Below are 52,278 nucleotides of genomic sequence, written 5' to 3' on the forward strand. Positions count from 1 at the left end.
CCGCCCCTCCCACTACCCGGGCGCGGGCCCCCGCTCGGTGGCCGCGGTGTTCCGCCACCCCGCGTCCCCCCGTCCCCCCCGGTCGGCCGCCCCGGTTGCCCCCCGCCCGGGGCCGGCCCTCCGTCGTGTTCGGATCGGGCGACCCTACTCCGCGAAGCGGACGCGGCCGCCGATCTCGATCGTGCCGTCGGGGGCCGGGGCGGTGAGGATCTGCGAGCCCTCGCCCTGGGTGATGTTCAGGGCGCGGCCGAGTTGGGCGGTCAGCAGGATCGCCGCCGAGCCGGTGGCCTCGTCCTCGACCACGGCGCCGTCGGGGCGCCGGGGGAAGCCGCGGGCCCGGATCCGTCCGGCGGCCTCGTCCTCCCAGGCCCAGGCGTACAGCCAGCCCTCGCCGGGGGGCGGGGCCGGCAGGGCGTCGACCTCGGCAGCGCTCGCGTACTGCTCGGCGCGCTTGTCCGTGACCCACTCGGGGCGGGCCGTGATCCAGGTGAACTCGCCGTCGCCGCGGGCCCATACGGACCCGGCGGGCGGGTTGAGCTCCTCGATGTCGAGCAGCCAGGCGACACCGACGAGCGGGTGCCCCGCGAAGGCCATCCGGGTGCCGGGCGTGCGGATGTCGACGACCCCGCGCTCGGGGTCGTCGACGAACACCGTCTCGCTGTAGCCGAGTTCGGCGGCCAGCGCCTGCCGGGACGCGTCGTCCGGGCAGGTGCGGCCGTCACGGACCACTCCGAGCGGATTGCCGAAGCGGCCGTCACCCGCGCAGAAGACCTTGAGCACATCCAGATCGTTCACGCGGGCATTCAAACACGGCTCAGAGCTGGGCCGTGCGGCGGCGGCGGGCGACGAACACCGCGCCCGCGCCCGCGGCGACCACCAGGCCGGAGGCGCCGAGGAGGGCGCCGGCCGGGATCTCGGAGCCGGTGGTGGCCAGGTTGCCGCCGACGGAACCGCCGCCGCCGGCCGCCGAACCGCCGCCGCCGACCGAACCGCCGCCCACGGCACCGCCGTTGGCGCTGCCGCCCGTGGTGCTGCCGCCGCCCGAGGAACCGCTGCCGCCGCTGCCGGCGGGCGGGAGGGTGACGTCCTTGTCCACGGCCACCGAGAGGTCGAGGGAGTCCATCGGCTTGCCCGGCTTGTACTTCTCCAGGACCGCGTTGTCGTTGGCGAAGACGGCGGAGCCCTGCTCGGTGAAGACGGCGGGGACCGCGTTGAGGGCGAGGAGCCCGCCCTTGGTCTTGTACTCGACCTTCGACAGGTCGAGCGTCGCGAACGGGATGTCCTTGCGCAGGCCCGCGGCCGTCTTCGCGTCGAGGGTGAGCGTGCCCGTACCGCCGTTGCCGACGACGCGGATGTTGCTGAACGTCAGGTCGAGGCCGTGCGCCGGGTACTCGAAGCGCAGGGTGCCGTCGAAGGCGGCGTTCAGCTTGCGGTTCTTGGTGTCGAGCTCGCCCTTGCCGAAGGCGAACGCGTAGGTGTTGCCGCTCTTGGCGGCGCCGCCGGACGCGGTGATGCCCTTCTCCCCGACGTACTCGCGGAAGGACTGCATGATGCCCCAGGTCAGCTTGCCGCCGAGGATCTTCTGGGGGCCGTCGGCGGGAGGCGTGACCGGCGGGGTCACGGGCGGGGTCACGGGCGGCGACACGGGCGGGGTCACCGGGGGCGTGACCGGCGGGGTCACGGGCGGAGTGACGGGCGGAGTGACAGGCGGAGTGACCGGAGGGGTGACCGGAGGCGTCACGGGCGGGGTCACCGGCGGGGTGACGGGCGGGCTCGGGGGCTTCGGGAACTGCAGCGCCACCGTCACCTTGTCGCCGTCCGCGCCCGCGTAGGCGGGGCGGGCGAACACGGCGGCGAACTCGGCCGTCAGCTTGGTCGACAGGCCGGTCATGTTCATCCCGGCGAAGGCCACGTCCGCGAGGGGGACGCCGGCGGTGAGGGTGCCGTTCTTCGTGACGTCGGCCGTCAGCTTCTTCGTGCTGTTGTTGATCCGGAAGTTCTCCATCTTCACGACGAACCCGTGCGCGCTCCCGTCGAAGACCACCCGGCCCTTGAAGCCCGCGGTGATGACGTGGCCGCCGTCCTTGTCGTACTGACCGGTCGCCCGGTCGAAGCGGAAGCCGCCGGGCACCTCGGTGGCGCCGTCCTGCACGGTGACCGAGCCGATGCCCTTGACGTACTCGCGCAGGCTCGTCAGCACCCCCCATTCGAGGGTGCCGTCGAGCACCGGTATGGGGGCGGCGGCGGCCTGCGCGGTGACGGCCGGGGCGTTCCCGTCGGCGGTCGCGGGCAGGACGAAGGCGGTGGTGCCGAGGGCGGCGGCGGTGAGTACGGCGGCCGCGACGGCGATCGGGCGGCGGGGGGACGACGACATGGCTGGGTACTCCTGAAGGACCGTGAAGCAGAGGAAGGGGTGGGGCGGGTGCTACGGGGCGTCGGGGGACGCGGGCGCGGCGGGCGCGGACTCGGCCGCGTTCGCGCGGCGGGACCGCAGCACCAGGAAGGCCGCGCCGCCGGCCAGGACCAGGACGGCCGCGGCGAGGGCGACGTACAGCCCGGTGTCGGAGGACTTGCTCGCCGCGGCGGCGGGCGCCGGGGCGGGGGTGGCGGACGGCGTGGCCGCGGCGGGGGCCGGTGCCGGGGAGGCCGTGGAACCCAGGTCGGGCAGGGCCGGCAGCTGCGCGCTGCCGTCCAGGGCGACGGCGAGCGAGATCGGGTCCATCTCGGTGCCGGCCTTGTACATGGAGTTGAAGGCCTGGGAGCCGCCCTCGGTGAGGGTGGCCGGGGCCTCGGTCACGGTGGCGAGATTGCCCTCGGTCTTCAGCGCCTTGGCGTCGAACTCGACGAGCGCCACCGCGTTCTTGGTCTCCGTGCCGGTGGTGACGTCGGCGGACAGGACGCCCTTGCCGTTCTCGACCTTCACGCCCACCTTGGCGAGCTTGAGGTCCAGGTGGGCGCCGGTGAAGTGGACGGCGCCGGCGAACGCGGCGTCGAGGGTGCCCTTCGCGCCGTCGTAGGTGCCCTTGCCCTGGGGGAAGCGGAAGAGGGCTCCGCCGTCCTGGGCGCCGTCGGCGAGGGTCCACTTGCCCTGGCCGATGGAGCCGGTGACGTACTCGCGGAAGGTGCGGCGGATGCCCCAGTCGACGGCGGCGTCGGTGAAGGCGCCCTGCGTCTGCGGGGTCGCGGCGGGGGTGCTCGGCGTCTGCGAGGGCTGCTGCGCGGGCTGCTCGACGGTCGGGGCCTTGACGTCGGCGGACAGCGAGAGGGGGTCGAGCTGCGCCCCGGCCTGGTAGTAGCCGGCGAAGGCCTTGGCGCCCTGTTCCGTGAGGGTGGTCGGAACATTGGTGAGGGCGAGCGGGCTGCCGCCGCCCTTCATGTTGATCCCGCCCAGACCCAGCGTGGCGAAGGGGACCTGGGACTGGTTGGTGACCGCCCCGGTGTCCTTGGCCTTGCTGGAGACGTCCAGGTAGAGGGTGCCGCTGCCGCCGGAGATCCTGACGGTCGGCCGACTGACGGTCATGTCCAGTTCGTACGCGCCGTCCGGCTTCTGGTGACCCTGGAAGGCCACGCCGCCGGTGAAGGACGCCGTGAACTCACCCGTGTCCGGGTCGTAGGAACCGTTCGCCGAGTGGAAGCGGAAGAGGCTGCCGCCGACCGTGGCGGCTCCGCTCCTCAGCTTGAAGCCGCCCTTGGCGATGGGACCGGTGACATAGCTCTGGAAGGAGGACTTGAGGCCCCAGTCCAGTCGGCCGCCCTGTACGGTACGGCTCGCCGCATGAGCCGCGGTGGCCGGGAGCAGGGCACCCAGCAAGGCCGCCAGCAGGGCGACGGCGAACACACGGACGGATCTTGCGGGCATGAATGTCCCCTCCAGGGTCTAGCAAGCGAGGTTAGGCTAACCTAAGCTATCCCGGTCGAGGGGGGAACCCCCGCGCCGGCAGAACCTCAGAGCCCCCAGTCGGACGATCAGGACGGTGCCTTCGTGCCTACGCCCGCCGCGTCAAACCGCTTCCCCCGCCTCGCCGTTGCCCTCGTGGCGATGGCCCTGGCGGTGACGGGATGCGGAGGTACGGCCACCCCCGAAAATTCCCCCGCGGCGAGTGCCGCGGCCGTCCCGGACCGGATCGAGCCGCTCACCGCCGCACCGGCCCCCGCCCTGCCGGTGACGGTTCCCTCGGCGGACGGCGCCCAGGTGACCGTCACCTCCGCGGACCGGATCATCCCGCTGACGGGCAGCCTCAACGAGATCGTCCAGACCCTCGGACTCGGCAAGCAGGTCGTCGCCCGCGACATCACCGCCACCTTCGAGCAGGCCTCCTCCCTGCCGGTGGTGACACGTGGACACGACGTCTCCGCCGAGAGCGTGTTGTCGCTGCGCCCGACGCTGGTACTGGCCGAGACCACCACCGGTCCCGCGGAAGCGGTTCAGCAGATCCGCGACGCCGGGATCCCGGTCCTGGTGATCGCCCCCGCCAAGACGCTGGACGACGTCCCGAAGCGGATCGACGCGGTGGCCGGCGCGCTGGGCGTCCAGGACGCCGGCGCGCAGCTCAAGCAGCGGACCGCCGACCGGATCGCCGCCGCCCGCAAGGACGTTCCGGCCGCCTCCGGGAAGAAGCCGCGCGTGGCCTTCCTCTACCTGCGCGGCACCGCCTCCGTGTACCTGCTCGGCGGCTCCGACTCCGGCGCCGCCTCGCTGCTGGAGGCCGCGGGCGCCGTCGACACCGGCAAGGATTCCGGCCTCGGCAAGGACTTCACCCCGATCACGAGCGAGGCCCTCGCCGCCGCCGCGCCCGACGCGATCCTGGTCATGACCAAGGGCCTCGAATCGGTCGGCGGGGTCGACGGCCTGGTCAAGGTGCCGGGCGTCGCCCAGACCCCGGCCGGCATGGACCGCCGCGTGGTCACCGTCGACGACGGCGTACTGCTCAACTACGGTCCCCGCACCGACCAGGTGCTGTCCTCCCTGGTCGCGCAGCTCTACGGCAAGGGCGCCTGAGCATGACCCTGTCCTACGATCCCCCGCAGCCGGCAGGCGCCGCCCCGGAGCGGCCGGCCGTGACGGAACGGGCCGCGACGAAGCCGGCCGCGGGCCCGGACCTGCCCTCGGATCCGAAGGGGCCCGGAGCGCCGGAGCCCGCGGACCGGCCCGCCGGAACCGACGCGGATCCCGCCGGGCCGCACGGTCGGCGGGCCCTGGTGCTCACCGTCGTCCTCGCCGCCGCCCTCGTCGCGCTCGCGCTCGTCTCCGCCGGAACCGGCGCGTACCGCATCCCGATTGGGGACGTACTCGCCTCGGTCCAGCACCGCATGGGCCTCGGCGGCGCCGCCCTCGACCGGGTCGGGGAGAGCGTGCTGTGGAACGTGCGGCTGCCCCGCGTCGTCCTCGCGCTGCTGGTCGGAGCCAGCCTCGGCTGCGCGGGCGCCCTCATGCAGGGTGTCTTCGGCAACCCGCTCGCCGAGCCGGGCGTGATCGGCATCTCGGCCGGCGCCGCCGTCGGCGCGGTCGCCGCGATCGGACTGGGCCTCGGCTTCCTCGGGAACTGGACCATCACGGCCTGCGCCTTCGTCTCGGGTCTGATCACCGTGGGCGCCGTGTACCTGCTGTCCCGCAGCGGCGGCCGGACCGAGGTCGTCACCCTGATCCTCACCGGCATCGCCGTGAACGCCTTCGCGGGCGCCCTGATCGGCATGTTCATCTTTTTCGCGGACAGCGGCCAGGTCAACCAGATCACCTTCTGGCAGCTCGGCTCGCTCGCCCAGGCCACCTGGCCCAAGGTGCTGGCCGTGCTCCCCTGCGCCCTCGCCGGCCTGCTCGTCGCCCCCTTCTACGCCCGCAGGCTCGACCTGCTCGCCCTCGGCGAGCGCCCCGCCCGCCACCTCGGCATCGACGTCGAGCGGCTGCGCCTCGCCCTGATCCTGGTGGTGGCCCTGCTGACGGCGGCGGCCGTCGCCGTCGCCGGCGTCATCACCTTCGTCGGCCTGCTCGTCCCGCACCTGCTGCGGATGGCGAACGGCCCCGGGCACCGGTTCCTGGTGCCGGGCAGCGCGCTCGCCGGGGCCCTCGTCCTGCTCGCGGGCGACCTGGCCGCCCGTACCCTCGCCCAGCCCGCCGAGTTGCCCCTCGGCGTGCTGACCGCCCTGATCGGCAGCCCGTTCTTCTTCTGGTTGCTGCGTCGTACCCGCCGCAAGCAAGGAGGCTGGGCGTGACCAGCAAGCTGACCGGGCTGTTCGGCCGGAACAAGCGGACGGTCCCGGACCGGCCGCTGCCCGGGGCCGCCGTCGCCGAGATCGAGGACCTGCGGCTGCGGCTCGGGGACCGCGAGGTCCTCTCCGGGATCGATCTGACCGCCGTGGCGGGCGAGGTGCTGGCGCTGGTCGGACCGAACGGCGCGGGGAAGTCCACGCTGCTCGCCGCGCTGGCCGCCGACCTGCCCGCGACCTCGGGGAGCGTACGGATCGACGGGCGCCCGGTGGGCGACTGGTCGGCGCCCGAACTGGCCCTGCGCCGGTCCGTGCTCCCCCAGGCCGCCGCCCTGTCGTTCCCCTTCCCCGTCGCGGACGTCGTACGGATGGGTCGCGCGCCCTGGGCGGGCACCGCCTTCGCCGACGCGGACGACGAGGAGGTGGCCGCCGCCATGGCCGCCACCGAGGTCGGCCACTTCGCCCGGCGGCCCTTCTCCGCCCTGTCCGGGGGCGAACGGGCCCGCGTCGCGCTGGCCCGCGTCCTCGCCCAGCGGGCCCCGCTGCTGCTGCTCGACGAGCCCACGGCCGCACTGGACCTGCGCCACCAGGAGCTCGTGCTGCGGATCTGCCGGGAGCGGGCGGCGGCCGGGGACGCGGTCGTCGTCGTCCTGCACGACCTCGGGTTGGCGGCGGCGTACGCGGACCGGGCGGCCGTGCTCCACGACGGCGGGATCGCGGCCGACGGGCCGCCGTCCGAGGTGTTCCGCGACGAGTTGCTGAGCCGCGTCTACCGGCAGCCGGTGGAGGTGTTCCCGCACCCGCGCACCGGTGCGCCGCTCGTCGTACCGCTGCGCGAGCGGACCCGACCGCAGCCGGCCGACCGTCGCGCGGAACAGCCCGCGGACCCCGATTTGACCCGCGCTTGACCGCTGCTTGAGGGCGAAATGACGGGGCCGTGACGGGCTTGTGTCCGGGGCGGAAATGTGAGAGGTGATTCACTGGACGGGCGGGTTGAGGTGAGGTAAGCCTCGGTTAAGTTAGGCCTGCCTCACTCGCCTCTCCCCCGTCCTCAGCCTCGCCAGGAGCCCCCATGCGCCCCGCCCGCATCACCGTCCTCACCGCGGCCGCCGCCGTGGCCGCGCTCACCGCCGTCACCGGCTGCGCCGAGAAGGGCGGCGGTGCGGGCACCGACGCGATCAGCGTGAAGGCGTCCGACAGCGCCTGCGAGGTCTCCGCGAAGGAGTTCCCGGCGGGCAAGGTCACCATCGACGTCGAGAACAAGGGCTCCAAGGTCACCGAGCTCTACGTGCTCTTCCCCGACGACCGGATCGTCACCGAGCGGGAGAACATCGGCCCCGGCACCAAGGCCTCCATCACCGCGGAGATCAAGGCCGGCGACTACGAGATCGTCTGCAAGCCCGGCATGAAGGGCGACGGCATCCGCCAGAAGGTCAGGGCCACCGGCCAGGGCGGCGGCGAGAAGCGCAGCCCCGAGTTGGACGCCGCGGTCGCCGCGTACCGCAAGTACGTCCAGGAGCAGGCCGACGAGACCCTCCCGAAGGCCCGGGCGTTCGCCGACGCCGTCAAGGCGGGCGACGTCGAGGCCGCGAAGAAGGCGTACGCGCCCTCCCGCATCGGCTGGGAGCGCACCGAGCCGGTCGCCGAGTCCTTCGGCGACATCGACCCGAAGGTCGACGTCCGCGAGGACGGCCTGGAGGCCGGCCAGGACCCGGCCAAGGACTGGACCGGCTGGCACCGCCTGGAGAAGTCCCTCTTCCAGGACAACAAGATCGACGACAACGACAAGAAGCTCGCCGACACCCTGATCACCGACCTCACCGACTGGCAGAAGAAGGTCGGCCAGGCGGAGATCACCCCCACCTCCATGGCCAACGGAGCCAAGGAACTCCTCGACGAGGTCGCCACCGGCAAGGTCACCGGTGAGGAGGAGCGCTACAGCCACACCGACCTCGTCGACTTCAAGGCCAACGTCGAGGGCGCGCAGAAGTCGTACGAGCTGCTGAAGCCGACCGCCGAGAAGAACGACCCGGCGCTCACCAAGCAGCTGGACACCCAGTTCGCCGCGCTGACCCTGCTCCTCGACAAGTACCGCGCCGACAAGACCTCCTACGAGTTCACCGCCTACGACAAGGTCGGCGAGGCGGAGCGCAAGGAGCTGTCGGACGGCGTGAACGCGCTCGCGGAGCCGCTGTCGAAGCTGGCCGCCGCGGTCGCCAAGTAGCGGACGGACGGGAGAGGCGGGAGAGGCGGATGGACGACTCGGTGCCGGACCAGGAAGAGACCGGCGGTACGGCGAACGGCCCCTCGCGCCGCGCCCTGCTCGGCTGGGGCGGGGCCGGGCTCGCGCTCGGCGCCGCCGCGACCGGCGGCGCGGTCGCCGCGCTGCGCGCCGGTTCGGACCAGGTCCCGGCCGGCATGTCCGGCGCGGCCGTGCCCTTCCACGGCCCGCACCAGGCCGGCATCGCCACGCCCGTCCAGGACCGGCTGCACTTCGCGGCTTTCGACGTGAAGGCCAAGGACCGCGCCGAACTGGTCGCGCTCCTCAAGGAGTGGACCGCGGCCGCCCGGTTGATGACGGCCGGACTGCCGGTCGGCGAGGGCGGCTTCGGCGGCCTCCCCCAGGCACCGCCGGACGACACCGGCGAGGCCCTCGGCCTGAAGGCCTCCCGCCTCACCCTGACCATCGGCTTCGGCCCGGGCCTGTTCGCCAAGGACCGGTTCGGGCTGGAGGGCCGGCGCCCGGCGGCCCTCGTCGACCTGGAGCTCTTCCCCGGCGACAACCTGGACCCGGCCCGCTCCGGCGGCGACCTCTGCGTCCAGGCCTGCGCCGACGACCCGCAGGTGGCGGTGCACGCCATCCGCCAGCTCGCCCGCATCGGCTTCGGCCGGACCGCGATGCGCTGGTCGCAGCTCGGCTTCGGCAAGACCTCGTCCACCACGCCCGACGAGCAGACCCCGCGCAACATGATGGGCTTCAAGGACGGCACCCGGAACATCTCCGGCACCGACACCGCCGCCCTGGACGAGCACGTGTGGGTCGGCCCCGGGGACGGCGGCGACTGGATGGCCGGCGGCTCGTACCTGGTCGCCCGGCGCATCCGGATGAACATCGAGACCTGGGACCGCACCTCCCTCCAGGAGCAGGAGGACATCTTCGGCCGGGACAAGGGCGAGGGCGCTCCCGTCGGCAAGTCCAAGGAACGCGACGAGCCGTTCCTGAAGGCGATGAAGCCCGAGGCGCACGTCCGCCTGGCCCATCCGGACTCCAACAACGGGGCGACGATCCTGCGGCGCGGCTACTCCTTCACCGACGGCACGGACGGGCTGGGCCGGCTCGACGCGGGCCTGTTCTTCCTCGCCTACCAGCGTGACGTCCGAACGGGCTTCGTCCCGATCCAGCGGGCGCTGGCGAAGTCGGACGTACTCAACGAATACATCCAGCACGTGGGTTCGGCGGTCTTCGCCGTCCCGCCGGGCGTCCGTGACGAGGACGACTGGTGGGGCCGGACGCTGTTCGCGTAGTCCCCTCCGGAGAGGAACCGCCGTGTTCGGCAACTATCTGATCGGCCTGCGCGAGGGACTGGAAGCGGGCCTCGTCGTCTGCATCCTGGTCGCCTACCTGGTCAAGACCGACAACAGGGCCGCGCTGCGCCCGGTGTGGATCGGCGTCGGGATCGCCTGCGCCATCTCTCTGGCCTTCGGCGCCCTGCTCGAATTCGGCACCCAGGAGCTGACCTTCGAGGCGCAGGAACTGATCGGCGGCACCCTGTCGATCGTCGCCGTCGGTCTGGTGACGTGGATGGTCTTCTGGATGAAGCGCACCGCGCGGCACCTGAAGGGCGAGTTGCAGGGCAGGCTCGACGCGGCCCTCGCGCTGGGCACCGGCGCGCTCGTGGCCACCGCCTTCCTCGCGGTGGGTCGCGAGGGCCTGGAGACCGCCCTGTTCGTATGGGCCTCGGTCCGGGCGAGCGGCGAGGGTTCCTCCGCGCCACTGGTCGGGGTGCTGCTCGGCATCGCGACGGCGATCGTGTTGGCCTGGCTGTTCTACCGGGGCGCGCTCAGGATCAACCTGTCGAAGTTCTTCACGTGGACCGGCGGCATGCTCGTCGTCGTCGCCGCGGGCGTCCTCGCGTACGGGGTGCACGACCTCCAGGAGGCCCGTTTCCTCGGCGGCCTGGAGAACCGGGCGTTCGACATCAGCGGCGCCGTCCCGCCGGACAGCTGGTACGGGGTGCTGCTCAAGGGCGTCTTCAACTTCCAGCCCGACCCGACGGTCCTCCAGCTCGTGGTGTGGTCGCTGTACCTGGCGGTGGTCCTGACGCTGTTCCTGCTGCCGTTCCGCTCCGGCAAGCCGTCGGGCCCGCCCGACGGGGCCTCCGCGCAGACCCCGGGCGGTACCGCCCGGGGCTGAACCGCCGCCCGGCCCCCGGGTGCGCGCCGTCACCAGAGCCGGTCGGTGTTCCCCGGGTGGAGGGGGACGCGGGTCCCGGTCAGCGCGGCGCGGTCCGCGTCCCGGTCCGGGGTGAAGAACGCCGCGAGGACGGCCTTGTCGAAGCCGGGGGCGTCGGTGGCCAGCGGCTCCTCGGGGGTGCCGCCGACCAGGACGGTGCCGGGCAGGACGTCGAAGCCTGCCGCACCGTAGAAGGGGACGAGCGGCCGGTCGCAGCTGAACAACGCCAGGTCCACGGCGGGGTCGTCGGCCAGCGCCGTGCGGGCCGCCGCCACCAGCCGGCCGCCCAGGCCCCGCCCGCGCAGCTCCGGCCGGCTCACCACCGAGCTGAGCCCGGCCGCGCGGCGGTTCCGACCCGCGACCGGGACCTCCTTGTACAACAGCGCCAACGAGGCGCCGACCGTCCCGTGGTCGTCCACCAGCAGCAGCGCCCGCGGGGTGAGCGCCGGATCGTGTCCGGGGGCGGCGCCGGGCCAGGCCGTCGCCTCCAGGGCGGCGATCCGGGCGGCGAGTTCCTCCGGGAGGTCGGCCTCCGCGTACGAGAGCAGCCGCATCAGGGGATGCGCACGCCCGCGCCGGCCACCCGCACCCTGGGGTCACCGGCCCGCAGCTCGACGGTCAGGACGCCGGGGCGGCCCATGTCGTCGCCCTGGTGGAGGGTGAGCACCGCGGCCTCGGGGACCAGGTCGAGCTGCCGGGCGTAGGCCCCGAAGGCCGCCGCGGCGGCCCCGGTGGCGGGGTCCTCCACGACGCCGCCGACCGGGAAGGGGTCGCGGACGTGGAACAGGGTCGGGCCGGCGCGGTGCACGAGCTGGACCGTGGTGAGGTCCAGGCGACGCATCAGGGCCTCCAGCCGGGGGAAGTCGTACGCCAGGTCGGCGAGGCGGGCGCGGGTGGCGGCGCCGAGCACGAGGTGTCGGGCGCCCGCGTAGGCGATGCGCGGCGGCAGTTCGGGGTCGAGGTCGGCGGCGGGCCAGTCGAGGGCGGCCAGCGCCTCGGCGAGGTCGTCCGCGGCGATGTCCTCGACGTGCGGGACGACGCTGGTCAGGGTGGCCCGCAGGTGTCCCTCCTCGGAGGTGACGGACACCGGTACGGTGCCGGCCGGGGTGTCGAAGACCAACTCCCCCGGACCGATCCGCTCGGCGAGCGCCACGGCGGCGGCCACGGTGGCGTGCCCGCAGAACGGCACCTCCGCCTTCGGGCTGAAGTACCGGACGGTGAAGCCGCGGCCGGGCTCGGGGGCCGCCGCGCCGGGCTCGGCCGGTCCGGCCGGGCCGGTGAGGAAGGCCGTCTCGCTGTAGCCGAGTCGGGCGGCGACGGCCAGCATGGCGGCCTCGTCGAGACCGGAGGCGTCGAGGACGACCCCGGCCGGGTTGCCGCCGGCGGGGTCCTCGGAGAAGGCGGTGTAGCGCAGCACTTCAGTCTTCATGATCGGCTCAACCGCAGCGGGCCGGGCACCATTCCCGGCGGCCCGGCTCTCGCCCGCCTCGGCGGGCGCGGGCTCAGCCGCGGCCGATGTACGGCATGGCGGTCGCCATCACCGTCGCGAACTGGACGTTCGCCTCCAGCGGCAGCTCCGCCATGTGCAGCACCGTGCGGGCGACGTCGGCGGCGTCCATGACGGGCTCCACCGCGAGCTGTCCGTTGGCCTGGAGGATGCCGGTCTGCATGCGCTCGGTCATCTCGGTCGCCGCGTTGCCGATGTCGACCTGCCCACAGGCGATCCGGTACGGGCGTCCGTCCAGCGAGAGGGACTTCGTCAGGCCGGTCATGGCGTGCTTGGTCGCCGTGTAGGCGATGGAGTTCGGACGCGGGACGTGGGCGGAGATGGAGCCGTTGTTGATGATCCGGCCGCCCTGCGGGTCCTGGGCCTTCATCTGCCGGAAGGCCGCCTGCGCGCACAGGAAGGCTCCGGTCAGGTTGACGTCGACGACGGACCGCCAGGCCTCGTACGAGATGTCCTCCAGCGGAACCCCGCCGGGGCCGAAGGTGCCCGCGTTGTTGAAGAGCAGGTCGAGGCGCCCGTAGCGCTCGTGCACCGACCCGAAGAGCGCGTTCACGTCGTCGGGGTCGCTGACGTCGGCGCGTACGGGGAGCACGTCCGCGTCGGTCCCGGCCGCCGCGGCGGTTTCCTCCAGGGGTCCGGTCCGGCGTCCGACCACGGCCACGGACCAGCCGGCCCCCGCCAGGGCCAGGGCCACGGAGCGGCCGATGCCGGAGCCGGCCCCGGTGACTACTGCGATCTTGCTCAGACGTGCGCTCATGGGGCCGCAGGCTACGTCACACCGACGACGGGGCCACGGACGTTCCGACAGCTGAGAGCATGGGGCGGTCAGGGGTGCATAAAGCAGATGAAAAGACTGGAGTTCCGCATGTCGGAGAGAGGCCCCTCGACGGCCCCCTCGCACGGGTCGTCGCCCGAGCCGTCCCCCGAAATATCCTCCGTCCCCGCACCGAACCCCGCCGCCGCCAACGCCGCCGTCGGCGTCCCGGAAGCAGGCGCAGCCCCCGCACCCCTGGCGGCCGCACGGCGCACCGGCCTGCTCGTCACCTTCGTCCTGGGCGGGCTCACCGCCCTCCCCCCGCTGTCCATGGACATGTACCTGCCGGCGCTGCCGGAGGTCACCAACGCTCTGAACAGCCCGGCCGCGACCGTCCAGCTCACCCTCACCTCCTGCCTCGCCGGCATGGCACTGGGGCAGCTGGTCATCGGTCCGATGAGCGACAAGTGGGGCCGCCGCAGGCCCCTGCTGATCGGCATGGTCGTCTACGTCCTCGCCACCGCGATCTGCGCCCTGGCACCGACCGCCGAACTGCTGATCGGCTTCCGACTGCTCCAGGGCCTGGCCGGGGCGGCCGCCATCGTCATCGCTCGGGCGGTGGTGCGCGACCTGTACGACGGGGTCGAGATGGCCCGGTTCTTCTCCACGCTGATGCTGATCTCGGGGGCCGCCCCGATCGTCGCGCCGCTGATCGGCGGCCAGGTGCTGCGGTTCGCCGACTGGCGGGGGGTCTTCGTCGTGCTGACCGTCGTCGGCGCCGCGCTCACCGCGGTCGTCTGGCGCACCCTCGACGAGACGCTGCCGCCCGAGCGGCGCCAGACCGGCGGCGTGGGCGCGGCCCTGCGGACCATGCGCGGACTGCTCGGCGACCGGGTCTTCGCCGGGTACACCCTCACGGGCGGCTTCGCCTTCGCGGTGCTCTTCTCCTACATATCCGCCTCGCCGTTCGTGGTGCAGGAGATCTACGGGGCCTCCCCGCAGGCCTTCAGCCTGCTGTTCGGCGTGAACTCCGTCGGGTTGATCATCGTCGGCCAGATCAACGGGAAGCTGTTGGTCGGTCGGGTCAGCCTGGACAAGGCGCTGGCCGCCGGGATCGGGATCATCACGGTCGCGTCCGTGGCGCTGCTGCTGATGTCGACCGGGGTGTTCGGGGAGGTCGGGCTGTTCCCGGTCGCGACCGCCCTGTTCGTGCTGATGTCGGCGATGGGCCTGCTGCTGCCGAACACCAACGCGCAGGCCCTGATGCGGACCCCGCACGCGGCCGGGTCGGCGTCGGCCCTGCTGGGCACCTCCTCGTTCCTCGTCGGGGCCATCGCCTCGCCGCTGGTCGGGATCGCGGGCGAGGACACGGCGGTGCCGATGGCACTGGTCCAGCTCGTCTGTTCGCTGCTGTCGGCGGCCTTCTTCTTCGGGATGTGCCGACCGTGGCGGCCCCGGAGCCCGATGGTCGCCGCGGGCTGAGCGCGTGCGGGCGGCGCGGGCGGGCGCGGGTGACCGTGCGGCCCGCGCCCGTCCGCGGCCCCGTCCGGTCGTCGGTCCGGCGGTCGGTCCGGTCGTCAGGCGCTCCGGTCGTCAGGCGCTCCGTCGGGTGCCGGGCCGGCGATGCCGGGCGGCCCCTCGGGGCGCCGTAAACTTCCCGGGTGAACGTCTCCGTCCCCGCCTCCGCCCCGACCACCGCCGAAACCCTCCGGTCCGCGCTGGGCGGGCTGCTCGACGGGCTCCCGCCGAAGCAGGCCACGGCCGCCGTCGAGCGGCTGATCTCCAACTACCGGGGCACGATCCCGACCGACACCCCCGTGCTGCGCGACCGTTCCGACGTCGCGGCGTACGCGGCGTACCGGATGCCGGCCACCTTCGAGGCCGTACGGTCCGCCCTGGACGGGCTGGCAGGGGCGGCGCCGCGATGGGCTCCCGCCTCGCACGTGGACGTGGGCGGCGGCACGGGCGCCGCCACCTGGGCGGTCGACGCCATCTGGGACGGCCCCCGGACGACCGCCGTACTGGACTGGGCGGAGCCGGCGCTGGCCCTGGGCAAGGAGCTGGCGGGCCGTTCGTCCTCCGAGGTGCTGCGCGGCGCCGAGTGGCGCCGGGCCGTCATCGGGAGCGGGATCGCCCTGCCCGACGCCGACCTGGTGACCGTGTCGTACGTGCTCGGCGAGCTGACGGAGCCGGCCCGGCGGGCCGTCGTCGCGGAGGCTGCCCGTGCCGGGCGGGCCGTCGTCCTGGTCGAGCCGGGCACGCCCGAGGGGTACCTGCGCATCCGGGAGGCCCGCGAGCAGCTGATCGAGGCCGGGCTGAGGGTGGCGGCGCCCTGCCCGCACGACGGGACCTGCCCGATCGAGGTCGGCCAGGACTGGTGCCACTTCTCGACGCGGGTCAGTCGCTCCTCCCTGCACCGGCAGGTCAAGGGCGGCTCCCTCGCGTACGAGGACGAGAAGTTCAGCTACGTCGCCGCGACCCGGTTCCCGGTGACGCCGGTCCCCTCCCGGATCACGCGGAGGCCGCAGATCCGGAAGGGGCTCGTCCAGCTGGAACTGTGCGGCCCCCTGGAGCAGGGCCTGAACCGGGCCATCGTGACCAAGCGCCACGGTGACCTCTACAAGGCCGCGCGGAACGCCGACTGGGGCCACGCGTGGCCGCCGGCCGGCACCGGGGACCCGCAGGAGCCGTAGGCCCCGCGGGCCCCTCGGGAGCCGTAGGTCCGCGGACCCCGCGGGGTGGTCAGTCCTCCTCGGGGGGCGCGGGCCTCAGTTCCTGCGTGCAGCACTTCACGCTGCCGCCGCCCTTGAGCAGTTCGCCGAGGTCCATCGGGACGGGCTCGAAGCCGCGCTCGCGCAGCGGTGCGAGCAGTCCGGCCGCCGCCTGCGGGAGCAGGACGTGCAGGCCGTCCGAGACGGAGTTCAGCCCGAAGGCCTCGGCGTCCGGGGTGTCCACGAGCAGGGCGTCCGGGAAGAGCCGGCGCAGCACCGCCCGGCTCCCCGGCGAGAAGGCCTGCGGGTGGTACATGATCTCGTCGCCGTCGAGCACGCACAGGGCCGTGTCCAGGTGGTAGAACCGCGGGTCCACCAGGTCGAGGCCGATGACGGGGCGACCGAAGAACTCCTGGGCCTCGTCGTGCGAGAGCGGGCTGGAGCGGAAGCCCCGGCCGGCGAGGATGTAGGTGGCGGTGACGGCGAAGTCGCCCTCGCCCTCGTTGACGTGGGACGGCTCGCGGACGTCCGGGAAGCCGTTCGACCGGAACCAGTCGAGGTGGATCTCCGCCTCGGCGGTGCGTTCCGGATGGGCGAACCTGGCCCCGAGCACCCGGCCGTCGACGACGAGGGCCCCGTTGGCCGCGTAGACCATGTCGGGCAGGTCGGGGTGCGGGACGAGGGTCTCGACGGTGTGCCCGAGGGCGCGGTAGCGGTCCCTGAGGTCCTCCCACTGGGCTTGGGCGAGGGGGAGGTCCACCGGTTTCGTGGGGTCCATCCACGGGTTGATGGAGTACGTGACCTTGAAGTGTGCCGGTGGGCACATCAGGTAGCGCCGGGGTGTGGCGTCTCTGCGCAAAGAAGGCTCCTCACGACTGCGAACTCACGAGGCGTGCGTTGTGTGGAAGGAATCGTCTCTCCTCCGGGGGAACCGCGCAGTGAACTGACCGGGTGGTTCAGCGAATCAATGGAAGACGAGACGTCTCGAATTGGTACGTTGGGCGCATGAGCAAGACTCCCGACGCCACCCGCCGCAGCGACCGCTCGCGGCGCGCCATCCTCGACGCCGCCCTCGCGCTGGTCGGGGAGGTCGGCTACAACAAGCTGACCATCGAGGCCATCGCCGCCCGCGCCGGCGTGGGCAAACAGACCATCTACCGCTGGTGGCCCTCGAAGGCGGCCGTCCTGCTGGACGCCTCGCTGGCGCTGGCCGGGGACGCCGGGGACGACGCGCAGTGGGCCGGCTTCCCCGACACCGGGGACCTCGCCGCCGATCTGAAGTTCGTACTGCGTGCCACGGTGGACGAGTTCAACGACGAGAAGTACGAGGCGCCCGCGCGCGCCCTGACCGCCGCCGGGGCCACCGACCCGGACCTGGGCGCCCGGTTCACCGAACAGCTCCTCGAACCGCAGCTCGCGCTGTACGAGGCGCGGCTGCGATCGGCGCGGGACGCCGGACTGATCGCCCCCGACACCGACCTGCGGCTGACGGTGGAGATGCTGCTCGGGCCGTTCACGTACCGCTGGCTGATGCGGACGGCGCCGCTGACCCACGCCTACGCCGACGCCCTCGTGGACGCGGTGCTGCGGTCGGTCACCGGACCGGACGGGAGCCCGGAGCCGACGTCCGCAGCCGTGGGATAGGTCACGGCCCCGGGACGGCCCGAGCCCGTTGCGGGCGGGCCGTGGGCCGGTTCGGCCGGGAACGCGCGGCCGGATCGGGCCGGGTCGAGGGGCCCCGGATCGAGGGGTGCGGTCACCCGGGCCGCAGGATGGTGGGACCATGGGGAAAGTCCGCCGGGGCAACGGTGAGGTGAGGGGATAGATGGGGTCTGAGTCCGGCCGCGTCAAACGCGGCGAGCAGAGCAGGATTTCCCAGTGGCTGCGCCGCCGCTCGAAACCGGCTCCCGAAGACCCCGGCAGGGAACGCGAGGCGCTGCTCCTGGCCGTGGCCGCCGCGGGCCTCCCGATCTCACCGGCCGCCCATCCCGCCGGATACCGATGTTCGTGCGACCGCGTCGGCTGTCCGACCCCCGCGCGACACCCCGTCTCCTTCGCCTGGCAGACGCAGTCGACCACCGACCGCGCGCAGATCGAACGCTGGGCGCGCAACCAGCCCCAGGCCAACTTCATCACCGCGACGGGCATGGTCCACGACGTCCTGGACGTGCCGCTGGAAGCGGGCCGCGGCGCGCTGGAGCGCCTGCTGGCCGCCGGGATCGAGGTCGGCCCCGTCGCGGAATCGGCCGGTACGGGCGAACAGGCCCGGATGCTCTTCTTCACGGCGACCCGCGGTACGCCGGAGGACGAGGACGAATGGTGGCCCTGCGAACTGGACTGCCACCCCGAGACGATGGACGAGCACCCGGGCCTGCGCTGGCACTGCCGGGGCAGCTACGTCCTGGTCCCCCCGTCGACCCTGCCCGGTGACCTCTCGGTGAGCTGGCTGCGCGACGTGAGCCACCCGCTCCCGGACCCCCTGACCCTGCTGGAGACCCTGACCGACGCCTGCGCCCAGTACGCGGGCGAGGCCGGACACACTCCGGCCGCGGTGGCCTGGCCGCTGGGCCGCTAGGGCCGTGCCGGGCGGTGCGGGGCGTGATTCCCCGGACCGCCCGACCGTACGGCTCTCCCAGCGGGCGCCCGCCTCAGTGGATCTGCGTCACGACCACGTCCAGCGACCAGGCCCGGCCCGCCTTGGCCGGGGCCTCGGCCTCCACCGTGTAGCCGAGGTCGCGCAGGGCGGTGACCAGCTCGGCGGGGTCGGCGGGGGCCGCTCCGGCCAGCAGCAGGTCGCGTACCAGGCGACCCTTGGTGGCCTTGTTGAAGTGGCTGACCACCGAACGCTTCTCCACCCCGTCCACGATCTGCGAGTGCAGCACGCGAACGCCGGCCGTGCGTGCGGCCGCCGCACCCTTCGGCTTCCAGGCGCTCGTGTACGCCGAGGAACGCAGGTCGAGGACGAGCCCGTCGCCCGCCGCCTCCGGCAGCGCGTCCGCCATCGGGGTGCGCCAGTACGCGCCCAACGCGCCCAGCGCCGGCAGCTTGACGCCCATCGAGCAGCGGTACGAGGGGATCCGGTCGGTCACCCGTACCGCGCCCCACAGTCCGGAGAAGACCAGCAGCGAGCGGTCGGCCGCGGCGCGGGCGGCGGCGGGCAGGTCGGCGAGACCGAGGGCGTCGTACAGGACCCCCGTGTAGATCTCCCCGGCCGGGAGGGCGGGCGCGGTCAGCAGCCCGGCGTTCTTCGCGACCTCGCCCCGCAGGCCCTCGCTGAGCCCGAGGACCTCACGGGCCTTCAGCTCGTCCGCCGAGCACAGCTCGACCAGTTCCTCCAGCACGGCCGCGCGCGCGGCGGCCAGCCCCGGCAGGGACAGGGAACTCGGGTCGAGCGGTGCGCCGGAGCCGCCGGCGGCCTTTCCCTCGGAGGGCGGCAGCAGCACGAGCACGGTGGTTCTCCTTCAGTACGACGCGGCGCAGGGGGTGCGGCCCCCGAGCCAGGGTAGACGGCGCGACGCCCGCCCCGGGCCCGCCCGCGGGAGGGGCGGACCGCCCGGGAGGGGGGAACGGATCACCCCTTGACGGACAAAAGGGCCTAGGCTCGGGTCCATGCCACGCCGTCTCATGCACATCACCGGCACGGACGGGGCTGCCCTGCGGGCCGCGCTGGGCGCCCTGCGCGCACGCCTGGGCGTGCCCGAGGAGTTCCCGGCCGCGGTCCTCGCCGAGGCCGAGCGGGCCGCCGCCGCCCCCCGGCTGCCGTCCCTCGACGCCACCGACATCCCCTTCTTCACCATCGATCCGCGGGGTTCCGTGGACCTCGACCAGGCCATGCACCTCGCGGCGCGGACCGGCGGCGGCTACCGCGTGCACTACGCCATCGCCGACGTCGCCGCGTTCGTCACCCCCGGCGGCGCCCTCGACGCGGAGGCCCACCGCCGCGTCACCACCCTCTACTTCCCCGACGGGAAGGTCCCCCTCCACCCTCCCGTGATCTCCGAGGACGCCGGCAGCCTGCTCCCCGACCGGACCCGACCGGCCCTCCTGTGGCGGTTCGACCTGGACGCCGAGGGCCGCGTCGGGACGACCGAGGTCCGTCGGGCCCTGGTCCGCAGCCGGGCCCGCCTCGACTACGACGGCGTGCAGAAGGCCCTCGACACCGGTACCTCCGACGCCTCCCTGATCCTGCTGAAGGAGATCGGCAGGCTCCGCGAGACGCTGGAGACCGAACGCGGCGGCATCTCCCTGAACGTCCCCGAGCAGGAGATCACCGAGCGCGGGGGCGCGTACGGGCTGGTCTACCGGGCCCCGCTGCCCGCGGAGGCCTGGAACGCGCAGATCTCCCTGATGACCGGCATGGCCGCCGCCGACCTCATGCTCGCCTCCGGTACGGGGATCCTGCGCACCCTGCCCACCGCCCCGGACGGCGCGGTCGGCCGGTTGCGGCGCGCGGCGCAGGCCCTGCGGATCGAGTGGCCGCACCACGTGCCGTACGCACGCCTCGTGCGCTCCCTCGACCCGCGGCTGCCGGCCCACGCCGCCTTCCTCCAGGAGTGCACGACGCTGCTCCGCGGCGCCGGATACACCGTGTTCACCGACGGCGACACCCCCGACCCGGCCGTGCACGCAGCCGTCGCCGCCCCGTACGCGCACTGCACCGCGCCGCTGCGTCGCCTCGCCGACCGGTACGCCGGCGAGCTGTGCGTGGCGGCGTCCGCCGGGACCGAGCCCCCTCGGTGGGCCACCGACGCGCTGGCGGCGCTGCCCCGGGAGATGGCCGAGGGCACGCGGACGGCCAACGCGGTGGAACGCGCGTGCGTGGACCTCGTCGAGGCGGCCGTCCTCAAGGACCACGTCGGGGAGACGTTCGAGGCGACGGTCATCGACGTCAAGGAGCACGAGCCCCGGGTGGGCACCGTCCACCTGGAGGATCCGGCGGTCGTCGGCCGGGTGGAGTCGCCCTCCGACGATCTGCCGCTCGGCGCCCGCATCCGGGTCCGCCTGACGGAGGCCGACCCGATCACCGCGAAGGTCCTGTTCGCCCCCGCCTGAGCCGGCCCGCGCCCGACTCGACGGGGGCCCCGCCGTCACCCCCGAGGTGCGCGGCGCCCTGGTCCGACTGTGGGCCGACGGCGGCTCGCTGACCCGGGCCACCGAGGAGACCGGTTGGGGCGCCCGTCACCTGCGGGCCCGGTTCCGCGAACAGGTCGGCCTGCCGCCCAAGGCGGTGGCCCGGCTGTTCCGCCTCCAGCACGCGCTGCGGCAGCTCGCGGCCGGAGCCGCTCCCGCCCGGGTCGCGGCCGCCTGCGGCTACCACGACCAGGCCCACCTCGGACGGGACGTGAAGGCCATGACGGGTCTGCCGCCCGCCCGGTCCAGGGCCGGATCACGAGCGTGCTGCTCCCCGGGGCGCCGCTCCCCCAGTGCCGTTTTTGACAGGACGGGGCCGGTCGGGCCTGCGACCCTCGACCCACGGCTCCTCCTCCCGGAGGGTCCCCACGCAGTGCGGCGGCCCGTCACGGGGGTGCGGGTTGCCGCAGTGCGGCGACCAGCGCGCGGGGGTCGTCCGCATGGAAGCGGATCGTCCGGGCCCGGGCGCGGGCACCGAGCGGGCGGCGGAACTCCAGCGGGCGGTTCAGCTCCAGGGTCACCGTGGTCTGGCTCCCCACGATCAGGTCGAGCACCGCGCCGTCGCCGGCGCCTCCGCCGGTGCCTTCGACCCTGCCGTCGCCGTTCCCGTCGCCCTTGCCGTCTCCGGACAGCCTGACCAGCCGGCCCTCCGGGTAGCGGCGGTCGACGCGGACCGAGGCCACCGCGTCCGCCGGGACGGTGAGGTCGAACAGGGCCCCGTACCGGATCCGCAGCGACCCGTCGGGGCGCACCACGTGCGGCCGGGTCACGCAGGCGGCGTGCATGGCCAGCAGCAACAGGACCCCGTACACGTCCAGCACCAGCACCACGCGGTGCACGGCGGGCCAGGGGATGAGGAAGGCCAGCGCGACGGTCTCGACCACCGACACTAAGACCAGGCCGTACATCATCGCCGTCTGCGGTCCGGTGTAGGCGGCGGTGACGTCGCCGGGGCCGACCCCGTGCTCGCGGCGCAGCACCCACCGGCCCAGCGAGGCCGCCGCGCGCAGCTCGTGCAAAAGCAGGCGGCGTACGGCGACCGGCACCACGGCCCGCACCGCCTCCCGGCGCGCCCCGGTCGGGGTGGCGCCGCGGGCGCGGGCGGCCGCGTACAGGGAGCACAGGACCCGGACCTCCAGCAGCAACACCCCGAGGACGAGCGCCTCGGCGACGACCACGGCCCAGCCGGGCAGCCGGACCCCGGAGACGACGCAGACGACGAGGATCAGCTCGCCCGGTATGACGGCGGCGGCCGCGACGCGGGCCGCGCGGACGGCGCTCATCGCCGACCGCCCCCGTCCATGCGCCGGGTGAAGGCCTCCATGACCCGGCGGACGACCTCGGCCTGGGCGGGGGCGTAGTCGGCGAGCAGCGCCTCCTTGAACCCCTCCACGAGAACGCCGTCGGTGGGGATCGCGGCGAACACGTCCTCGGGGACGACGGCGACCAGGGCGTCGGCGAGCGACCCGATCCGGGGGTCGTCGGCGGCGGCCCCGTCGAGCTCGTCGAGCCGTTCGTAGAGTTCGAGGACCTTCGGGTCGGCGGCGATCCGCCCGAGGGCCGCGTAGACGGCCTCTCCCCCGGCGCCCAGACCGTCGAGCAGCGTCAGGTGCTCGCGGTCCTTGGCCGCCGCGGCCGAGTCCGTCCGCGGCGCCCGGGCGAGCAGCGCGGCGAGGGCGGGCGAGACGGGTTCTTCCTCGCCGGGGCCGGCGGCGAGGAGAACCCCCAGCCGGCGTCGGCGTTGGGCCAGTTCGGCCTCCTGCCGGGCGAGGTCGGCGTCGAGTTCCCGGAGGACGTCGGACAGGTCCCGCCCGGCGTCGTCCGCGAGCACGTCACGCACCTCGTCCAGGCTCAGTCCGAGCTCCGTGAGCCGGCGTACGCGGGCCAGCAGCACGGCGTCGCGCACGGTGTAGACCCGGTATCCGTTGGGGCGCCGCTCCGGTTCCGGGAGCAGCCCGACATGGTGGTAGTGCCGGATCGCTCGGGTGGTGACCCCGACGAGCACGGCAATCTCTCCGATCCGCATGCCCCTCAGTAGAAACCCTGACGCTGCGGCAAGGTCAAGCCGCCGCGGACAGCCGGTAGCATGGTCGGCACGACAGACGAGTCGGCCGGGCGGCCGCGTCGGGGTCCCCGGATCCCGCCGAGGAACGTCCGGGCTCCACAGGGCAGGGTGGTGGCTAACGGCCACCCGGGGTGACCCGCGGGACAGTGCCACAGAAAACAGACCGCCGGGGACTTCGGTCCTCGGTAAGGGTGAAACGGTGGTGTAAGAGACCACCAGCGCCTGAGGTGACTCAGGCGGCTAGGTAAACCCCACCCGGAGCAAGGTCAAGAGGATCCGTCCCAGGACGGGTCTGCGCGGACGATCGAGGGCTGCCCGCCCGATGTTCGCGGGTAGACCGCACGAGACCGGTGGCAACGCCGGTCCTAGATGGATGGCCGTCTCCCCGGCGACCGCGAGGTCTCCGGGCGACAGAACCCGGCGTACAGGCCGGCTCGTCTGCCGTACTCCTCTTCGCGCCCGAGGGCGCACGCACGAGAACCCCCGCCGGTACGGCGGGGGTTCTCGTCGTTCGCGGGGCCCGGTTCGCGGGGCCCGCGATCAGCGCAGGTGCGCGGTGTCGTTCAGGAGCCGGACCGAGGCGTTGCCGTCGGCGTAGTAGGCGACCGCCGACAGGGAGGCCGCGGAGAGCTCCATCTTGAACAGGGACTCCGGCGGGGCGCCCAGAGCGAGGCGGACCAGGGTCTTGACCGGGGTCACGTGCGTGACGAGCAGGACCGTGCGGCCCGCGTGCGCGGCGAGGAGCCGGTCGCGGGTGGCGGAGACCCGGCGGGTGACGGTCGCGAAGCTCTCGCCGCCACCCGTGGGGGCCGCCTTCGGGGAGTCCAGCCACGCCTGGAGGTCGTCCGGGAACCGCTCCCGCACCTCGGCGAAGGTCAGACCCTCCCAGGCGCCGAAGTCGGTCTCGCGGAGCCCTTCCTCGACGGTGACGGGCAGCCCGAGACGGTCCGCGACGGCCTGGGCCGTCTCCCGGCAACGGCGCAGCGGTGAGCTGACGACGGCCTGCACGGTGCCCCGCGAGGCCAGCGCCGCGGCGACGGCCTCGGCCTGGCGGCGGCCGGCCGGCGACAGCTCGGGGTCGGTGCCGCCGCTGCCGGAGAACCGCTTCTGCGGGGTGAGGGCCGTCTCGCCGTGCCGAAGCAGCACGAACGTGGCCGGGGCGCCCATGTCGGGGCCCCAGCCGGTACCGGTGCCCGCGGCGGCCTTGCCGGGCCGCTGCTCCTCGACCGGAGCCGGGGCGGCGTGCGCGGTGGTGGCGGTCGTCGCGTCGGCGCCCGGGGCGGCCTCGTCGCCGAACAGGGTGTCGGTCTCCCGGGGGCCGGTCGCGACGGAGTTCGCCGCGGCGGTGTCGGCCGTGCGGGCACGCCCCGTACCGCCGCCGGAGGCCAGGGCGGCGCGGACGGCCGCGGCGCCCTTCGCCGCGTCGCCGGGGGGCCCGGAGGGGGCCGCGGGGGCGGCGAAGACGGCCGTGGAGGCGGAGGGCTCCCACTGCTTTCCGCGCTTGCCCGCGTCCATCGCCTCGTTGGCGAGCCGGTCCGCGTGCTTGTTGCGCTCGCGCGGGATCCACTCGTAGGTGACCTGGGCGCGCGGCAGGACCTTCGCGGCCTCCGCGGCGAGCGGCTTCATGTCCGGGTGCTTGATCTTCCAGCGCCCCGACATCTGCTCGACGACCAGCTTGGAGTCCATCCGGACCCTGACCGTGGCGTCGGGTGCCAGCTCGCGCGCCGCCTTCAGGCCGGCGATGAGGCCCTTGTACTCGGCGACGTTGTTGGTCGCGACGCCGATGAACTCGCCGCGCTCGGCCAGCGTCTCACCCGTCGCCGGGTCCAGGACGACCGCGCCGTAGCCGGCGGGCCCCGGGTTCCCCCGGGATCCGCCGTCCGCCTCGACGACGAAGTGCGGCATCAGATGCCCGAGTCCGCCGCACGGACGAGGATGCGTCCGCAGTTCTCGTGCCGGACGACCTGGTCGCGGGCCGCGGCCTTGATCTCGTTGATCTCCGCCATGTCGAGCTCCAGCCGGCAGCCCTCGCAGCGACGCTGGTACAGGCGCGCGGCGCCGACACCGCCCTGCTTGACGCGGATCTTCTCGTACAGGGCCATGAGGGCGGCCGGCATGGAGCCGACGATGACCTCGCGGTCCTTGGAGATCTTGGCGGCCTCGTCGTCGAGTTCACCGGTGGCGGCGTCGCGGCGCGCGGTGGCGTCGGTCAGCTTGGCCTCCAGGGCGGCGACGCGCTCGGTCAGGCCGGTGACGCGCTCCTGGGCGGCCTCCAGGCGCTCCATGACCTCAAGGACGACGTCCTCCAGGTCGCCCTGCCGCTTGGCGAGGGAGACGACCTCGCTCTGCAGGTTGGCCAGGTCGCGGGCCGAGATGCCGACGCCGGTGTCGAGGCGCTGCTGGTCGCGGGCGGCCCGCTGGCGCACCTGGTCGACGTCCTGCTCGGCCTTGGTCTGCTCGCGGGCGGCGTCGCCGGCCTGGGTCCGGGCGGCGACGAGCAGGTCGCGCTGCTGGCTGAGGTCCTTGGTCAGGGAGTCGACCTCGGCGTGCTCGGGCAGCGACTTGCGCTTGTGGGCGAGCTGCGACAGCCGCACGTCCAGGGCCTGGACGTCGAGAAGTCGGATCTGGTCGGCGGGCTCGGCGTTCAGTTGGGGGCTCCTGAGTGAGAAGGGGGTGTGACGGACGGCGCGTGCGCCGTCCACGGGTCGGTGACCGTGCGCGAGACGTGGGTCCGCAGACCCCATCCGTGGCGCTCGGAGATCGCGTCGAGCTGGGCGGCGGCCTGCTCGCACCAAGGCCACTCGGTGGCCCAGTGGGCGGCGTCGACGAGGGCGAGCGGGCTCTGCTCGCGGGCCTCGGACACCGGGTGGTGCCGCAGGTCCGCTGTGAGGAAGGCGTCCACGCCGGCGGCACGGACCTGCGCGAAGAGGCTGTCGCCGGAGCCGCCGCTGACGGCGACGGTACGGATGACGGCGTCCGGGTCGCCCGCGGTGCGGATGCCCTGCGCGGTGTGCGGCAGCCGGGCGGCGGCGCGGGCGGCGAACTCGCGCAGGGTCTCGGGGTGGTCCAGTTCGCAGATCCGGCCGAGGCCGCGGCGGCCCGTCGGGTCGGTGGGATCGGGCACGAGGGGGCCGGTGATCCGCAGGTCGAGGGCGCCGGCCAGGGCGTCGGACACGCCGGGGTCGGCGGTGTCGGCGTTGGTGTGGGCGACGTGCAGCGCGATGTCGTTCCTGATCAGCGTGTGCACGACGCGGCCCTTGAAGGTGCCCGCCTCGACGGTCGTGGTTCCGCGCAGGTAGAGCGGGTGGTGGGTGACGATCAGGTCGGCGCCCAGCTTCACCGCCTCGTCGGCGATCTCCTGGACCGGGTCCACGGCGAACAGGACGCGGGTCACCTCGGCGTCGGGGTCGCCGCACACGGTTCCGACCGCGTCCCACTGCTCGGCCCGCGAGGGGGGCCAGAGAGCGTCCAGCGCGGCGATGACTTCAGAGAGACGGGGCACAGGCCAAGGCTACCGCCCCTTTTTCGGGCCCCCCTTCGCCTCCGGGCCGCTCCGGGCCCGGCCAGGGGGTGTGCGCCGCCCCGGAACGCCGCCGCCGGCCGCCGTTCCCGGCGGGCTCCGGGAGCGCCGCGGGTCCGGGAGGGGCACAGGTGAGCGCGCCCGTATCCCAATCGCCCCGATATGCAACAGCACAATCGCGCTGTCTTCCGAGGGCGAACCGCCCCGTGGCCACCCGTACGTGTGAAGCCTGCTGCGTCGTGTGGTTCGGCAGGGGGTACGAAACTAGCTTCCTCAGCGGAGGTGACGGCCCGGATGACTGTCTGCGCCATCGAGATCACGAGGACCGACCCGTTCACGATCACCGCCGACGGCGCCTACGCCGCGCGGCTGGCCGGTGAGGGGGAGGCGCGCTACCCGGAACGCTGGACGCTGGCCGGGCCGGAGGCGTACGCGGTGCCGTTGCCGCTCGCGCAGCCGGAGGAGGCCGACAGCGAGGTGCTGCCGCTGGCCGACGGGCGGGTGCTGATCCACCGCCGGGTCGCCGACCGGCACGTCTTCGCCCTGCTGTACCCGACGGGCACGGAGGCGGCCCCCCGCACCGGGGAACTCGTCCTCGGCTCCGTCCCCGCTCAGGAGGGGTTGCGGGTCACCCTGCTGCCCCCGTCACCCGACGGCGCCTGCGCCTACGCCCTGGCGGTGGGCCCCGAGGACAGCACCGTCTGGCAGGTCGCCGGAAGCCCCTCCGGGCCGCAGCGGGTCGCCCAGGTCCCGGGCCTCTGCTCGGGCGGCGTCTGGCTGGACCGGGCGGGCCGGCTGCTCGCGCTGGACCGCGAACTGGACGGCCGCACCAAGACCGTCGCCGTCGACCTGGCCGGGGCGGTCAGCCCGCTGCTCCAGATCTCCGAGGACAGCGACGACCGGCTGCTGCTGGCCGCCCCCGACAGCGGGCTGCTGGTGATCCGCTCGGACGCCCCGGGCGAACCGCGGCTCGGCTGGGGGGTGCTGGGCAGCGCCCGACCCGTCCGCTTCCCCGAGTGCCTGCGGCTGGAGGAGGAGGCGACCCCCTTCGCCGTCCAGCCGGGGCAGGTCCTGATGCCGGAGACCTGCGGGGTCGCGCTGCGCGTCGGCGAGGCCGGCCTCGCCCTGTGGCGACCCGCCGACCGGCACGTGTTCCGGCTCGGCGCGCCGACGGGCTGGCTGGGCGGGACCGGCCTGTGGACGGCGGAGGGCCGACTGCACCTGCCGTACTCCGTCCCGGAGGCCCCCTGCGGCGTGATGAGCCTCGGCCAGCCCGTCGCCCCGCTGCCGCCGGTCCACCTGGACCCGCAGCCGCCCGTCGACCCGGACCCGCCGGCGGAGCCGGCCGCCCGCCCGGTCCCCCTCCAGCAGGCCCCGCTCGGCTGAGGTTCGACCGACCCGTGGTAGGCAGGGCGGGTGACGATCTCCGAAGACCTCGGTACGGCCCGGCCCTACGACGCAGTGTTGTGCGACGTCGACAACGTGATCCGCTTCTACGACTCCACGCGCCTGACCGGGCTGGAACGCCGCTCCGGGCTCCCCGAGGGCACCACCGCGGAGGTCGCGTTCGCACCGGAGCGGGACGGGCCGCTGATGCGCGGCCGGATCACCCCGGCCCAATGGGTGGAGTCCGTCACCGAGGGCCTGACCGGCTCGCACGGCGTACCCGCGGAGCTGGCGCACGAGCTGGCCTCGGCGCTGGCCACGGCCCCGTTCTCGGCGGACGTCGCGACGGTCGGCGCGCTGCGGGAGGCGCGTGCGGCGGGGCTGACGCTGGTCCTGGTGACGAACGCGACCGTGGACCTTGAGGACGACCTGGAGACGATGGGCCTGACCGGCCTCGCCGACCACGTCGTCAGCAGCGCCCGCGTGGGCGTGGCCAAGCCGGACCCGGAGATCTACGAGATCGCGGTCGCGCGGGCCGGGGCGGCGCCGGGCCGTTGCCTGTTCGTGGACGATCGGCGGGAGAACGTCGAGGCGGCCGAGGCGCTGGGCATGACGGGCGTCCACTACCGCCGCCCGGAGGACCTGCGGGAAGCCCTCGGCTTCCTGGACCGACCGCGCGGCCTGCCGAACGGGGCCTGACGGAGCACGGCGGGGCGGCGGCCCGGGGGTCCCCGCCCCGGGCCGCCGCCCCTCCTCGCTCCGTGGCGGTCAGCCGTGCTTGAGGCCCAGTACCTCGGTCGCCGCGAAGGTCTCCTCCGCCGGGCGGGAGTCGTAGTGCGGGGTGAGGACCTCGTCGAGCTCCTCGTAGGAGAAGGCCTCCTTGGTGGTGTCGAACTTGGCGGCCACCCGCGGGCGTTCCATCACGACCACGATCCCGCCGTGCACCACGAACAGTTGCCCGTTGGCCCTCGCCGAGGCCGGGGAGGCCAGGTAGCCGACCAACGGGGCGACGTGTTCGGGGGCGAGGGCGTCCAGCCTGCCCTCCTCCGGGACCTGGAAGCCCGCGAAGACGTCCTCGGTCATCCTGGTGCGGGCGCGCGGGCAGATGGCGTTGGCCGTCACCCCGTACTTGGCCAGCGCCAGGGCGGTGGAGGTGGTCAGGCCGACGATGCCGCCCTTGGCCGCCGCGTAGTTCGGCTGGCCGGCCGAACCGCCGAGGAAGGCCTCGGAGGAGGTGTTGACGATCCGGCCGTACACCGGACCGCCCGCCGCCTTCGACCGCTCCCGCCAGTGCGCGGACGCGAAGTGCGTGGTGTTGAAGTGACCCTTGAGGTGGACCCGGATCACCGAGTCCCATTCCTCCTCCGACATCGAGAAGACCATCCGGTCGCGCAGGATGCCCGCGTTGTTGACCAGGACGTCGAGCTTGCCGAAGCGGGAGACCGCCAGGCCGACGAGTTCCCGCGCCTGCTCGAAGTCGGCCACGTCACCGAGGTGCGCCACCGCCTGTCCGCCCGCGGCCCGGATCTCCTCGGCCACCTCCTCCGCCGGGGCGGCGGACGCCTCTCCGGAGCCGTCCCGCCCGCTCTGCCCGAAGTCGTTGACGACCACGCTCGCGCCCAGCCGGGCGAGTTCGATCGCCTCGGCCCGGCCGAGCCCACGGCCGGCGCCGGTGACGATCGCGGAGAGTCCCTCAAGTGGCAGTGACATCCGTACGGTTCCTCTCGAAACGGGTCAGAGTTCGATGCAGGTGCGCAGGGCCACGCCGGTGCGCATCTGGTCGAGGGCGTCGTTGATCTCGGCGAGCTGCACCCGGTGGGTGATCAGGCTCTCCAGGTCCACCCGACCGGCCCGCCACAGGGCGATGGTCCGCTCGTAGGAGCGGAGCACGTCGCCGCCCCCGTACATGGAGGGCAGGATCTTCTTCTCGTCGAAGAACAGCGAGAACATGTCGATCTGGAACGTGTCGTCGAGCGCTCCCGCTCCGACGATGACGACGCTGCCGCCGCGCCGGGTCATCTTGTAGGCGGTCTGCGCGGTCGCGGACTTGCCGACGACCTCGAAGACGTAGTCGAAGCCCTCGCCGCCGGTGATCCGGTTCTTGGCGTCGTCGAAGGCGTCCGGGGACACGGCCTCGCTCGCCCCGAACCGCAGCGCGGCCTCGCGCCGGGACTCGACCGGGTCGACGGCGATGATCTGCGCGGCGCCCTGCACCTTGGCGCCCTGGAGGACGGAGATCCCGACGCCGCCGCAGCCGATGACGGCCACCGAGGAACCGGCCTCGACCTTGGCGGTGTTGATGGCCGCGCCGAGCCCGGTGGTGACGCCGCAGCCGATGAGGGCGGCGATGTCGAAGGGCACGTCGTCGGGGATCGGCACGGCGCACTTGGCGTCGACGACGAGTTCCTCGGCGAAGGTGCCCGTCGCGGCGAAGCCGAAGATGTCGCCGCCGGCCCGGCGGAAGTTGGGGGTGCCCGCGTTGACGAGGCTCTCCAGGCACAGGTGGCCCTGGCCGCGCTTGCAGGAGGGACAGTGCCCGCACGGCGGCAGCCAGCAGACCAGTACCCGGTCGCCCTGCTTCAGGTGGGTGACCCCGTCACCGACGTCGGCGATCACGCCGGAGCCCTCGTGGCCCGGAATGAACGGTGCGGGCTGCGGCAGGACGCCGCTCATCGCGGAGAGGTCGGAGTGGCACAGGCCGGTGGCCTTGATGCGGATCTTCACCTTGCCGGGACCGAGGCCCACGGCCTCCATGTCCTCGACGACCTCCAGCTTGTCCTGGCCGATCTCGCTCTGCAGTGCTGCGCGCACGGTGCGGCTCCTTCTGTCGGTCCGACTGCGTTGCTGCGTTACGCGTGTTCGACGACGGTGTCGGCGAGGACCGGCGCGTCGTCCCGTTCGACTGCGGTCACGGAGATCAGGACGCGGCCGGGCTCCTGCCACATCCGGATGCGCAGCGTCTCGCCGGGGAACACGATCCCGGCGAAGCGGGTGCGGTAGGCGCGGACCCGGGACACGTCGCCGCCGAGCGCGGTGTCCACGACCGCCTTGAGGGTCATCCCGTACGAGCACAGGCCGTGCAGGATCGGCTGGTCGAAACCCGCGAGCTTGGCGAACTCGGGGTCGGCGTGCAGCGGGTTCCAGTCGCCGGAGAGGCGGTAGAGCAGCGCCTGGTCCTCCCGGATGTGCCGTTCCTCGACCCGGTCGGGGGCACGCTCGGGCAGTTCCTCCCGTACGGAGGGACCGCGCTCGCCGCCGAAGCCGCCCTCGCCGCGCACGAAGAGCTGCGCGTCGCTGGTCCACAGGGGCCCGTCGGCGTCCGCGACCTCGGAGCGCAGCACGATCACGGCCGCCTTCCCCTTGTCGTGGAGGGCGGCGACCTTGGAGGTGGAGGTGGCGCGGCCCTTGACGGGGATCGGCCGGTGGAGCTCGATGGAGTGGCCGCCGTGCAGGACTGCGGCGAGGTTCACGTCGATGCCGGGTGCGGCGAGGCCGCCGAGCATGGCCATGCCGGCGCCGGCGACGGTGGCGAAGCTGGGCAGGACGTGGAGCTTGGACTCCAGGGTGTAGCGCAGCTCGTCCGGGTCGGTGGCCGGGAGGCCGGCGCCGAGTCCGAGGTGGTAGAGCTGGATGTCCTTGTGGTCCCAGCCGATGTCTCCCCGGCGGGGTTCGGCGGCGAGGGCCCTGGCGGCATCGATCGGCATGAGGCTGCTGCTCCCTGTCGTTGGAAACCGAGGCCGTGGGGCCTTGGAAGACCTCGGTGCGGCCGTCCGCACCGTCGGCCGCACCGAGGTCGTATGCGGGACCGGCCCGAAGGACGGCGTTCTAGAACGCGTTCTAGGGCTGGTGAGGGAATGTATAACGCACGCCCCAGCAGTTGGGAAGAGTCCTGACTTGCAGTCAGATGGTCTTTCCGCCAGGCGTGTTGCCGATTCGCTCGGAGGCCTGGACTTACCCTTCCGGGGTGGAAGAGATGCCCTCCGCGCACCGACCGGCCCGGTCCCTGCGCGTGCTGCTGCACCCGGCGAACCCGGCCCTGGCCGTACACCTCGGCCTCCAGCCCGACATCGAGGTGGTCCGGGACCTGACGGCCCGGCCGGCGGTGGCCCTCGTCGAGGACCCGGCGGCGGTGGGCGAACTGCTGGCGGACGATCCGGAATGCCGCGTCCTGGTCCTGACCGGCTCGGCGCGGCCGGGCCTGCTGGAGGCGGTCCTCGCGGCGGGCGCGGCCGGCCTGGTCCTGCGCGACGGCCCCGTCGAGGACCTCGCGGACGCCCTGCGCCGCGCGTCCCGGGGCGAAACGGTGATCGACCCCGCCCTGGACCGGCCGTGAGGCGGTCGGGCGTGCGGCGGTCGGCCGTGCGGGGGTCGGGCGTGGGTCGGTCGGGCGTGCGCGGGCCGGCCGCGCCGAGGTCGGCCGTCCGTCACGCCGCCGCCGGGTGGAAGGGGAACAGCGCGTCCCGGCCGTCGGGTCGTACGACGCCGTAGGTGCTCTCCGGCACCTGGTTCCACGCGCCGGGCAGGTCACCGAGCGGCTCTGAGACGATCAACCGGGTCTCGTCGGAGACGTCCCGCAGGAACGCCTTGTCGGGGTGCAGCCGGCGCAGCGTCTCGACCCGGCTGCTGTAGAACAGCGACCGGGAGCTGTGGCCGCTGGAGTAGCGGAATCCCCAGACGCTCACGCCGTCGGTGATGGCGAGCGTCATCTGGAGGGGGAACTCCACGCCGTGGGCGCGGCCCGCCCGCTCCACGACTCCGGCCATCCTGGCGACGGCGGTGGGCGGGTCCTCCTCCAGGCCGAAGGTGAGGGCCAGGTAGAACATCACCTCGGAGTCGGTCGTGCCCTCGATGTCGGCGAACAGGACCGGGTCGACGAGCATGCACAGTTCGCGGCGCATGAGGTGGAAGCCCGAGATGGCCCCGTTGTGCATGAACATCCAGCGTCCGTGCCGGAAGGGGTGCGAGTTCGTCTGCTGCACGGCCGAGCCGGTCGATGCCCGGATGTGTGCGAAGAACAGCGGGGAACGGACGTGGTCCGCGATCTCCCGCAGGTTCCGGTTGTTCCACGCCGGCCCGATGTCCCGCAGGATGGCGGGCGTCTCGTTGTCCTCCGTCTCGGTGTACCACCCGACGCCGAAGCCGTCGCCGTTCGTCGTCTCCACACCCAGCTTCGAGTGCAGGCTCTGATCGATCAACGAGTGGGCGGGTTTGTACAGGATGGTGTCGAGCAACATGGGCGTTCCCGAGTACGCGAGCCATCGGCACATGCGCCATCACCTGCAGTCCCTGGAATGGACCCCGACACGGCCGGACCCCGGCCCGCCCCGGCCCTCACCCGGTGCGGGCGACGGCGCGGGGCGCGGTCCGGCCCTCCCATTCTCGGCTCCCTCCCCGGGGCCCGCCACGCGGGACCGCGGGGACTGCCGCGGTGGCGGGCCCGGGAACTACCTCCGCAGCATGGTCACCACCGCGGCCCCGCCCAGCCCGATGTTGTGGGCGAGGCCCACCCCCGCTCCGGGGACCTGTCGCGGGCCGGCCTCGCCGCGCAGTTGCCACACCAGCTCCGCCGCCTGCGCGAGTCCCGTCGCCCCCAGCGGGTGGCCCTTCGAGATCAGGCCGCCCGACGGGTTGACCACCCAGCGACCGCCGTAGGTGGTGGCGCCGCTCTCCACGAGCTTGCCGGAGGCCCCGTCGGCGCACATGCCGAGCGCCTCGTAGGTGAGGAGTTCGTTGACGGAGAAGCAGTCGTGCAGCTCGATCACGTCGACGTCCTCGATGCCGAGCCCGGAGGCCTCGTACACCTGGCGGGCCGCCGCGGCCGTCATCGGCTTGCCGACGACGTCGATGCACGAGCCGCCGAAGCTCGCCTCGGTGTCCGTGGTCATCGCCTGCCCGACGATCTCCACGGCCTTGTCGTGCAGTCCGTGCCGGACGAGGAAGCGTTCCGAGACCACCAGCGCAGCCGCCGCGCCGTCCGAGGTCGGCGAGCACTGCAGTTTGGTCAGCGGTGCGTGGATCTCCTTCGCGGCCAGGATCTCCGGGACCGTGTACACGTCCTGGAACTGCGCGTTCGGGTTGTTCGCGGAGTGCCGGTGGTTCTTCGCACCGACCGCAGCGAGCTGTTCGGGCGTGGTCCCGTACCGGTCCATGTGCTCGCGGGCCGCGTTCCCGAAGATCTGCGCGGTGGGCGGGGACATCTCGAAGCCGTGCGCGGCGGCCATGATCCCGTAGTGCCGGGCGACCGGGGACGTCTTGAAGTCGCCCCCGTCGGCGCCGCCGCCGAGCGCGCCGCGCTTCATCTTCTCGAAGCCCAGCGCGAGGACGCAGTCGCTGATCCCGCCCTCCACGAACTGCCGCGCCATCATCAACGCCGTCGAACCCGTCGCGCAGTTGTTGTTGACGTTGTAGACCGGGACCCCGCTCAACCCCAGTTCGTACGCCGCCCGCTGGCCGGCGGTGGAGGCCTGGAAGCAGTATCCGACCGGCACCTGCTCGACGAGCCGGTAGTCCACGCCCGCGTCCGTCAGCGCGGCGGTCCCGGCCTCCTTTGCCATGTCCCAGTACTGCCAGTCCCGCGATTCCGGCTTCTCGAACTTCGTCATGCCGACGCCCACGATGTACGACTTCATGTCCGTGCAGTCCCTTCAGTCCCTGGGGAGGCCGAGAATCCGCTCGGCGACGACGTTGAGCTGGACCTGGGTGGTGCCCCCGGCGATGGTCAGGCAGCGGGACATGAGCATTCCGTGCACGGCCCGCTCCCCCGCCCCCTCGCGGACGGCGCCCGCCGGCCCCAGCAGTTCGAGCGCGAGCTCGGCGGTCCGCTGCTGGTGCGGGGTCTGGAGGAGTTTTCGTACGGACGCGCCCGCGCCCGGCTCCAGCCCGGACACCTGCTGGAGGGTGGTCCGCAGCCCGATGCAGGCGAGCGCGTGCGCCTCGGCCACCAGCGCGCCGATCCGCGCGCGGTGGGCCCCGTCGAGGTCGGCGGAGGCGGCGATCAGCGCTTCGAGGCCGGTGTCGAAGGTCATCTGGTCGGCCATGTGGACGCGTTCGTTGCCCAGGGTGTTGCGGGCGACCCGCCAGCCGCCGTCGGCGGCGCCGACCAGGGCGTCCTGCGGGAGTTCGGCGTCGTCGAACCAGACCTCGTTGAAGAGGGCCTCGCCGGTGATCTCCTTCAGCGGACGGACGTCGATGCCTCGGGTGTTCCTCATGTCGACGACGAAGTAGCCGAGGCCCTTGTGCTTCGGCGCGTCCGGATCGGTACGGGCCAGCAGGATCCCGAAGTCGGCGGTGTGCGCGGAACTCGTCCACACCTTCTGCCCGTTGACCCTCCAGGTGCCCGTATCGGTGCGTTCCGCGCGGGTCCGCAGGGAGGCCAGGTCGGAGCCGGCGCCCGGCTCGGAGAACAGTTGGCACCAGGTCGTGTCGCCGCGCAGGGTGGGCAGGACGTACGCCTCGCGTTGCGCGTCCGTCCCGTAGGCGAGCAGCGAGGGCACGACCCAGGTGGCGATCCCCAGGTCGGAGAGGCGGACCCCGGCCGCGGCCAGTTCCTGTTGGACGACGAGCTGCTGGACGGGCCCGGCGCCGAGCCCGTACGGCGGTGGCAGGTGGGGGGCCGCGTAGCCGGTGGGGGCGAGCGCCCGGCGGGCGGCGGCCGGGTCGAGGCCGCGGGCCGCGCCGATGGCGGTCCGGGCGGCCGCCCGGTGGGTCTCGGCCTCGGCGGGGAGTTCCAGGCGCAGCTCGCGCCGGGCGCCGGCGGCGGCGTGGCGCACGGCGCTCAGCCGGTGTCCGTCGCCGGGGCCGAGGAGTTGGCGGGCCACGAGGGCCCGGCGCAGGTGGATGTGGGCGTCGTGCTCCCAGGTGAAGCCGATGCCGCCGAGGACCTGGATGCAGTCCTTGGCGCAGGACCAGGCAGCGTCGAGGGCGGCCCCGGCGGCGAGGGCGGCGACGAGCGAGCGGGCCGCGGGGTCCCCGTCGGGTTCGTCCGCGCAGTTCACGGCGTCCCAGGCGAGGGCGCGGGCCTGTTCGAGGCGGACCAGCATGTCGGCGCACAGGTGTTTGACGCCCTGGAACCGTCCGATGGGCCGGCCGAACTGTTCGCGGACCTTCGCGTACTCGGCGGCCGTGTGCACCGCCCAGGCGGCGGTGCCGCAGGCGTCGGCGGCGAACAGGGCGCGGGCCAGGTCGGTGACGAGGTCGGTGTCCAGCTCCAGCAGCCGGTCGGCCGCGACGGTGACGGCCCGCGCCCGCACCTCGGCGGTCGGGCGGGTCGGGTCGGCGCTCTCGTGGGTGCGGATGTCCAGCGCGGCGGCGTCCACCGCGAACCAGCGCGTCGTCCCGTCGTCGGTCCGGGCGGCGAGGAGCAGGAGCTCGGCCTCCCCCGCGCCGAGCACGGGCGGCGCGACCCCGTCCAACAGGTGCCCGCCGCCCTCGACGGGGACGGCCGTGAGGTCGCCGGGCCCGAGGGCGACCGCCCCGACCCGGCCGTCGAGCGGACCGACCCCGGCCCGGTCCAGGAGTACGGAGGCCAGCGCGCTCGCCAGGAACGCCCCGGGCAGCGCCGCCCGGGCGGCCTCCTCCACCACGACGGCCAGGTCCAGCAGCGTCCCGCCCTCCAGGTGGGGCGCCAGCAGTCCGGCCTCCGCGAGGCCGTCCCAGTAGGCGGGCCGTTCCCCGGACCGCGGCGGGGTGTCGAGCAGCTTGCGCACCTCCTCGGGCGGCACGGCCCGTGCGACCCAGCCACGGACGGCGGCGGCCAGCTCCCGTTGTTCCCCAGTGATTCCGATGCCCATGCGCGGCAGGCTAGAACACGTTCCATTCTGACGGAAGGTCAGAACGAGAACGTGTTCTCCCCATGCGGGGCCCGGTCCGTCGGCCCGGACCCCCGGTCGTCGCGTTCAGCTCCTGCTGAGCGCGGTCTCGGACGCGACGCGCGTCAGCTTCTCCGGGTTGCGGACGTAGTACAGGTCGGCGATGCGGTCGCCCTCGAAGCGGAACGACAGGACGCCGTCGAACTCGCCGTCGAGCCGCAGGACGAGCGCCGCGTTGCCGTTGACCACGGCGGGGGCGGCGGTGAGCGTGATCCCCTTCTTGGCGATGCCGCCCGTGATGAGGCGCGCCACCTTGTCGGCGCCGACGATCGGTCGCGGACTCGCCTGCTTGACGCCGCCGCCGTCGGCCACGAGCACGGCCTCGGGGGCCAGTACGTCCATCAGGCCTTGCAGGTCGCCCGTTTCGAGCGCGCGCCGGAACGACTCCACGGCCGCCCTGGCCCCACCCCGGGAGACCGTCGCCCGGGGCCGGCGGGCGTCGACGTGCCGGCGGGCCCGGTGCGCGATCTGACGGACGGCCGCCGGGCTCTTGTCGACGGCGGCCGCGATCTCCTCGAAGCCGACGTCGAAGGCCTCGCGCAACACGAAGACGGCCCGCTCCGTCGGCGACAGGGTCTCCATGACCAGCAGCATGGCCATCGACACGCTCTCGGCGAGCTCGACGTCCTCGGCCACGTCGGGCACCGTCAGCAGCGGCTCCGGCAGCCAGGACCCGACGTACGACTCCTTGCGGCGGCTCATCGTGCGCAGCCGGTTGAGGGCCTGCCGGGTCGTCATCCGCACCAGGTAGGAACGCCGGTCGCGGACCTCCGCCAGGTCGACCTCGATCCACCGCAGCCAGGTCTCCTGGAGGACGTCCTCGGCGTCGGCCGCCGATCCGAGCATCTCGTAGGCGACGGTGAAGAGCAGGTTGCGGTGGGCGACGAACGTCTCGGTCGCCGGCCCCGGGACGTGCCCGCGCGGACCCGCGCCCCCCTCGGTCGCGGCCGTCCCACGATCGCCGACGGCCGCCGTGCGTTCATCCATTGCGAGGTCCCCCAGGTTCTTGTCGACTCACCAGGCTGCCGGTTCGGGGGACGCGGCCGCCCCGCGCCCCTGCATCAATGTCAACTGCTGCCGGCGCTTGGCCGCTCCCGAGACGCGGTGCAACTTGTACGAACCGGGCTTGTTCGCCTCGCCGGCCAGGTGGTGGACGACGCCCTTGCACACGGATTCCTTCATCCGCGCCCCGAGGCCGCCGTCGACGTGGAACCAGATGGCGACGTCGTTGCGGGCGAACTGGAAGATGCCCTCGTCGCGGCCGAGGCTGATGCACTGGGCGCCGAAGGGCTGGTTGAGCGTCTCGGGCCGCTTGCCCTCGATCCGGCTGAGCACCGTGTCGGCGGCCCGCGCGCCGAGCGGCATCGCGGCCTGGCAGCTCATCCGCGGCGGCAGGTCCGACGGGGCCGCCGAGTCCCCGGCCGCGACGATGCGGTCGTCGTCCAGGCTGGTCAGCGTCTCGTCGGTGAGCAGGCGGCCCAGGGCGTCGGCGCCGAGCCCGCTGCGCGCCGCCAGCTCCGGCACCCCGAAGCCGGCCGTCCAGACGGTCACCGCGCCCGGCACCTCACGGCCGTCGCGCAGCCGCACGGCCCCGGCCGTCACCGCCGTCACCACCGTGTCGGGGCCTTCGAGCACGATCACTCCGAGCCCGGCGAGCCGCTTGGCGACCGAACGCCGGCCGCGCGCGTGCAGGTACGGGCCGAGCACCCCGCCGCAGACCAGGGTCACGGCGCGGCCCGCCCCGGCCAGCTCCGCGGCCGTCTCGATGCCCGTGGGACCGGCGCCGACGACCGTCACCCCGGCCCCGTCGGGCGCGGCGTCGAGGAGCGGCCGCAGCCGTTGCGCGTCCTCCAGCGTGGCGATCGGGTGCGCGAACTCGGCCGCGCCGGGCACGGTCGGGTCGGCGCTGCCGCTGCCCACCGCGTAGACCAGGTAGTCGTAACCGACCGTGCCGCCGCCGGCCAGGGCGACCCCGCGCCCGGCGGCGTCGATCCGCGTCACGCTGTCGACGACCAGCCGGACGCCCCCGGCCAGGACCTCCCGGTACGGGACGACCGCGTCGCCGGTCCCGGCCACCAGCTGGTGCAGACGGATCCGGTGGACGAAGTCCGGCCGCGGGTTGATCAGCGTCACGGTCACGTCGCCCCGCCGCGTCAGGCGGTTGGCCGCCATCACACCGGCGTAGCCTCCGCCGATCACGACGACCTCGGTGTTCTCAGCCATGGTGTCCGCTCCGTCTCTCGGGGGTTCGTCCCCGAACTTCGCATCCGGGGGTTCGCCCTTGAGACACCACGCCCCCGACGCCTGTGACACCTTGTGACGCAGCTCACGAAACGGGGAGACCCTCGGCCCCACCGGTGGGCGCGGACGACCGTTCCGTCGCGGGCCCTCACCGGCGGTGAGCGGCCGCGTACCGACCGGCGCCGCTCGGGGATAATGCCTGCGGGGAAGTGGATCACGGGGGATGGGAGCCGGGGCGTGGGCGCGACGATCGAGGGCCGCTACGAGGTCGTCGAGTTGCTCGGCAGGGGCGGCTTCGGGGAGGTCTGGCGGGCCGAGGACAGTCGGGTGGGCCGCTCGGTGGCGGTGAAGATCGGCTTCCCGGATACGCCCGAGGCCACGCGCCGGTTCGAACGCGAGGCCAGTCTCGCCGGGAATCTCGCCCACCCGAACATCGCCACCATCCACGACTTCGGCCGTACCGAACACGACGGCCGCGACGCGGTGTTCCTCGTGATGGAACTCCTTCAGGGCCGCAGCCTCTCGCAGGTCCTGGACGCCGGTGTACCACCGCTCGCGGACGTTCTGGAGTGGACCACGCGGATCGCGGACGCCCTCGGGGCCGCGCACGACGCCGGGATCGTCCACCGGGACGTGAAACCGGGCAACGTGATGATCACCGACACCGGGGTGACCAAGGTCCTCGACTTCGGGATCGCCAAGTCCCACGGCTCGCCCACCACGGACCTGACCGCCACCGGCGTGATCATCGGCTCGTTCCCGTACATGGCCCCGGAACGCTGGACGGGCGGCTCGACCGGAGTCCCCGTCGACGGGCGGGCCGACCTCTACGCCCTCGGCTGCGTACTGATGCAACTGCTCACCGGCAGGCTGCCGTTCCCGGGAGGCGAGGTGCACGAGCTGCTCGCGCAGCACCTCATGACCGAGCCGACCCTGCCCCGTTCCGTACGGGAGGAACTGCCGGCCGCGCTCGACACCCTCGTGGGCGACCTCCTCGCGAAGTCTCCCGCCGACCGGCCGGGGACCGCGGACGAAGTGTCCCGACGGCTGGCGGAGATAGCCCGGAGCGAGGTCGCCGCACCGCAGGAGGCGGCCTCCTTCCCGCCCCCTCCGGCGTACTCCCCGACCGTGCACACCCGGGCCGACGAGGCCGTCCGCACGATGCTGGAACGCAGGCTGGCACAACTGCTGGAGGACGAGCCCTTCGACGTCGTGGACCGGCTCGCCAGGCTGACCACCGACCTGACCGAGGAGGTCGGCGCGCAGGACACCCTCACGGTGCGGGCGGGCTACCACCGCGCGATGCGCCTCCGGAACAGCGCCAGGACCGCCGAACTGGAGCGCCTGCTCCCTCGCATGATGCGGGTCCTGGGCCTGGAGCACCCGGACACGATCACCGCGCGCGCCGCCTGGGTCGGCGAGGCTGCGGCCTTCGGCCCCGGGGACGGCCATCGCCACCAGGACGAGCTGCGCGAGATCATCGAGCACGCGACGCGGGTGCTCGGCACGCACGCCCTCGTCACGCTGACCGCCCGCTACCACTACGCGTCGGCCATGCACCGCGGTCCCCGCGCCCGTGACAACCAGTGGGACGACCGGAGCCGCGAGCTCGCGATGAGCGAGCGCCGCTGGCTCGGGCCGCTGCTGCCCGACCTCGAATGGGCCCTGACCGCCGCGCATCCGGTCCTGCTGGACGTGCGGCGCCGGCTCGCGCACGACGCCTGGCTGGTCGGCGACGTCCCCGGTGCCGCGCTCCTGTACTGGCGGCTGTTCCCCAACCTCGCCGAACTCGCCGAACGCGGCGATCCGGAAGTGGCCCACCGCGTGCTCCGCACCATCGGCGAGGCGGGCGACCCCGCGAGCGCTCTGGCGCACATGAACGAGCTTCTCCACCGGCTGCCGTTCGTGCACGGCATGAAGGAACTGGCCGAAGAGGTGTCCGACACCCGGGCGGACCTCCGGCGGGCACTACGGGAGCAGCGGCGCGCCGAGGGGGCCTCAGGGCCCGCCCGCCTTGCCCGCCTGTTCGGGCGCTGACGCGGCCGTCGTCCGCGCGGACCCCGGCCGTGGCGTCCTACCAGTCGGTAGGGCAGCATGGGCCGCCACTCACCCGCAGTTCAGGAGGAACGACATGGCCACCCCCAAGCCGGAGACCCTCGCCGCCTTCGAGGCCGCGAAGGGGTTCATGCCCGTACGGGAGGGCCTCGCCCTGTACGAGGCCGCCACCGCGGCGGCGGCGCTCGGGCTGCCGCTGCTGGAGGTCGGCACGTACTGCGGCCGCTCCACCATCCTGCTCGCCGACGCCGCCCGCGAGGCCGGCGTGGCGGCGATCACCGTCGACCACCACCGGGGCAGCGAGGAGCAGCAGCCGGGCTGGGAGTACCACGACCCGACGGTGGTGGACCCCGAGGTCGGGTTGATGGACACCCTGCCGACCTTCCGCCGGACCCTGCACAAGGCCGGGCTGGAGGACCACGTGATCGCGATCGTCGGCCGCTCCCCGCAGGTCGCCGCCGCATGGGGCGGCAGGCTCGGCCTCGTCTTCATCGACGGCGGCCACACCGACGAGCACGCGACGGGCGACTACGAGGGCTGGGCGCCGCACGTCGCCGAGGGCGGCACGCTCGTCATCCACGACGTGTTCCCGGACCCGGCCGACGGCGGCCAGGCCCCGTACCGGATCTACCTGCGGGCCCTGGCCTCGGGCGCCTTCGAGGAGATCTCCGTCACGGACTCGCTGCGGGTGCTGCGCCGCACGGGAACGGGCAGCCTGCCGGAGCTCACGGCACCCGGCATATAACCGATAAGCGCACCGCGCCCTCGAATGGCGCACGGTCCCTCCGGGCGACGGCCGGGCGTTCTAGCATCGCGAGGTGCGCTACGACAACAGCCCCCCGTCCCCCGAGTCCGGCTCCTCGATCAGCCCGGACCGGCCCTGGTACACCCGTCGTTCCACCCTCGCGGTCGCGGCGGCGGTGCTCGCGCCGACCTGTCTGGCCGGCTGGGTGCTGACCCAGACGTTGGCGGGGTCGGGCCCCGGCGACCCGCGGGCCAAGGTGGCGCCGCAGCCCGCCTCGCACGCCTCCCCCGGCGGCGGTGACGGCAAGGCCGGCGCCACCGCGAGCGCCACGGCCACCGCGCCCGCCGCCCCGGCCGCGTCGGGCTCGCCCCTCCCCTCCGGCCCGCCCGTCGCCTCCGGCTCACCGGGCGCGCCCGCCGCCCCGAACCCCCTCGCGGGCCGGACGGTGGTCATCGACCCCGGACACAACACCGGCAACTTCAAGCACTCCCGCGAGATCAACCGCCAGGTCGACATCGGCACGAACCGCAAGGAGTGCGACACGACCGGGACCACCACCAACTCCGGCTACATGGAAGCCGAGTTCACGATGGACGTGTCGCGCCGGCTGCGCACGGTCCTGGAGGCGCGCGGGGTGAAGGTGCTCCTCACCCACGAGGCCGGCCCGGAGCGCCCGTGGGGTCCCTGCATCGACGAGCGGGCCCGCATCGGCAACGAGGCCAAGGCCGACGCGGTCGTCTCGGTCCACGCCGACGGGGTCTCCGAAGGCAGCCGCGGCTACCACATCATCCTCCCGGCCAACGTCCGCGGCGGTTCTGCGGACACCTCGAAGATCGTCGGACCGTCGCGCACGCTCGGCGAGCGCATCGCCGGCAACTTCGCCCGGACCACCGGCTCGGGGCCCGCCAACTACCTCGGATCCGGTACCGGTTTGGTGGTCCGTGACGATCTGGGCGGACTGAACCTCTCGACCCGGCCCAAGGTGTTCATCGAATGCGGCAACATGCGTGACGCCAAGGACGCTGCGCTGCTCGCGAGTCCGGAGTGGCGACAGAAGGCGGCGCAGGGCATCGCCGACGGCATCGTCGGGTTCCTCGGCGGGTAGTCCCACCGGGCGGCCCGCCGCCCCGGTCAGCCCGGTCACGGAAAACCTCCGTACCATGGTGCCGCCCGCCCCGCTCCAGCCCTGATCTGCGACCGCGGCACCACGAGACGACCGAGACCGAGAAGGACACCTGAGAAGTGAACATCCGCTCCCTCACACGAGGCGACGGCGTGGTGATCGGAGCAGCGGCGCTGCTGTTCATCGCCTCGTTCCTCGACTTCTACTCCGCCACCGGCCTGGACCTCCCGAGCGCCTGGGACACCGACGTCTACCGGCTGGTCCTGCCCTCCATCTTCCTGACCGGCTTCATCGCGGCCGGCCTGCTGGTCTTCGCCCGCCTCCAGCCCGAGGGCCGCAAGCTCGCGGGCCTGCCGCTGTCGGCGTGGGGCACCGTGCTGGCCGTCTCCGCCGCCTGGGCCTCGCTGTGGTCCCTGATAACCAGCCCGGCCGGCGCCGACCTCGGCGCCGGCAGCATCATCGCCTTCCTCGCGACCCTGGTCCTGGCCGGTGTCGCGATCGCCGGATCCAAGCTCCCCGCCCTCGCCGGGAAGCTCGTACCGGAGCCGCGGCCCGCCGCCGTCCCGCCGTACGGCGGCCAGCAGCAGCAGCCGGGCGCCGGCTACGGCTACCCGGGCGGGCAGCAGCCCCAGCCGTACGGCTCCACCCCGCAGCCCGCCCCGCCCTACGGCGGTACGCCGAACCCGGCGCCCGGTCCGCAGGACCACTCGGGCCACCAGCCCACCCCGACCCCCGCCCCCACCCCGGCGGCGGACTTCACGCCGTTCTGGTTCGCGGTGCCGGTGGCCCGTCCCCTCTTCGGTGAGGACGGCTCCCCCACCCCGATCGCCGAGCTCGCGCCCGGCACCTGGTACCTGGCCGTCGACCAGCGCGGCCCCGCCACACTGATCGCCCAGACCCAGGACGGACGCCGCGGCGTCCTGAACGACACCTCGGGCATCCAGCGCGGCTGACGCACGACTCCCGGCCCGCCGGGACAGCCCTGACGGCCCCTCGCCCTTCCGGGCGGGGGGCCGTTGCCCTACAGTCACCTGACGCATCGTCAGACACTGGTGAGGGGACCTCCATGCGGCTCGGACTCGCACTCGGGTACTGGGGCCGCGGGCCCTCGCCCGCCCACCTCGACCTGGCCGTCGAGGCCGAACGCCTCGGCTACGACTCCGTGTGGACCGCCGAAGCCTGGGGCTCCGACGCGTTCACCCCGCTCACCTGGATCGCCGCCCACACCTCCCGGATCCGGCTGGGCACCGCGATAGCGCAGATGGCCGCCCGCAGCCCCACGGCCACCGCCATGCACGCCCTCACCCTGGACCACCTCTCCGGCGGCCGGATGATGCTCGGCCTCGGGCTGTCCGGACCCCAGGTGGTGGAGGGCTGGTACGGCCGACCGTTCCCGTCGAGCCCGCTCACCGCCACCCGCGAGTACGTCGACGTCATCCGCCAGGTGCTGCGCCGCGAGGCACCCGTCGCCGTGGACGGCCGCTTCCACAGCCACCCGTACCGGGGCGCCGACGGCACCGGCCTCGGCAAACCCCTCAAGCCGATCACCCACCCGCTGCGCGCGGACCTCCCGCTGCTGCTCGGCGCCGAGGGCCCCAAGAACATCGCCCAGACCACCCGGATCGCCGACGGCTGGCTGCCCCTCTACTGGTCGCCCACCCGCGCCGACGTCTACCAGGCCTCCCTCGGCGACCTGCCCGAGAACTTCATGATCGCCCCGATGGCCCGGGCCAAGGTCTGCGACGACGTCACCGAGGGTCTGCTGCCGGTCAAGGCCATGCTCGGCTTCTACATCGGCGGCATGGGGCACGCGGCCCGCAACTTCCACGCCGACCTCATGGCACGGATGGGCTACGAGGAGGAGGCCCGGCGCATCCAGGAGCTGTTCCTCGCCGGCCGCAAGGAGGAGGCCGTCCTCGCCGTCCCGGACGCCTTCGCGGACGAGATCTCCCTCGTGGGCCCCCGTGAACGGATCGCGGAACGCCTGGAACTGTGGCGCAAGGGGCCCGTCACCGACCTGCTCGTCACCGCCCCGGACCCGCACACCCTGCGCGTCCTGGCGGAACTCAACGGCTGAGCGGTCGCGGGACACGACACGGGACGCCCGCTCGGTCCTGGATCCGCGGTCGGGTTCCTCCGCATGATGGGGCGGGCCCCTCCGGGTCCGCCCCTCGGTCGGAAGGCTCCGTAGTGACGCGCACGCTCCGCCGGGCGGGGATCCTCCTCGCCGCGGTCTCCCTCATCTCCCTCGCTCCGGCCCACGCGGCCCCGCGCGCCGACACCCCCACCCCCGGCACCTGCCCCGCGACCGCCGCCGCGCTCCACCCCGGCCACCCCGGCCCACCGGACGCGCAGGCACCGGGCACACTGCTCGCCGTCACCCCGGGCATCGGCCCCAGGAGCGGCGGCACCGGCGTCTCGCTCGTGGGCAGCGGCCTCACCGGCCACACCCGGGTCGTCTTCGGAACCCTGGACGCCGACGGTTGCTTCACCGGGGCGGACGCCACGAACGTCGTGGTGCTCAGCGACACGTTCATCGCCGCCGTCACACCCGCCTGGCCGACCGCCGCGCAGGTCCTCGTCGCCGCGGCCACCCCGGACGGCCGCTTCACCAACCCGCTGCCGTTCACGTACGGCGACTGAGCACACGGCGACCGGGCACATCGGCGGCCGTGCGCCCTGCGACCGCGCGCACGGCCCCCCTACTCCGGAGCGGTCCGCTCCGGAACGGCCTCCAGCAGCTCCCGCACGTCCAACGGCATCACGGCGATCTCGATGCCGCCGCCGTCCTGGAGGACGCAGGACACGATCCGCGAGCCGGGGTTGATGGAGATGCCCTCCCGGACGGTCGGCACCCGTACGCCGGTCGCGCGGGCCCCCGACAGGTGCACGGCCTGGCCGCGCCGGGGCTCCCAGCGGAGCACCTCGCCCCGGCCCGCGTACACCCGGCCCATGCGCCAGCGGCCCTCACCGGCCGGATGCCGCGCCATGCACGGGATGCCCGCCGGCTCGGCGGCGGCCCGGCGCGTACGGTGCTTGCGGCGGACGAGCCAGCCGGTTCCGGCGGCCACTGCGGCCAACACCACGAATTCGATCACGCCGACCATTGAAACAGCCCGGGAACGCGGGCGGGCCGGACGGCGGCCCACCGGCCCCGTCCGGCCCGCCCGCGCGGGAGCCGGCGGCTAGCCGCCGAGCTGCGACAGGCTCGGCACCTGGTCCTTCACCGGGGCGCCGGCGCTCTGCCCCGCGTTCTTCACCCCGTCGATGACGTCCTGGAACGAGCTGATGTCGGCGTCACCGGCCTGGCCCTTGCGGAGCTTGGTACCGAGGCCCTTCAGCGACTCGATGCCCGCCGTCAGCGGACCCATCGCCTTCGACAGCAGCGGGTCGCCCTTGGCGTTGTCGGCCGCGGCCTTCAGCCGGTTGTAGGCGAAGGCGCCCGCGAGACCGGCCTTGATCAGCGCGAAGGTGCGGCCCGAGGCGCCCTTCTTGAACTTGCCGGCCTGGTACGGCTTGATGATCCACTGGTACGTCGCGCCCGCCGCCAGGCCGGCGTTCGCGACGAAGCGCGTCTTGGCGAACTTCTGCTTCTCCGCGGGCGTGGTGGGCGTCGGCGTCGCCGCGGCCAGCTCATCGGCCTCCGCGGCCGCCGGTTCCGCCGCCGCGAGGACGGCGAGCTCGGCCGCCGCCGCGGACGACAGCTCCGGTTGCCGCGCGCTGTCGCCGCTGCTGCCGCCGCAGGCGGTCGCACCGCCCAACAGGGCACAGGACAGGATCACCGCGGTGAGGGTGCGGCGGAATCGGACGGTACTGGATACGAGTACGGACACGGTTTCCTCCGGGGACGGGGGTGTCCCCCGCAGCCTCACCCCGGCCGTGGGGCTGCGCCACTTGGGCGACCCGTTCGGGTTTGGGTCGCGCTCCTGCGGCAACACGCGTGTCATGTCCCCACTCACCAGAGCACACTCGCGCGGAGCCGCCCGCAGCGCCGGCCCCGCCCGGGCCATCGCCCTCGTCGCGGACGTGGCCGCCTTCCTCATCGTCCTGTGGATCGTGTTGTGGCTGCTGGACGCCAACCAGGCCAACAGCCTGGTCGCCCTCGTCCACGACATCGCCGACTGGCTGACGAGCTGGTCCCGAGACCTGTTCACCATCGACGGGGAGACGGCGCGCGTCATCGTCGGCTACGGCCTGGCCGCCGTCGTCTACGTCCTCGTCGGCCACGCCCTCGCCGGCTGGGTGGCACGCCGCTGACCCCGGCCAGGGAAGGCCCGCGCGGCCGCCCCGCCCGGAGGCCCGTCGGGGTCGATCCCGCCGACCCCGACCGACGGGCCGCCGTGCCCGCCCCGCATCACGACGGGGCGGGCACGGTCGTCACCGCTCGGCGGGCGTACCGGTTCAGTCCCGGCAGCAGTCCGGCTCCAGGCCCACCGGGAGCGTGAGCCCGCCGAAGACCTCGCCCGTGGCGCCGTCCCCGCCGAGCGCGGCGACGGCCAGCAGCAGCGAACCCGCCGTCCACGTCGTCTGCTCCACCGGCCAGACGGCCCGGTCCTGGAACACGTAGCCCGTCCAGTACATCCCGTTGTCGGCGCGCAGGTGCCCGATCGAGCGCAGGACGTCCAGCGCCCGGTCCGACTCCCCCATCGCCCAGAGGGACAGCGCCAGTTCGCAGGACTCCCCGCCGGTCACCCACGGGTTGGGCAGGACGCAGCGGACCCCGAGGTCCGGGACGACGAACTCGTCCCACCGCGCGTCGATCCGCGCCTTCGCCTCCGCACCGGACAGCGCGCCGCCCAGCACCGGGTAGTACCAGTCCATCGAGTAGTGCGACTTGTCGAGGAACCGCTCCGGGTGCCTGCGTATCGCGTGCCCCAGCGCACCGGTCGCCAGCTCCCAGTCGGGCTGCGGGTCCCCCCGGTGGTCGGCGATCGCCAGCGCGCAGCGCAGGGCCTGGTGGATGGACGAGGAACCCGTCAGCAGGGCGTCCGTCACCGGGACGCCGTCGGCCTCCCGCTTCCAGCCGATCTCCCCGCCGGGCTGCTGGAGCGCCAGGACGAACTCCACCGCGGCGAAGACCGCCGGCCACATCCGGTCCAGGAACCGGTCGTCGCCGGTCGCCAGGTAGTGGTGCCAGACGCCGACGGATATGTACGCGACGAAGTTGGACTCGCGGCTCGCGTCCTGCGGTTCGGCGGTGTCGACGCCCTCGGGCCGGTCGGCGTAGGCCGCGTACCAGGAACCGTCGTGGTTCTGGTGCCGGGCCAGCCAGTCGTACGCCCGCTCCGCGGCCCCGTGCTCGCCCGCCGCGTCGAGGGCCATCGCGGCCTCGGTGTGGTCCCACGGGTCGAGGTGGTGGCCCCGGAACCACGGTATGGCCCCGTCCGGTCGCTGCGCGGCGAGGATGCCCTCCACCGTCAGGGCGGCCTCCTCGGCGGTCAGTACGCCGTCGAGGACGAGGTGTTCGGGTGCGGTGCGGCGGGGCGCGGTCACTGCGTGGCGCCGACGGGCAGGTGCGGCTTCGTCGCGTACGCCACGAAGCTCTTGCCGATCACCGGGTTCAGCGCCTGCTCGGCGAGCCGGGTCGCGAGGGGCTTCTTCATGATGTCCCAGACCAGGAGCTTGTGGTACGCCTTGACCGGCAGCGCCTTGTCGTTGTCCACGCCGAAGGCGCACTTGAGCCACCAGTACGGGGAGTGCAGGCCGTGCGCGTGGTGGGTGCCGTAGGGCTCCAGGCCCGCGGCCTCCATCTTGCCGAGCAGCTCGTCCGCCTTGTATATGCGGATGTGGCCGCCCTCGACCTCGTGGTAGGCGTCGGAGAGCGCCCAGCAGATCTTCTCCGGGCCGTAGCGCGGCACGGTGATCGCGATGCGACCGCCGGGCTTCAGGACGCGGACCATCTCGGCGAGGACGCCCTTGTCGTCGGGGATGTGCTCCATCACCTCGGAGATGATCACGACGTCGAAGGAGTCGTCGGGGAACGGCAGCGCCAGGGCGTCGCCCTCCATCGCGGTGGCGGTGGCGCCCGCGGGGGCCTCACCGGCCTCCTTCATCGCGGCGAACCACTTGGCGACCTCGCGGATCTCCTCGCCGTTGCGGTCGACGGCGACCACCTGGGCGCCTCTCCGGTAGCACTCGAAGGCGTGGCGGCCGGCGCCACAGCCCAGATCGAGCACACGGTCGCCTGCGGCGAGCGGGAACCGGGAGAAATCGACGGTCAGCACGGGGTCCTGCCTTCGCTGTCGCGGGGGTGGAGGGGATGGCTCATGAAGCTGCGGTGGCGGTGGAAGGTCAGCGCGGCCGGTGGGTGAGGGTGGTGGTCGCCCCGGTCGGGTCGATGCCCGCCGGATCGGTACCGGCCTGTGCGATGGTCGCCCGTGCGATGGCTTCGCGGTAGTGCGCGACGGTGCCCTCGGCGGCCTTCGCCCAGGTGAACCGGGACAACACCCGTTCCCGCCCGGCCGCTCCGAGGCGCTCGCGGAGCGCGGCGTCGCCCAACATCCGGCCCAGCGCGGAGGCCAGCGCCCCCGCGTCGCCGGGCGGCACGGCCAGACAGGTCTCCCCGTCGGCGCCCGTCACCTCGGGGATGGCCCCGCCGGTCGTGGCGACCAGCGGGGTGCCGGTGGCCATGGCCTCGGCCGCGGGCAACGAGAAGCCCTCGTAGAGGGAGGGCACGCAGGCGACCTGCGCGCCGCGCACGAGGTCGACGAGCTCGGCGTCGGTGATGCCCTTCACGAAGCGCACCGCGTCCTGGAGTCCGTACGTCTCGATCGCGCGGGCCACGGGCCCGCTCTCGGCGCGCTTGCCGACGACGACGAGGTGCGCGTCGGGCCGCTCGGTACGGAGCTTGGCGAGGGCCTCGACGAGGTGGACGAGCCCCTTGAGGGGAACGTCGGCGCTGGAGGTCGTCACGATCCTGCCGGGCACCTCGACCACGGAGGGGTCGGGCGACCACAGGTCGGTGTCGGCGCCGATGTGGACGACGTGGATGCGGTCGTCACGCACGCCCAGGTGCTCGGCGATCTCCTGCTGGGAGGAGCCCGAGACCGTCAGCACGGACGGCAGCCTGCGGGCGACGCGGCCCTGCATGCGGGTGAAGGCGTACCAACGCCGCACGGAGAGGCGCTTCTTGAAGTCCTTGGCGGCGTCGATGTCCAACCGCCGGTCGACGGTGATGGGGTGGTGGACCGTCGTCACGAGGGGGGCGCCGAGATCGCCGAGCAGCCCGTAGCCGAGGGTCTGGTTGTCGTGGATGACGTCGAACTCGCCCGCCCGCCGGCGCAGATGGCGCCGGGCGCGCAACGAGAACGTCAGCGGCTCGGGAAAGCCGCCCGTCCACATCGTGGCGACTTCGAGGGCGTCGATCCAGTCCCGGTATTCGCCGCGCTTCGGCGTCCGGAACGGGTCGGGGCTGCGGTACAGGTCCAGGCTCGGCAGCTCGGTGAGCGTCGCGCCCGTGTCGAGCACCGGGTAGGGCTGCGAACCGATGACCTCGACGGAGTGTCCGAGGCGGACGAGCTCACGCGAGAGGTGCCGGACGTAGACGCCCTGGCCGCCGCAGAACGGGTTCCCCTTGTAGGTGAGGAGCGCGATGCGGAGCGGGCGGTCGCCGTCGGTGGCGGAACCCGCGAAAGGGCTCGTCACGATGGCCTCAGCGGTCACTCTCGGCCCCCTTCTGCCTGCGACTTTCGCCGGAGCGTAACCGCTCGGATAATGTAGAACAAGTTTCAGACTTGATCCGTTGAAGACCATTGAATCTACCGGCCGGAAACCACACCGTAAGAGGCGGAGCAGGTGATTCGCGCCACGACTCGGGCGCCTGACATGCTGACCCCGGATCATCCCCGGAACAGCCCTGCGCAGCACCACCAGCGACGCCACGGAATACCCCCGGAACGCCATGGAGCGGGACACATGACAGCGGAAGCGAAGGCCGTCACCACGCCGGCGTCCCCTCCCCTGACGGAGCGCCAGGAGGCCCGCCGTCGCCGCATCCTGCACGCGAGCGCGCAGCTGGCCAGCCGCGGCGGCTTCGACGCCGTGCAGATGCGGGAGGTCGCCGAGCTGTCCAGCGTGGCCCTCGGCACCCTGTACCGGTACTTCCCCTCGAAGGTGCACCTGCTCGTCGCCACGATGCAGGACCAGCTCCAGCACATGCACACGACGCTGCGCAAACGCCCCCCGGCGGGCGACGACCCCGCGGCCCGGGTCGCGGAGACCCTGATGCGCGCGTTCCGCGCGCTCCAACGCGAGCCGCACCTCGCGGACGCCATGGTCCGCGCCCTGACCTTCGCGGACCGCAGCGTGAGCCCGGAGGTCGACACCGTCTCCCGCCTGACGACGGCCATCATCCTGGACGCGATGGGCCTGGACGCCGCCCCGACGGCGGAACAGCTCTCGGCGGTCCGCGTCATCGAACACACCTGGCACTCGGCCCTCATCACCTGGCTGTCGGGCCGCGCCTCGATCGCCCAGGTCAAGATCGACATCGAAACGGTCTGCCGCCTGATCGACCTGACGGCCGCCCCGAAGGGGACGGGCGGCGGGGTCGGGGGCGGGGGCCAGGGCGGGGTCGGGGGCGGGGTCGGGCACGGGGCGGCTGGGGCCGGCGGGGCGAGGAAGTAAGTCCGGATCCGGTGGGTGGGGCGCGGCCGACCGGGACGGATCGGGGGGCGGGGCCGGGTGGGCGGGGTCCCACTCATCCGGATCAGGGAGGGTTTGGTGGTTTCCCGCCGGTCTCATCGTCTCCCCGTGGCGGGCCGGTCCCTCAAGGGCGCTCCTCCTTCGTCGTCGCGTCGCTTCGCGATGGCCTTCGGCCACCCTTGACCGACCCGCCACGGAAAGCCGAAGACCGACGGGAACCCCCCAAAAGAACGGTCACGGGTCAGAGATGAGCAGGGGCGGGTCTCTCAGTGACGAGGCGAGGGGCCGGGCGCTGCCAGGTTGGGCATGCGGGGAGGTCGGAGGGCCTGCGGCCGGGCCGCGAGCCCGGCCACGAGCCCCTACCCGCCCGTCAGGACGAGGGAATCGACCTCAGGGCATGTCAGACGGCCCGTACGCGCCGGGTCCGTAGGGTGTTCGCTCGGTTGGGCGTCTGCGAGCCGCCCTCGGCCGGACATAAGCCACGCACCGGCCCCGGATCGTGGCCGAGGTCGTCCCAGCGACCGACGACCAGCCGTGGCTGGACATAAGCCGCACGAGCTCGGTTCGCGGCCGAGGACGTCTCAGCGTCCGACGACCGAACGTGGTCAGGAACAGACACAAAGCCCCAAGAGCCTTTACGTGCGGGCGGGCACGCCCGCACACCTACTCACCCGCAGGTCCTGCAGGCGCGGACACGCGGCCCACCCAGGCATGTGGACCGTAGAGCCCGTGCGTGCGTGGGCACGTCGACATATGGGTACGTCGACATGTGAGTGCGTGAGTGCGTGAGTGCGTGAGTGCGTGAGTGCGTGAGTGCGTGAGTGCGTGAGTGCGTGAGTGCGTGAGTGCGTGAGTGCGTGAGTGCGTGAGTGCG

The 52,278-nt window shown here is 73.5% G+C and carries 48 protein-coding genes, 1 other RNA gene and 1 pseudogene; 24 read left to right on the forward strand and 26 right to left on the reverse strand.

Features of this window, described 5'->3' with window-relative positions:
- Positions 1 to 144: 144 nt before the first annotated feature.
- Genes ACFVS6_RS37190 through ACFVS6_RS37200 form a run of 3 tightly spaced genes read right to left on the reverse strand, consistent with a single transcriptional unit; the run spans position 145 to position 3,859 of the window.
- A complete protein-coding gene (locus ACFVS6_RS37190; RefSeq protein WP_389710969.1) occupies positions 145 to 795 on the reverse strand; it encodes a PhzF family phenazine biosynthesis protein in 651 nt (216 codons plus the stop codon).
- A gap of 19 nt (positions 796 to 814) precedes the next feature.
- Positions 815 to 2,374: an HtaA domain-containing protein gene (locus ACFVS6_RS37195; RefSeq protein ID WP_389710970.1), complete on the reverse strand. Its 1,560-nt coding sequence runs from the start codon at positions 2,372 to 2,374 to the stop codon at positions 815 to 817.
- Between the two features lie 51 nt (positions 2,375 to 2,425).
- Positions 2,426 to 3,859, reverse strand: coding sequence for an HtaA domain-containing protein (locus ACFVS6_RS37200; RefSeq protein WP_389710971.1), 1,434 nt, complete (start codon positions 3,857 to 3,859; stop codon positions 2,426 to 2,428).
- Between the two features lie 180 nt (positions 3,860 to 4,039).
- Between ACFVS6_RS37200 and ACFVS6_RS37205 the strand changes: the two genes are divergently transcribed.
- The 6 genes from ACFVS6_RS37205 (at position 4,040) to efeU (ending at position 10,618) form a co-directional block, all read left to right on the forward strand.
- The gene (locus ACFVS6_RS37205) at positions 4,040 to 4,999 is read left to right on the forward strand and encodes a hemin ABC transporter substrate-binding protein (RefSeq protein WP_389711012.1); all 960 of its coding nucleotides are present in this window, start codon (positions 4,040 to 4,042) and stop codon (positions 4,997 to 4,999) included.
- Between the two features lie 2 nt (positions 5,000 to 5,001).
- Positions 5,002 to 6,210, forward strand: coding sequence for a FecCD family ABC transporter permease (locus ACFVS6_RS37210; protein WP_389710972.1), 1,209 nt, complete (start codon positions 5,002 to 5,004; stop codon positions 6,208 to 6,210).
- Positions 6,211 to 6,266: 56 nt separating this feature from the next.
- Positions 6,267 to 7,112: a heme ABC transporter ATP-binding protein gene (locus ACFVS6_RS37215; RefSeq protein ID WP_389711013.1), complete on the forward strand. Its 846-nt coding sequence runs from the start codon at positions 6,267 to 6,269 to the stop codon at positions 7,110 to 7,112.
- A gap of 164 nt (positions 7,113 to 7,276) precedes the next feature.
- On the forward strand, positions 7,277 to 8,428 hold the full coding sequence (gene efeO, locus ACFVS6_RS37220) for an iron uptake system protein EfeO (RefSeq protein ID WP_389710973.1): 1,152 nt from the start codon (positions 7,277 to 7,279) through the stop codon (positions 8,426 to 8,428).
- 29 nt (positions 8,429 to 8,457) lie between these two features.
- A complete protein-coding gene (efeB, locus tag ACFVS6_RS37225; RefSeq protein ID WP_389710974.1) occupies positions 8,458 to 9,729 on the forward strand; it encodes an iron uptake transporter deferrochelatase/peroxidase subunit in 1,272 nt (423 codons plus the stop codon).
- Between the two features lie 22 nt (positions 9,730 to 9,751).
- Positions 9,752 to 10,618 carry an iron uptake transporter permease EfeU gene (efeU, locus tag ACFVS6_RS37230; protein WP_389710975.1) on the forward strand — a complete coding sequence of 289 codons (867 nt, stop codon included), beginning with the start codon at positions 9,752 to 9,754 and terminating at the stop codon, positions 10,616 to 10,618.
- Between the two features lie 29 nt (positions 10,619 to 10,647).
- On the opposite strand, the gene ACFVS6_RS37235 is transcribed toward efeU, so the two are convergent.
- The 3 genes from ACFVS6_RS37235 to ACFVS6_RS37245 all read right to left on the reverse strand — a co-directional run bounded on the left by ACFVS6_RS37235 (position 10,648) and on the right by ACFVS6_RS37245 (position 12,921).
- Positions 10,648 to 11,211 carry a GNAT family N-acetyltransferase gene (locus ACFVS6_RS37235; protein ID WP_389710976.1) on the reverse strand — a complete coding sequence of 188 codons (564 nt, stop codon included), beginning with the start codon at positions 11,209 to 11,211 and terminating at the stop codon, positions 10,648 to 10,650.
- Positions 11,211 to 12,086, reverse strand: a complete 876-nt coding sequence (locus ACFVS6_RS37240) for a PhzF family phenazine biosynthesis protein (protein ID WP_389710977.1) — start codon at positions 12,084 to 12,086, stop codon at positions 11,211 to 11,213. Before ACFVS6_RS37240 ends, ACFVS6_RS37235 begins: the two co-directional genes overlap by 1 nt.
- A 73-nt stretch (positions 12,087 to 12,159) precedes the next feature.
- Positions 12,160 to 12,921 carry an SDR family oxidoreductase gene (locus ACFVS6_RS37245; protein ID WP_389710978.1) on the reverse strand — a complete coding sequence of 254 codons (762 nt, stop codon included), beginning with the start codon at positions 12,919 to 12,921 and terminating at the stop codon, positions 12,160 to 12,162.
- Between the two features lie 108 nt (positions 12,922 to 13,029).
- On the opposite strand from ACFVS6_RS37245, the gene ACFVS6_RS37250 reads away from it, so the two are divergent.
- On the forward strand, positions 13,030 to 14,400 hold the full coding sequence (locus ACFVS6_RS37250) for a multidrug effflux MFS transporter (protein WP_389710979.1): 1,371 nt from the start codon (positions 13,030 to 13,032) through the stop codon (positions 14,398 to 14,400).
- A 179-nt stretch (positions 14,401 to 14,579) separates the two neighbouring features.
- On the forward strand, positions 14,580 to 15,611 hold the full coding sequence (locus ACFVS6_RS37255; protein ID WP_389710980.1) for a small ribosomal subunit Rsm22 family protein: 1,032 nt from the start codon (positions 14,580 to 14,582) through the stop codon (positions 15,609 to 15,611).
- A gap of 49 nt (positions 15,612 to 15,660) precedes the next feature.
- On the opposite strand, the gene ddaH is transcribed toward ACFVS6_RS37255, so the two are convergent.
- The gene (gene ddaH, locus ACFVS6_RS37260) at positions 15,661 to 16,488 is read right to left on the reverse strand and encodes a dimethylargininase (RefSeq protein WP_389710981.1); all 828 of its coding nucleotides are present in this window, start codon (positions 16,486 to 16,488) and stop codon (positions 15,661 to 15,663) included.
- A gap of 146 nt (positions 16,489 to 16,634) precedes the next feature.
- Between ddaH and ACFVS6_RS37265 the strand changes: the two genes are divergently transcribed.
- Both ACFVS6_RS37265 and ACFVS6_RS37270 read left to right on the forward strand, forming a co-directional pair.
- Entirely contained in the window at positions 16,635 to 17,273 is a 639-nt protein-coding gene (locus ACFVS6_RS37265; RefSeq protein WP_389710982.1) for a TetR/AcrR family transcriptional regulator, read from the forward strand.
- Between the two features lie 181 nt (positions 17,274 to 17,454).
- On the forward strand, positions 17,455 to 18,204 hold the full coding sequence (locus ACFVS6_RS37270; RefSeq protein ID WP_389710983.1) for a bifunctional DNA primase/polymerase: 750 nt from the start codon (positions 17,455 to 17,457) through the stop codon (positions 18,202 to 18,204).
- Between the two features lie 73 nt (positions 18,205 to 18,277).
- Here the strand turns inward: ACFVS6_RS37270 and yaaA are convergent, their stop codons facing one another.
- Entirely contained in the window at positions 18,278 to 19,078 is an 801-nt protein-coding gene (yaaA, locus tag ACFVS6_RS37275; protein WP_389710984.1) for a peroxide stress protein YaaA, read from the reverse strand.
- Between the two features lie 160 nt (positions 19,079 to 19,238).
- Here yaaA and ACFVS6_RS37280 point away from each other — a divergent pair, with 160 nt between their 5' ends.
- Positions 19,239 to 20,681 (forward strand): RNB domain-containing ribonuclease, encoded by a 1,443-nt coding sequence (locus ACFVS6_RS37280; protein ID WP_389710985.1) that lies wholly within the window; start codon positions 19,239 to 19,241, stop codon positions 20,679 to 20,681.
- 46 nt (positions 20,682 to 20,727) lie between these two features.
- Positions 20,728 to 20,997, forward strand: a pseudogene (locus ACFVS6_RS37285) (helix-turn-helix domain-containing protein); the annotation flags it as partial.
- A gap of 148 nt (positions 20,998 to 21,145) precedes the next feature.
- Here the strand turns inward: ACFVS6_RS37285 and ACFVS6_RS37290 are convergent.
- The gene (locus tag ACFVS6_RS37290) at positions 21,146 to 22,042 is read right to left on the reverse strand and encodes a hypothetical protein (RefSeq protein WP_389710986.1); all 897 of its coding nucleotides are present in this window, start codon (positions 22,040 to 22,042) and stop codon (positions 21,146 to 21,148) included.
- A complete protein-coding gene (locus ACFVS6_RS37295; RefSeq protein ID WP_389710987.1) occupies positions 22,039 to 22,785 on the reverse strand; it encodes a MerR family transcriptional regulator in 747 nt (248 codons plus the stop codon). Before ACFVS6_RS37295 ends, ACFVS6_RS37290 begins: the two co-directional genes overlap by 4 nt.
- A gap of 77 nt (positions 22,786 to 22,862) precedes the next feature.
- Between ACFVS6_RS37295 and rnpB the strand changes: the two genes are divergently transcribed.
- Positions 22,863 to 23,265, forward strand: an RNA gene (gene rnpB, locus ACFVS6_RS37300) — RNase P RNA component class A.
- 99 nt (positions 23,266 to 23,364) lie between these two features.
- Here rnpB and ACFVS6_RS37305 read toward each other — a convergent pair.
- From ACFVS6_RS37305 to ACFVS6_RS37315, 3 genes are read right to left on the reverse strand one after another with little or no spacing between them, the layout of a single operon-like run.
- Complete coding sequence (locus ACFVS6_RS37305; protein ID WP_389710988.1) at positions 23,365 to 24,729, reverse strand: bifunctional RNase H/acid phosphatase; 1,365 nt, start codon at positions 24,727 to 24,729, stop codon at positions 23,365 to 23,367.
- Positions 24,729 to 25,472 (reverse strand): zinc ribbon domain-containing protein, encoded by a 744-nt coding sequence (locus ACFVS6_RS37310; protein ID WP_389711014.1) that lies wholly within the window; start codon positions 25,470 to 25,472, stop codon positions 24,729 to 24,731. The genes ACFVS6_RS37305 and ACFVS6_RS37310 overlap by 1 nt, the downstream gene beginning before the upstream one ends.
- Entirely contained in the window at positions 25,469 to 26,326 is an 858-nt protein-coding gene (locus ACFVS6_RS37315; RefSeq protein ID WP_389710989.1) for a Nif3-like dinuclear metal center hexameric protein, read from the reverse strand. Before ACFVS6_RS37315 ends, ACFVS6_RS37310 begins: the two co-directional genes overlap by 4 nt.
- 312 nt (positions 26,327 to 26,638) lie before the next feature.
- Here ACFVS6_RS37315 and ACFVS6_RS37320 point away from each other — a divergent pair, with 312 nt between their 5' ends.
- Together ACFVS6_RS37320 and ACFVS6_RS37325 are read left to right on the forward strand one after the other, a co-directional pair.
- Positions 26,639 to 27,730 (forward strand): hypothetical protein, encoded by a 1,092-nt coding sequence (locus ACFVS6_RS37320; RefSeq protein WP_389710990.1) that lies wholly within the window; start codon positions 26,639 to 26,641, stop codon positions 27,728 to 27,730.
- Positions 27,731 to 27,760: 30 nt separating this feature from the next.
- Positions 27,761 to 28,429, forward strand: coding sequence for an HAD family hydrolase (locus ACFVS6_RS37325; RefSeq protein ID WP_389710991.1), 669 nt, complete (start codon positions 27,761 to 27,763; stop codon positions 28,427 to 28,429).
- Positions 28,430 to 28,498: 69 nt separating this feature from the next.
- Here the strand turns inward: ACFVS6_RS37325 and ACFVS6_RS37330 are convergent, their stop codons facing one another.
- Genes ACFVS6_RS37330 through ACFVS6_RS37340 form a run of 3 tightly spaced genes read right to left on the reverse strand, consistent with a single transcriptional unit; the run spans position 28,499 to position 31,434 of the window.
- Positions 28,499 to 29,440 (reverse strand): 3-oxoacyl-ACP reductase, encoded by a 942-nt coding sequence (locus tag ACFVS6_RS37330; protein ID WP_389710992.1) that lies wholly within the window; start codon positions 29,438 to 29,440, stop codon positions 28,499 to 28,501.
- Positions 29,441 to 29,464: 24 nt separating this feature from the next.
- A complete protein-coding gene (locus tag ACFVS6_RS37335; protein ID WP_389710993.1) occupies positions 29,465 to 30,541 on the reverse strand; it encodes a Zn-dependent alcohol dehydrogenase in 1,077 nt (358 codons plus the stop codon).
- A 38-nt stretch (positions 30,542 to 30,579) separates the two neighbouring features.
- Positions 30,580 to 31,434, reverse strand: a complete 855-nt coding sequence (locus tag ACFVS6_RS37340; protein WP_389710994.1) for a MaoC/PaaZ C-terminal domain-containing protein — start codon at positions 31,432 to 31,434, stop codon at positions 30,580 to 30,582.
- Between the two features lie 269 nt (positions 31,435 to 31,703).
- On the opposite strand from ACFVS6_RS37340, the gene ACFVS6_RS37345 reads away from it, so the two are divergent.
- Positions 31,704 to 32,063 (forward strand): DNA-binding response regulator, encoded by a 360-nt coding sequence (locus ACFVS6_RS37345; RefSeq protein WP_389711015.1) that lies wholly within the window; start codon positions 31,704 to 31,706, stop codon positions 32,061 to 32,063.
- Between the two features lie 91 nt (positions 32,064 to 32,154).
- Here ACFVS6_RS37345 and ACFVS6_RS37350 read toward each other — a convergent pair whose 3' ends face one another.
- From ACFVS6_RS37350 to ACFVS6_RS37370, 5 genes are all read right to left on the reverse strand, one after another.
- Positions 32,155 to 32,997: a class II glutamine amidotransferase gene (locus ACFVS6_RS37350; RefSeq protein WP_389710995.1), complete on the reverse strand. Its 843-nt coding sequence runs from the start codon at positions 32,995 to 32,997 to the stop codon at positions 32,155 to 32,157.
- A gap of 177 nt (positions 32,998 to 33,174) precedes the next feature.
- On the reverse strand, positions 33,175 to 34,359 hold the full coding sequence (locus ACFVS6_RS37355; RefSeq protein ID WP_389710996.1) for a lipid-transfer protein: 1,185 nt from the start codon (positions 34,357 to 34,359) through the stop codon (positions 33,175 to 33,177).
- Between the two features lie 15 nt (positions 34,360 to 34,374).
- On the reverse strand, positions 34,375 to 36,519 hold the full coding sequence (locus tag ACFVS6_RS37360; protein ID WP_389710997.1) for an acyl-CoA dehydrogenase: 2,145 nt from the start codon (positions 36,517 to 36,519) through the stop codon (positions 34,375 to 34,377).
- 105 nt (positions 36,520 to 36,624) lie between these two features.
- Positions 36,625 to 37,584, reverse strand: a complete 960-nt coding sequence (locus ACFVS6_RS37365; protein WP_389710998.1) for an RNA polymerase sigma-70 factor — start codon at positions 37,582 to 37,584, stop codon at positions 36,625 to 36,627.
- Between the two features lie 27 nt (positions 37,585 to 37,611).
- Positions 37,612 to 38,820, reverse strand: a complete 1,209-nt coding sequence (locus ACFVS6_RS37370; RefSeq protein WP_389710999.1) for an NAD(P)/FAD-dependent oxidoreductase — start codon at positions 38,818 to 38,820, stop codon at positions 37,612 to 37,614.
- A gap of 255 nt (positions 38,821 to 39,075) precedes the next feature.
- Between ACFVS6_RS37370 and ACFVS6_RS37375 the strand changes: the two genes are divergently transcribed.
- The 6 genes from ACFVS6_RS37375 (at position 39,076) to ACFVS6_RS37400 (ending at position 45,404) form a co-directional block, all read left to right on the forward strand.
- A complete protein-coding gene (locus ACFVS6_RS37375; protein WP_389711000.1) occupies positions 39,076 to 40,875 on the forward strand; it encodes a protein kinase in 1,800 nt (599 codons plus the stop codon).
- Between the two features lie 94 nt (positions 40,876 to 40,969).
- Entirely contained in the window at positions 40,970 to 41,638 is a 669-nt protein-coding gene (locus tag ACFVS6_RS37380) for a class I SAM-dependent methyltransferase (RefSeq protein WP_389711001.1), read from the forward strand.
- 73 nt (positions 41,639 to 41,711) lie between these two features.
- A complete protein-coding gene (locus ACFVS6_RS37385) occupies positions 41,712 to 42,743 on the forward strand; it encodes an N-acetylmuramoyl-L-alanine amidase (protein WP_389711002.1) in 1,032 nt (343 codons plus the stop codon).
- A gap of 137 nt (positions 42,744 to 42,880) precedes the next feature.
- On the forward strand, positions 42,881 to 43,714 hold the full coding sequence (locus ACFVS6_RS37390) for a DUF5336 domain-containing protein (RefSeq protein ID WP_389711003.1): 834 nt from the start codon (positions 42,881 to 42,883) through the stop codon (positions 43,712 to 43,714).
- Between the two features lie 113 nt (positions 43,715 to 43,827).
- Entirely contained in the window at positions 43,828 to 44,838 is a 1,011-nt protein-coding gene (locus ACFVS6_RS37395; RefSeq protein WP_389711004.1) for an LLM class F420-dependent oxidoreductase, read from the forward strand.
- Positions 44,839 to 44,951: 113 nt separating this feature from the next.
- On the forward strand, positions 44,952 to 45,404 hold the full coding sequence (locus tag ACFVS6_RS37400) for a hypothetical protein (protein ID WP_389711005.1): 453 nt from the start codon (positions 44,952 to 44,954) through the stop codon (positions 45,402 to 45,404).
- A 59-nt stretch (positions 45,405 to 45,463) separates the two neighbouring features.
- Here ACFVS6_RS37400 and ACFVS6_RS37405 read toward each other — a convergent pair whose 3' ends face one another.
- Positions 45,464 to 45,859: a hypothetical protein gene (locus tag ACFVS6_RS37405; protein ID WP_389711006.1), complete on the reverse strand. Its 396-nt coding sequence runs from the start codon at positions 45,857 to 45,859 to the stop codon at positions 45,464 to 45,466.
- A gap of 87 nt (positions 45,860 to 45,946) precedes the next feature.
- A complete protein-coding gene (locus tag ACFVS6_RS37410; RefSeq protein ID WP_389711007.1) occupies positions 45,947 to 46,594 on the reverse strand; it encodes a hypothetical protein in 648 nt (215 codons plus the stop codon).
- 112 nt (positions 46,595 to 46,706) lie between these two features.
- Here ACFVS6_RS37410 and ACFVS6_RS37415 point away from each other — a divergent pair, with 112 nt between their 5' ends.
- Positions 46,707 to 47,018 (forward strand): hypothetical protein, encoded by a 312-nt coding sequence (locus ACFVS6_RS37415; protein WP_389711008.1) that lies wholly within the window; start codon positions 46,707 to 46,709, stop codon positions 47,016 to 47,018.
- A gap of 144 nt (positions 47,019 to 47,162) precedes the next feature.
- Here the strand turns inward: ACFVS6_RS37415 and ACFVS6_RS37420 are convergent, their stop codons facing one another.
- From ACFVS6_RS37420 to ACFVS6_RS37430, 3 genes are all read right to left on the reverse strand, one after another.
- Positions 47,163 to 48,254, reverse strand: coding sequence for a prenyltransferase (locus ACFVS6_RS37420; protein ID WP_389711009.1), 1,092 nt, complete (start codon positions 48,252 to 48,254; stop codon positions 47,163 to 47,165).
- Positions 48,251 to 48,985, reverse strand: a complete 735-nt coding sequence (locus ACFVS6_RS37425; RefSeq protein ID WP_281210766.1) for a class I SAM-dependent methyltransferase — start codon at positions 48,983 to 48,985, stop codon at positions 48,251 to 48,253. Before ACFVS6_RS37425 ends, ACFVS6_RS37420 begins: the two co-directional genes overlap by 4 nt.
- Before the next feature lie 67 nt (positions 48,986 to 49,052).
- Positions 49,053 to 50,423 (reverse strand): glycosyltransferase family 4 protein, encoded by a 1,371-nt coding sequence (locus tag ACFVS6_RS37430; RefSeq protein ID WP_389711010.1) that lies wholly within the window; start codon positions 50,421 to 50,423, stop codon positions 49,053 to 49,055.
- Positions 50,424 to 50,675: 252 nt separating this feature from the next.
- Between ACFVS6_RS37430 and ACFVS6_RS37435 the strand changes: the two genes are divergently transcribed.
- On the forward strand, positions 50,676 to 51,386 hold the full coding sequence (locus ACFVS6_RS37435; RefSeq protein WP_389711011.1) for a TetR family transcriptional regulator: 711 nt from the start codon (positions 50,676 to 50,678) through the stop codon (positions 51,384 to 51,386).
- The last annotated feature ends 892 nt before the right edge of the window (positions 51,387 to 52,278 follow it).

It is taken from the genome of Streptomyces sp. NPDC057939, assembly GCF_042887545.1.
Classification (GTDB): domain Bacteria; phylum Actinomycetota; class Actinomycetes; order Streptomycetales; family Streptomycetaceae; genus Streptomyces.

Excerpts from the sequence above, each read along its gene's own strand:
- ACFVS6_RS37195 (WP_389710970.1), bottom strand. The coding sequence starts at position 2,374 with ATGTCGTCGTCCCCCCGCCGCCCGATCGCCGTCGCGGCCGCCGTACTC.
- ACFVS6_RS37200 (WP_389710971.1), bottom strand. The coding sequence starts at position 3,859 with ATGCCCGCAAGATCCGTCCGTGTGTTCGCCGTCGCCCTGCTGGCGGCC.
- ACFVS6_RS37205 (WP_389711012.1), top strand. The coding sequence starts at position 4,040 with ATGGCCCTGGCGGTGACGGGATGCGGAGGTACGGCCACCCCCGAAAAT.
- ACFVS6_RS37210 (WP_389710972.1), top strand. The coding sequence starts at position 5,002 with ATGACCCTGTCCTACGATCCCCCGCAGCCGGCAGGCGCCGCCCCGGAG.
- efeO (WP_389710973.1), top strand. The coding sequence starts at position 7,277 with ATGCGCCCCGCCCGCATCACCGTCCTCACCGCGGCCGCCGCCGTGGCC.
- efeB (WP_389710974.1), top strand. The coding sequence starts at position 8,458 with ATGGACGACTCGGTGCCGGACCAGGAAGAGACCGGCGGTACGGCGAAC.
- ACFVS6_RS37235 (WP_389710976.1), bottom strand. The coding sequence starts at position 11,211 with ATGCGGCTGCTCTCGTACGCGGAGGCCGACCTCCCGGAGGAACTCGCC.
- ACFVS6_RS37240 (WP_389710977.1), bottom strand. The coding sequence starts at position 12,086 with ATGAAGACTGAAGTGCTGCGCTACACCGCCTTCTCCGAGGACCCCGCC.
- ACFVS6_RS37245 (WP_389710978.1), bottom strand. The coding sequence starts at position 12,921 with ATGAGCGCACGTCTGAGCAAGATCGCAGTAGTCACCGGGGCCGGCTCC.
- ACFVS6_RS37250 (WP_389710979.1), top strand. The coding sequence starts at position 13,030 with ATGTCGGAGAGAGGCCCCTCGACGGCCCCCTCGCACGGGTCGTCGCCC.
- ACFVS6_RS37265 (WP_389710982.1), top strand. The coding sequence starts at position 16,635 with ATGAGCAAGACTCCCGACGCCACCCGCCGCAGCGACCGCTCGCGGCGC.
- ACFVS6_RS37270 (WP_389710983.1), top strand. The coding sequence starts at position 17,455 with ATGGGGTCTGAGTCCGGCCGCGTCAAACGCGGCGAGCAGAGCAGGATT.
- ACFVS6_RS37280 (WP_389710985.1), top strand. The coding sequence starts at position 19,239 with ATGCCACGCCGTCTCATGCACATCACCGGCACGGACGGGGCTGCCCTG.
- ACFVS6_RS37290 (WP_389710986.1), bottom strand. The coding sequence starts at position 22,042 with ATGAGCGCCGTCCGCGCGGCCCGCGTCGCGGCCGCCGCCGTCATACCG.
- ACFVS6_RS37295 (WP_389710987.1), bottom strand. The coding sequence starts at position 22,785 with ATGCGGATCGGAGAGATTGCCGTGCTCGTCGGGGTCACCACCCGAGCG.
- ACFVS6_RS37305 (WP_389710988.1), bottom strand. The coding sequence starts at position 24,729 with ATGCCGCACTTCGTCGTCGAGGCGGACGGCGGATCCCGGGGGAACCCG.
- ACFVS6_RS37320 (WP_389710990.1), top strand. The coding sequence starts at position 26,639 with ATGACTGTCTGCGCCATCGAGATCACGAGGACCGACCCGTTCACGATC.
- ACFVS6_RS37330 (WP_389710992.1), bottom strand. The coding sequence starts at position 29,440 with ATGTCACTGCCACTTGAGGGACTCTCCGCGATCGTCACCGGCGCCGGC.
- ACFVS6_RS37340 (WP_389710994.1), bottom strand. The coding sequence starts at position 31,434 with ATGCCGATCGATGCCGCCAGGGCCCTCGCCGCCGAACCCCGCCGGGGA.
- ACFVS6_RS37345 (WP_389711015.1), top strand. The coding sequence starts at position 31,704 with ATGCCCTCCGCGCACCGACCGGCCCGGTCCCTGCGCGTGCTGCTGCAC.
- ACFVS6_RS37350 (WP_389710995.1), bottom strand. The coding sequence starts at position 32,997 with ATGTGCCGATGGCTCGCGTACTCGGGAACGCCCATGTTGCTCGACACC.
- ACFVS6_RS37355 (WP_389710996.1), bottom strand. The coding sequence starts at position 34,359 with ATGAAGTCGTACATCGTGGGCGTCGGCATGACGAAGTTCGAGAAGCCG.
- ACFVS6_RS37360 (WP_389710997.1), bottom strand. The coding sequence starts at position 36,519 with ATGGGCATCGGAATCACTGGGGAACAACGGGAGCTGGCCGCCGCCGTC.
- ACFVS6_RS37365 (WP_389710998.1), bottom strand. The coding sequence starts at position 37,584 with ATGGATGAACGCACGGCGGCCGTCGGCGATCGTGGGACGGCCGCGACC.
- ACFVS6_RS37370 (WP_389710999.1), bottom strand. The coding sequence starts at position 38,820 with ATGGCTGAGAACACCGAGGTCGTCGTGATCGGCGGAGGCTACGCCGGT.
- ACFVS6_RS37380 (WP_389711001.1), top strand. The coding sequence starts at position 40,970 with ATGGCCACCCCCAAGCCGGAGACCCTCGCCGCCTTCGAGGCCGCGAAG.
- ACFVS6_RS37395 (WP_389711004.1), top strand. The coding sequence starts at position 43,828 with ATGCGGCTCGGACTCGCACTCGGGTACTGGGGCCGCGGGCCCTCGCCC.
- ACFVS6_RS37415 (WP_389711008.1), top strand. The coding sequence starts at position 46,707 with ATGTCCCCACTCACCAGAGCACACTCGCGCGGAGCCGCCCGCAGCGCC.
- ACFVS6_RS37435 (WP_389711011.1), top strand. The coding sequence starts at position 50,676 with ATGACAGCGGAAGCGAAGGCCGTCACCACGCCGGCGTCCCCTCCCCTG.